Annotated in this window: 41 protein-coding genes (1 of these 41 cut by a window edge); 23 read left to right on the top strand and 18 right to left on the bottom strand. The window is 40.7% G+C overall.

Annotated features, from left to right (window positions below; all coding sequences use genetic code 11):
* Positions 1-305: 305 nt before the first annotated feature.
* Positions 306-920 carry a trimeric intracellular cation channel family protein gene (locus I6F41_RS13040; RefSeq protein WP_011326851.1) on the top strand — a complete coding sequence of 205 codons (615 nt, stop codon included), beginning with the start codon at positions 306-308 and terminating at the stop codon, positions 918-920.
* Between the two features lie 33 nt (positions 921-953).
* The gene (locus tag I6F41_RS13035; RefSeq protein ID WP_182684127.1) at positions 954-2,465 is read left to right on the top strand and encodes a YifB family Mg chelatase-like AAA ATPase; all 1,512 of its coding nucleotides are present in this window, start codon (positions 954-956) and stop codon (positions 2,463-2,465) included.
* Here the strand turns inward: I6F41_RS13035 and I6F41_RS13030 are convergent.
* Both I6F41_RS13030 and I6F41_RS13025 read right to left on the bottom strand, forming a co-directional pair.
* On the bottom strand, positions 2,462-3,181 hold the full coding sequence (locus tag I6F41_RS13030; RefSeq protein ID WP_011326853.1) for a response regulator transcription factor: 720 nt from the start codon (positions 3,179-3,181) through the stop codon (positions 2,462-2,464). The genes I6F41_RS13035 and I6F41_RS13030 overlap by 4 nt on opposite strands.
* A 229-nt stretch (positions 3,182-3,410) precedes the next feature.
* Positions 3,411-5,912, bottom strand: a complete 2,502-nt coding sequence (locus I6F41_RS13025) for an alpha/beta hydrolase family protein (RefSeq protein ID WP_197108633.1) — start codon at positions 5,910-5,912, stop codon at positions 3,411-3,413.
* 84 nt (positions 5,913-5,996) lie between these two features.
* On the opposite strand from I6F41_RS13025, the gene I6F41_RS13020 reads away from it, so the two are divergent.
* Positions 5,997-7,073, top strand: a complete 1,077-nt coding sequence (locus tag I6F41_RS13020) for a hemolysin family protein (RefSeq protein ID WP_197108632.1) — start codon at positions 5,997-5,999, stop codon at positions 7,071-7,073.
* Positions 7,074-7,086: 13 nt separating this feature from the next.
* On the opposite strand, the gene I6F41_RS13015 is transcribed toward I6F41_RS13020, so the two are convergent.
* Positions 7,087-8,316 carry an EAL domain-containing response regulator gene (locus I6F41_RS13015; protein ID WP_197108631.1) on the bottom strand — a complete coding sequence of 410 codons (1,230 nt, stop codon included), beginning with the start codon at positions 8,314-8,316 and terminating at the stop codon, positions 7,087-7,089.
* A gap of 176 nt (positions 8,317-8,492) precedes the next feature.
* Here I6F41_RS13015 and I6F41_RS13010 point away from each other — a divergent pair, with 176 nt between their 5' ends.
* Positions 8,493-9,509, top strand: coding sequence for a metalloprotease (locus I6F41_RS13010; RefSeq protein ID WP_011326857.1), 1,017 nt, complete (start codon positions 8,493-8,495; stop codon positions 9,507-9,509).
* Between the two features lie 58 nt (positions 9,510-9,567).
* On the opposite strand, the gene I6F41_RS13005 is transcribed toward I6F41_RS13010, so the two are convergent.
* Positions 9,568-10,878, bottom strand: coding sequence for a short-chain fatty acid transporter (locus I6F41_RS13005; RefSeq protein ID WP_011326858.1), 1,311 nt, complete (start codon positions 10,876-10,878; stop codon positions 9,568-9,570).
* A 179-nt stretch (positions 10,879-11,057) separates the two neighbouring features.
* Between I6F41_RS13005 and I6F41_RS13000 the strand changes: the two genes are divergently transcribed.
* Both I6F41_RS13000 and I6F41_RS12995 read left to right on the top strand, forming a co-directional pair.
* Complete coding sequence (locus tag I6F41_RS13000) at positions 11,058-12,128, top strand: potassium channel family protein (protein ID WP_179807379.1); 1,071 nt, start codon at positions 11,058-11,060, stop codon at positions 12,126-12,128.
* A complete protein-coding gene (locus I6F41_RS12995) occupies positions 12,125-12,328 on the top strand; it encodes a PLDc N-terminal domain-containing protein (RefSeq protein ID WP_011326860.1) in 204 nt (67 codons plus the stop codon). The genes I6F41_RS13000 and I6F41_RS12995 overlap by 4 nt, the downstream gene beginning before the upstream one ends.
* 62 nt (positions 12,329-12,390) lie before the next feature.
* Here I6F41_RS12995 and I6F41_RS12990 read toward each other — a convergent pair whose 3' ends face one another.
* Positions 12,391-13,422: a hypothetical protein gene (locus tag I6F41_RS12990; protein WP_011326861.1), complete on the bottom strand. Its 1,032-nt coding sequence runs from the start codon at positions 13,420-13,422 to the stop codon at positions 12,391-12,393.
* A 186-nt stretch (positions 13,423-13,608) separates the two neighbouring features.
* On the bottom strand, positions 13,609-14,070 hold the full coding sequence (locus I6F41_RS12985) for an EVE domain-containing protein (RefSeq protein WP_182684122.1): 462 nt from the start codon (positions 14,068-14,070) through the stop codon (positions 13,609-13,611).
* Positions 14,071-14,146: 76 nt separating this feature from the next.
* Here I6F41_RS12985 and tesB point away from each other — a divergent pair, with 76 nt between their 5' ends.
* Positions 14,147-15,004 carry an acyl-CoA thioesterase II gene (gene tesB / locus I6F41_RS12980; protein ID WP_011326863.1) on the top strand — a complete coding sequence of 286 codons (858 nt, stop codon included), beginning with the start codon at positions 14,147-14,149 and terminating at the stop codon, positions 15,002-15,004.
* Between the two features lie 103 nt (positions 15,005-15,107).
* Here tesB and plsB read toward each other — a convergent pair whose 3' ends face one another.
* The gene (plsB, locus tag I6F41_RS12975; protein WP_011326864.1) at positions 15,108-17,546 is read right to left on the bottom strand and encodes a glycerol-3-phosphate 1-O-acyltransferase PlsB; all 2,439 of its coding nucleotides are present in this window, start codon (positions 17,544-17,546) and stop codon (positions 15,108-15,110) included.
* 438 nt (positions 17,547-17,984) lie between these two features.
* Between plsB and rpsJ the strand changes: the two genes are divergently transcribed.
* The 15 genes from rpsJ to I6F41_RS12900 all read left to right on the top strand — a co-directional run bounded on the left by rpsJ (position 17,985) and on the right by I6F41_RS12900 (position 28,356).
* Entirely contained in the window at positions 17,985-18,296 is a 312-nt protein-coding gene (gene rpsJ, locus I6F41_RS12970; protein ID WP_002957900.1) for a 30S ribosomal protein S10, read from the top strand.
* A gap of 27 nt (positions 18,297-18,323) precedes the next feature.
* Positions 18,324-18,959: a 50S ribosomal protein L3 gene (gene rplC / locus I6F41_RS12965; RefSeq protein ID WP_011326865.1), complete on the top strand. Its 636-nt coding sequence runs from the start codon at positions 18,324-18,326 to the stop codon at positions 18,957-18,959.
* Between the two features lie 17 nt (positions 18,960-18,976).
* A complete protein-coding gene (gene rplD / locus I6F41_RS12960) occupies positions 18,977-19,582 on the top strand; it encodes a 50S ribosomal protein L4 (protein ID WP_002957897.1) in 606 nt (201 codons plus the stop codon).
* Positions 19,579-19,881 (top strand): 50S ribosomal protein L23, encoded by a 303-nt coding sequence (gene rplW / locus I6F41_RS12955; protein ID WP_011326866.1) that lies wholly within the window; start codon positions 19,579-19,581, stop codon positions 19,879-19,881. Before rplD ends, rplW begins: the two co-directional genes overlap by 4 nt.
* A gap of 15 nt (positions 19,882-19,896) precedes the next feature.
* Complete coding sequence (gene rplB / locus I6F41_RS12950; RefSeq protein WP_011326867.1) at positions 19,897-20,721, top strand: 50S ribosomal protein L2; 825 nt, start codon at positions 19,897-19,899, stop codon at positions 20,719-20,721.
* A gap of 16 nt (positions 20,722-20,737) precedes the next feature.
* Positions 20,738-21,016 (top strand): 30S ribosomal protein S19, encoded by a 279-nt coding sequence (rpsS, locus tag I6F41_RS12945; RefSeq protein WP_010376377.1) that lies wholly within the window; start codon positions 20,738-20,740, stop codon positions 21,014-21,016.
* A gap of 13 nt (positions 21,017-21,029) precedes the next feature.
* Positions 21,030-21,362, top strand: coding sequence for a 50S ribosomal protein L22 (gene rplV / locus I6F41_RS12940; protein WP_002957892.1), 333 nt, complete (start codon positions 21,030-21,032; stop codon positions 21,360-21,362).
* Between the two features lie 12 nt (positions 21,363-21,374).
* Complete coding sequence (gene rpsC, locus I6F41_RS12935; protein WP_011326869.1) at positions 21,375-22,076, top strand: 30S ribosomal protein S3; 702 nt, start codon at positions 21,375-21,377, stop codon at positions 22,074-22,076.
* A 12-nt stretch (positions 22,077-22,088) separates the two neighbouring features.
* Entirely contained in the window at positions 22,089-22,502 is a 414-nt protein-coding gene (gene rplP, locus I6F41_RS12930; RefSeq protein ID WP_011326870.1) for a 50S ribosomal protein L16, read from the top strand.
* A complete protein-coding gene (gene rpmC, locus I6F41_RS12925; RefSeq protein ID WP_011326871.1) occupies positions 22,502-22,693 on the top strand; it encodes a 50S ribosomal protein L29 in 192 nt (63 codons plus the stop codon). Before rplP ends, rpmC begins: the two co-directional genes overlap by 1 nt.
* Entirely contained in the window at positions 22,693-22,950 is a 258-nt protein-coding gene (gene rpsQ, locus I6F41_RS12920) for a 30S ribosomal protein S17 (protein ID WP_011326872.1), read from the top strand. The genes rpmC and rpsQ overlap by 1 nt, the downstream gene beginning before the upstream one ends.
* Positions 22,951-23,371: 421 nt before the next feature.
* On the top strand, positions 23,372-25,186 hold the full coding sequence (locus I6F41_RS12915; protein WP_182684121.1) for an assimilatory sulfite reductase (NADPH) flavoprotein subunit: 1,815 nt from the start codon (positions 23,372-23,374) through the stop codon (positions 25,184-25,186).
* Positions 25,187-25,234: 48 nt separating this feature from the next.
* Positions 25,235-26,932 (top strand): assimilatory sulfite reductase (NADPH) hemoprotein subunit, encoded by a 1,698-nt coding sequence (cysI, locus tag I6F41_RS12910; RefSeq protein ID WP_011326874.1) that lies wholly within the window; start codon positions 25,235-25,237, stop codon positions 26,930-26,932.
* A 43-nt stretch (positions 26,933-26,975) separates the two neighbouring features.
* Entirely contained in the window at positions 26,976-27,716 is a 741-nt protein-coding gene (locus I6F41_RS12905; RefSeq protein ID WP_011326875.1) for a phosphoadenylyl-sulfate reductase, read from the top strand.
* Between the two features lie 136 nt (positions 27,717-27,852).
* On the top strand, positions 27,853-28,356 hold the full coding sequence (locus tag I6F41_RS12900) for a DUF4124 domain-containing protein (protein ID WP_089367569.1): 504 nt from the start codon (positions 27,853-27,855) through the stop codon (positions 28,354-28,356).
* Positions 28,357-28,363: 7 nt separating this feature from the next.
* Here I6F41_RS12900 and I6F41_RS12895 read toward each other — a convergent pair whose 3' ends face one another.
* The 9 genes from I6F41_RS12895 to glnA form a co-directional block, all read right to left on the bottom strand.
* Positions 28,364-28,615: a hypothetical protein gene (locus tag I6F41_RS12895; RefSeq protein WP_182684120.1), complete on the bottom strand. Its 252-nt coding sequence runs from the start codon at positions 28,613-28,615 to the stop codon at positions 28,364-28,366.
* A gap of 141 nt (positions 28,616-28,756) precedes the next feature.
* Positions 28,757-31,501: an aconitate hydratase AcnA gene (gene acnA, locus I6F41_RS12890; protein ID WP_011326878.1), complete on the bottom strand. Its 2,745-nt coding sequence runs from the start codon at positions 31,499-31,501 to the stop codon at positions 28,757-28,759.
* Between the two features lie 186 nt (positions 31,502-31,687).
* Positions 31,688-32,122, bottom strand: coding sequence for a hypothetical protein (locus I6F41_RS12885; RefSeq protein ID WP_011326879.1), 435 nt, complete (start codon positions 32,120-32,122; stop codon positions 31,688-31,690).
* Positions 32,123-32,228: 106 nt separating this feature from the next.
* The gene (locus I6F41_RS12880; protein ID WP_011326880.1) at positions 32,229-32,612 is read right to left on the bottom strand and encodes an RNA-binding S4 domain-containing protein; all 384 of its coding nucleotides are present in this window, start codon (positions 32,610-32,612) and stop codon (positions 32,229-32,231) included.
* A gap of 79 nt (positions 32,613-32,691) precedes the next feature.
* Positions 32,692-33,150 carry a Crp/Fnr family transcriptional regulator gene (locus I6F41_RS12875; RefSeq protein ID WP_011326881.1) on the bottom strand — a complete coding sequence of 153 codons (459 nt, stop codon included), beginning with the start codon at positions 33,148-33,150 and terminating at the stop codon, positions 32,692-32,694.
* A gap of 30 nt (positions 33,151-33,180) precedes the next feature.
* Positions 33,181-34,566 carry a nitrogen regulation protein NR(I) gene (gene ntrC / locus I6F41_RS12870; RefSeq protein ID WP_011326882.1) on the bottom strand — a complete coding sequence of 462 codons (1,386 nt, stop codon included), beginning with the start codon at positions 34,564-34,566 and terminating at the stop codon, positions 33,181-33,183.
* 15 nt (positions 34,567-34,581) lie between these two features.
* Complete coding sequence (gene glnL / locus I6F41_RS12865; protein ID WP_011326883.1) at positions 34,582-35,652, bottom strand: nitrogen regulation protein NR(II); 1,071 nt, start codon at positions 35,650-35,652, stop codon at positions 34,582-34,584.
* 92 nt (positions 35,653-35,744) lie between these two features.
* Positions 35,745-36,266, bottom strand: coding sequence for a DUF4124 domain-containing protein (locus I6F41_RS12860; RefSeq protein ID WP_089368922.1), 522 nt, complete (start codon positions 36,264-36,266; stop codon positions 35,745-35,747).
* A gap of 115 nt (positions 36,267-36,381) precedes the next feature.
* Complete coding sequence (glnA, locus tag I6F41_RS12855) at positions 36,382-37,788, bottom strand: glutamate--ammonia ligase (RefSeq protein WP_086993786.1); 1,407 nt, start codon at positions 37,786-37,788, stop codon at positions 36,382-36,384.
* A gap of 509 nt (positions 37,789-38,297) precedes the next feature.
* Between glnA and typA the strand changes: the two genes are divergently transcribed.
* The gene (gene typA / locus I6F41_RS12850; protein ID WP_179807385.1) at positions 38,298-40,121 is read left to right on the top strand and encodes a translational GTPase TypA; all 1,824 of its coding nucleotides are present in this window, start codon (positions 38,298-38,300) and stop codon (positions 40,119-40,121) included.
* 332 nt (positions 40,122-40,453) lie between these two features.
* Here typA and I6F41_RS12845 read toward each other — a convergent pair whose 3' ends face one another.
* Positions 40,454-41,533 carry an MBL fold metallo-hydrolase gene (locus I6F41_RS12845; protein ID WP_011326887.1) on the bottom strand — a complete coding sequence of 360 codons (1,080 nt, stop codon included), beginning with the start codon at positions 41,531-41,533 and terminating at the stop codon, positions 40,454-40,456.
* Positions 41,534-41,625: 92 nt separating this feature from the next.
* On the bottom strand, positions 41,626-42,159 hold the 3' portion of the coding sequence (locus I6F41_RS12840; protein ID WP_011326888.1) for a DUF2959 domain-containing protein. It continues 123 nt past the right edge of the window; 534 of the gene's 657 nt are visible here — the last part of the coding sequence; its start codon lies beyond the right edge, outside the window — the gene reads right to left on this strand; it ends in the stop codon at positions 41,626-41,628.

The following is a 42,159-nucleotide window of genomic DNA, read 5'->3' as shown; positions in this document are numbered from 1 at the left end:
CTGGCTCCCGCAACCACTGAAATAAATAAGAATAAACAGACACTCTTAAAGAGTGTTTTTTTATGTCTAAAGTTTGGCGAATGACTTACAACCCAAAAGCCGTCGCTTTACTGTTTACCACGTTCAATTGGCTAATCAGGAAGGAGTAATAAACGGCTATAAAGGTTAATTTAACTCATAGGGTTTATAGACTAGTTTTGAATATAAAAGGAACTTAGTAGCTTAATTAGTGCTAAAAGTAGTTATTTTTTTAAACTTAGCGTAGCTTATGTAGCAATAACGTAAATATCTTAGCAAGAGTAGGCATGACAGAACTTTACCACTGGTTTGATTTAATAGGTGTTGCAGTATTTGCCATATCGGGCACCTTGGTAGCGTATGAAAAGAAGATGGATGGCTTTGGTGTTGTTGTACTTGCTACCGTAACTGCTATCGGCGGAGGAACTGTTCGCGATGTGATATTAAATGTTCCGGTATTTTGGCTGCACGACCAAAGTTATTTTGCTGCAATTTTAGCTGCAATACTACTAACAACGCGACTAATAAATAAGCAAAGAACCATACCCCACTATAACTTACAAATTGCCGATGCGTTTGGTTTAGCTTTTTTTGCCGTGATGGGCACACAAAAAGCATTGCTTGCCGGTATGCCAGATATGACAGCAGTGATTATGGGGGTTATTACTGGATGTTTTGGTGGCCTAATTCGTGATGTACTTGCCCGAGAGATCCCCATGCTGTTAAAGGGCGAGCTTTATGCAACCACCTGTATAGCAGGGGGAATAGTGTACACCTTGTGTATTAACTTTTCGCTTATCGTTGAAGTTGCGATGATTTTGAGTATGTTGATGACTCTATTACTGCGTTTTGCAGCCATAAAATGGGGTATTGTATTACACGTTTTTAAATATCCCGACTAAACTAAAGCTAAAGGGTATTTATTAGGATAGGGAATGTCGTTAGCTCGCATATATTCTCGTGCTCAGGTGGGCATAAATGCCCCCGAAGTGATTGTTGAGGTGCATTTAGGTAATGGTTTGCCTGCTTTTCATATTGTCGGTTTGCCCGAGGCTTCGGTTAAAGAATCTAAAGACAGAGTGCGTAGCGCACTTGAAAATTCTAAGTTTGGTTTTCCCGATCAACGTATTACTGTTAATTTAGCCCCTGCCGATTTACCAAAAGACGGTGGCCGATTCGATCTTGCTATTGCCGTAGGTATTTTAGTCGCCTCAGGGCAAATAGTGTGCTCTGACATTCATAAATATGAGTTTTATGGGGAGCTGGCACTTAACGGTGAGATACGTGGCGTAAATGCTATTTTGCCCTCGGTGCTTGCTGCTAAAGAGCAGGACCGTTGCTGTTTTTTACCACTGGCAAATGATAGCTTAGCCAGTTTAGTTAACGGGGTTAAACGCAAAGCCGTAAGCTCTATTGCAGAAGTGTGGGGCGATTTACTTAATCAGCAACCACTGCCGTTAAATATACAATACCCAGATTGCACGCAAGCTCCTGATTTTTTGCTTGATTTAAGTGATGTGAAAGGCCAGCCTGGGGCAAAGCGAGTACTCGAAATTGCCGCTGCAGGAGGCCATAACTTACTATTTTTAGGACCCCCTGGTACGGGTAAGTCAATGCTGGCTCAACGTATGGCAACCATTATGCCAACCATGTCAGATGATGAAGCAATTGCTACTGCGGCGCTTTATTCTATTATTGGCCAGTCGATTGATTTAACTAATTGGCGACAACGGCCATTTCGCAATCCTCACCATACCTGCTCTGCCGTTGCATTAGTCGGTGGCTCGTCAAACCCTAAACCGGGTGAAATTTCATTGGCGCATAATGGCGTGCTTTTTTTAGATGAGTTGCCAGAGTTCGAACGTAAAGTGCTCGATTCGCTGCGTGAACCTATGGAAACTGGTACTGTCACTATTTCGCGTGCGGCAAGGCAAATGGAGTTTCCGGCGCAGTTTCAGCTTATTACGGCGCTAAACCCCAGCCCTACAGGTTGCCATAATGATAAGCGGGCAACGCCTGATCAAGTAATGCGTTATTTGTCGCGTGTTTCGGGGCCGTTTATTGACCGTATTGACTTACAAATTGAATTACCAAGGCTAACGAGTGTTGAGTTACAAAGTAGCAAACCCGAAGAAACCAGTGCAGTAGTAAGAGCGCGAGTAGAGGCTGCTTATTATTTGCAGCTAAAACGCCAAGGTAAAGTGAATGCGCGGTTAAACAATAAAGAAATGAGTATACATTGTGATCTCGCTTCCACTGAGTTGCAGTTTTTAGCCAGAGCGAGTGAAAAACTGGCATTATCGCCACGCTCATACCATAGAATAATTAAAGTAGCGCGTACTATTAGTGATTTAAAAGGGGCGGAGCGTATTAGCTTAGATGAGCTAAAAGAAGCACTTAACTACCGCGCCTTTGAGCGCTTACTAGCGCAATTAACTAAGTACTAAATAGAGAGCATATAACCTTTACCGCGTACAGTAACAATGCGCTTTTGATCTTTTTCATCATTTAATTTTTTACGCAAACGGCCAATTAACACATCCACAGTACGATCGTTTGGGCTCCAATCAGGCTGGCCTATTTCTTCAGATATTTTTTCGCGAGAAGTTGCTTTACCTGCGTTACCAATTAAACAAATAAGTACTTTATGTTCCGCTTCGGTTAAGCGCGATTCAGCACCTGTAGCTGTAATTAGTGTGCGGTTGTCGGGGTGTAATTTAAAGTCGGCATATTCTATAAACTCTTCGCCGTTATCATCGTTTTTATCATTGTCTGAATTTAAGTGTGCAATGCGTTTATATAAAGCACGCATGCGCAGCTCTAGTTCAAGTAAGTCTACGGGTTTGCATATGTAGTCGTCTGCGCCTTGGGCAAGGCCAGCAATACGATCGGCCTGTGAATCACGGCTCGATAATAAAATTACGCCAATATCGGTAAGAGTATTTAGCTCTTTTGCAAGTTGTAAGCCGTCGCGCTTTGGTAAAACAATATCAATAATGGCTAATGAAAAAGCACCGCGCAAATTAACTCGCGACCTTATAGTGCTCAGTGCATCGGCGCCAGTAGGGTCAACTTCTATTGTAAACTCGGTATTTGTAAAATGATTTTGGATGCGTTTAACGAGTAATTCGTCGTCCTCAACCAATAAAACATGAATAGTCATAATACTTTATTGTTAATGCTTATAGTTTTCTATGGTAGCACCATTAAGTAAAGGCTGAGAAGGGCGTTTATTGTTTTTAAGTAAGCTAATGTTTCAAAAGTAGTTAATAAGTTTACAGTTTAGAAAATTTAGCACCTTTAGGGTTTTATTAAAGGTGCTATTTAGCCTGCTGTACTCAGAATAAATATCTTAATCTAAGTTCACTTAATTATTAAAAACAATTTAGCGACTAGTCGTTAGGGTAAAGATAATCCCACCATTGTGGCTCATTTTTAAGTTTTTTATCAAAATAAGCTAACATGGTATTCCACCAATCAAAACGTTTGTCGCGGGCAATAATTTGATGGTTCGCACCTTTGTATTCTATTAACTCTACATCTTTATTAAGTAATTTAAGTGCGGTGTACATAGTTAAGCTTTCGCCAACGGGTACGTTAGTATCACTGTCACCATGAATGAGTAGCATAGGCGTGGTTACTTTATCGGCATTAAATACCGGGCTATGTTTACTATAAAGCTCGGGGTTATTCCACGGAAAGCTGTTTTTAGACGCTTCGCCAGAATATAAGTAGCCCCACCATCCTTCACCCCAGTAAGATGTGAGGTTAGAAATACCAGCATGAGAAATCGATGCGCTAAATAAGTCGGTTTTAGTTGCTAAATGCATAGTCATAAAACCACCGTAAGAGGCACCTAGGTTGCCTACCTTTTCGCTATCTACATAGTTGTATTTATTTAAAAGTGCCTGCGTGCCTGCAATTATATCGTCGCTGGTGTAGTTGCCCCACGCATTAACGTGCTGCGCCGAAAACTTTTGCCCAAAGCCGGTAGCGCCTGTTGGCTGTATTACATAAACCACATACCCGTTTGCCGCCCATAAATTAAACGGATAACGTCCAGTAAAGCCTCGTGTCACTGGCGATGTGCCGCCATAGTAATAAACCAGCGCTGGGTGTTTTTTAGTTTTATCAAGGTTATTTGGGATATAAACACGCCCTGAAATTTCAACGCCATTTTTATTAGTGAAATTAAATTCTTCGAGAGTTGGAATTTGTGTATTTGCATAGCTAAGTGGCTTTGAATCCCAGACTATTTTAGCGGTGTTTTTACTTATATTAAATCGCTTTAATTGTTGTGGACTAGAAGCAGTGGTGCCACTGAGTAATATTTCAATGTTGCGCTCGTTTGAGTAGCTAAACTGCTCAACAATATCTAAACCGGTATTTAATTTTTTAAAGCGCTGCTTACTTAAATCAAATAGGTAGAGCGGTTGGGTGTCGTGCTCAGTAACCTTTAGCAATGCGTCGCCATTGTTTAAAACACTCAGTCTTCCAATTGCTGGATCAAACTGTTTACTGAGTGCTTTAACGTTTTTTCCGCCGTCTGTAAGCAGGTAAAGTTGACCGTCGTAGTTATTCGCTAGCATTTCTTTTGGCAATGCTCTACCTGCCCCATTTTTAAAGTCGGGACCTGCAACAACATACACGTCCTTATTGGCGTACTTGGCCTGATTAAAAGTTTTAAATTTACCCAAAGAAGTAAGCTTATTTGATTTTAAATCAAGCTCTACTAGTTCTGTTTCTGGGTGAGTTGACGCTTGCATAGCGACTACAGGGCGGCTCATTAATAGTTTACCGCGCTTATTGTTAAAGTCTTCAAAGCTATGCGAAAGTGGCCCTTGGCTAAGTGTTTTTATTAAACCACTTTGCGTATCAAGCATATAAACTTGGCTTACTGAACGTGCGTATGACCAGCGATCTTGTAACCCTTTATAATGCTTCGTGAGTTTGTCATTACCCTTGTCAGATGCAGGGTTAGACCAACTAAATATTACACTGTGCTCGTTATAAAAGGTAAAACCGCTAGCGCCTTCTAAGCGAGTAGAGAGGGTTTTTATTGATAAATTTTTACGGTTAAGTTGTTTTAATTCACCATTTAGTAAATACACTAAAAAGCGGTTGTCTGGGCTCCAAATAAGGTTGCTTGGTTGTTCTGCCTCAAAGCGATACAGTGTTTGATTGTCGGTGTTTTTAAGTTCAGTTACATTGTTTGCTTGATTTAGTGTTTTATCATTAAAGCGGCGCGTTGTCGTAATATAGTGCTCTGAGTTTGGCGCTAATGATAAGCCGCTAATAGTGGGAGCATCAAATAATTGTTTTGCCGATAAACGCTTAGTTTGTGAAGTACTAAGGGTAATATTATCGCTCGGTGTTTTTGGTGCAAAGTCGAGTATTACATCGTGCCAATTTGCAACTTGTTGCGCAACAATAATAGCAGTATGACTACCATTATTTAAGGCGAGTTTGTAGCTGCTGTTGTCTGCCTTTTGCAATTCGCCATTTATAAACAATTGCCCTTGTTCAATGCCTTTTAAGGTTAACGTACCTTGGCTAAAACGCGTGGTTTCTATATTAAACTTAAGTGCCTGTAAGCCGCCTAAAGTGAGTGCATTTATTTTATTAAATGGCTGCCAGCTGTGTTTTTTGTCAAACACCGAAAAGTTAGCTACGGGGAGTTGTAGCTGGGGTAATAAGTTACTAATTATGGTATCGCTTTGGGCCGTTTGAAAAGGCTTTAATTGCATGTTTTCAGCCAGTGGACCAATAAATTGAATTTTAGATTTATCAAGCGGTGCTGCAAACGCGGCAAAACTTAAGCTGCTAAGAGTAAAAAGGGCAAAGGAGTGTTTAAATAGTTTATTGCTATGACGCCAAAGTGCGTTAAGTTTCATTATTATACCTATTATTATTGAGTCTTTGGCCAAATATAGCATGTATTGTTATCATGCCCATATATTCAACTAAGCGGAGAGCAAATGACATTACTGATAGTTTATATGGTCGTTGCCATTGTTATTTCATTTTTATGCTCAGTAATGGAAGCCGTGCTGTTAAGCATTTCACCTAGTTATGTTGCATTACTGCGTAAAAAGCAGCCTGTATTAGCTAAGCAGCTCGAAAAACTAAAAAATAATATTGATCAGCCATTAGCGGCTATTTTAACGCTTAATACGGTGGCGCATACCGCCGGAGCCGCTGGAGTTGGCGCGCAAGCAGCTATTGTATTTTCGGATGCAGCAGTAGGGGTTGCCTCTGCAGTGATGACTTTATTTGTGCTGGTGTTTTCTGAAATCATACCTAAAACGTTAGGAGCAAACTATTGGCGAGTACTTACCCCAAGTGTGACTTACGGTTTACGTTTTTTAGTTATATTGCTTAAACCTTTTGTTTGGCTTGCACAAAAGCTGACAAATTTAATGGGACCAAAGCATGACCAAGCCTATTATATTCGCCAAGAAATAGAAGCCATGGCCGATATAGGCACTGAGTCGGGGGCGCTGCACCAAGATGAGTCTGAAATAATTCGTAACTTATTACATTTTAGACATGCCAAATTATGCGATTTGATGACCCCACGTACAGTTATTTTTAAAGTTCATAAAGACTTAACCGTAAACGAATACTTGAACCTGCATGGTTCGTCGTCGTTTTCTCGAATATTAGTGTTTGATAAAGACACTGACGATATTATCGGCTTTGTGCATAAAAACGATATTATGTTGGCATGTCATCGCTTAGGTAGCGATTACAAAATTAGTAAACTAGTAAAGCCAATCTATACGGTTCCTAGTTCGCAAAATGCGTCGTCGTTGTTACAAACTCTATTAACAGACCGCACGCATATTTGTTTAGTGGTTGATGAGTATGGCGACGTACAGGGTATTGTTACGCTTGAGGACATGATTGAAGCACTAATGGGTTTAGAAATTGTAGATGAGCGTGATCAGTCCACTAATATGCGTGCGGTTGCGAAGCAGCGTTGGCATAAACGTTTGGCAAATAGTAACAACTTAGTCACTGAAGAGGATAAACACCCTAGAGGAGACAACTAAAGAGGTCTCCTTATTAGCTTGGGGGTTTATAGTTAATGGTATTTCCTGTCACTTTAATCCAATATTGTGCCCAGTCTATAAATTCACTCTTAGATTTAGGACGACTAAATAAAAATCCCTGTATTGCTAAGCGAGTTTTGTAATGCCTTAAATAGGCAAGCTCTTCGGGGCGCTCAACCCCTTCTGCTACTAGTTCTAAATGCTCTTGATTGGTAATGTCGATGAGGGAGCTTACAACAACTTGAGAAAACTGATCTGTTTCTATATTACTAATAAGTGTGCGGTCTATTTTTATTTCGGTAAAGGGCAAGTTTTTAAGCTGGCTCATGTTAGTAAAGCCAACGCCAAAATCGTCAAGCGATAAACCAAAACCATGCATTCTTAGGCGGTTTAGTGTTTCTAATTGGCTTAGGCTTGAAAGTGCATGTTGTTCGGTTATCTCAATAATAATATCACTAGGTTTAAGCTGGTTAAGTTTTAATATAAGCAATAGCTTATTTGGGCAGCTAAGATCGTTTAACTGCATGGGGGATAAGTTAAATGCCAGTTTTAAATTTTGTCCTAGCTGTTCTTTTATATTTTCGAAATCACCGGTGGCTTTTTCAAAGAGCGCAAATGTAATTTCATTAATTAGATCATGTTGCTCAGCAAGGCTAATAAAACGAGCTGGTAAAATTATACTGCCGTCGGTATTTGACACAATACGCGCTAATACTTCAGCACTTTTTATTTTACTGGTATTAATACATATTTTAGGTTGATAAAACGGCGTTATTTCGTCATTTTTTAATGCGTTAATAAGCTCTGTTTTTGAAATAGCAGGTTCTTTTATTAAAGTGTGGCTATTTAAATAGGCAACTTTATTTAACAAGGAGCCTACTTGAGTTAATTGTACGGGCTTAGAAATATTACCGATAAGGTGAGCATTATGCTGCTTGGCTAAGTTGGCAGCTAAACTAATTACCTTCTGCTCCATTTCAGAAATAATAATAATGGCGCCTTGGTAATTTAGCTCTCCTAAATGGCGTATTAGCTCCATGCCATCCATTTCAGGCATGTTTAAATCGGTAAAAATGGCATCAAAATAGTTTATGTCACGTTTAACTTTTTCTAGCGCTTTTGTAGCACTTAGGCAAGTGGTTATGGTATCCGACATATCTAACTCAGCGAGGATTGCTTCCATTACAATTAAAATAGCTTTTGAGTCATCAACGACCAGAATATTAGGCACTACTTTTTTCACTGTTATCCCTTTCAATGCATAGTGTGTATTACTATAAAAGTAGTAGATTCTCATGTGTTTGTCATTCTTTTAATGTGTATATTATCCGGCTAATAAAAAGTTGTTATTAATCATGCTCGCTCGTGTTTTTTAGCTGAGTCGGTATACTAGCGCTATTGTTTTAAACGGTTTTAATTATGATAAGAATAGAACTTAAGTTAGCCGATCAGCCTTTTACACTAATGGTTTCTGGGCAAAAAGTTGTGCAGATATTTCATAGTCAACAAGCGATTACTTTTGATAATCCCCGCGACAACTATTATCAATTTACTTTTGATAACAAACTAATAGGTATTGATAGCTCATTGGTAAATGAGCAGAGTATTTCGTTGTTTGTAAACGATGAGTTTGCTACGCAACTTGCTTTACCTGCAGCTACTGGCGGTGAAACTAAAAAAGGCTGGCTAGGATTGGCCGCACTTGGTTTTAAGCTATTTAAAAGTGCCAAAGTAATTAAGGTGGTGTTAGCGGGAGCGTCAGTTGCCGGCTATGCCTGGTTATTCAGTATTGAGTTTGCACTTATGCTTATTGCTTGCTTAGTGGTGCATGAATACGGCCATGTGCGTGCCATGCAATATTTTGGCATTAAAACCAAAGGCATTTATTTAATTCCGTTTGTAGGCGGGCTTGCAGTAAGTGATGATAAAATTACCACGCGTTGGCAAGATGTAGTGATTTCTTTAATGGGCCCCGCGTTTGGGCTTATAACGTCAGTATTAAGTTTAGTGTTGTACTACGCTACCGAAATGGAAATATTTGCTGGTGTTGCTGTGCTTAGCGCTTTACTTAACTTATTTAATTTACTGCCTATTTTACCGCTTGATGGTGGCCATGTATTAAAAAGTATTAGCTTTTCTATGCGCTCATGGGTCGGTTTAAGTGTGTGTTTATTGGGAGTACTGTTTGGTTTATGGCTAAGTTACACCTTTGGTTTAATGTTGTTGGTGTTCTTTTTGTTTATTGGTGCGCTGGAAATTGTATTTGAATGGCGCGGCAGACACACTTCACATTTAATGCCACTTGATAAGTATGGCCAAGGTTTTTCAGCGGTGATGTATGCGCTGGTGGTTGCCGGGCATATAGCCGTAATGATGCATTTTGCAGACTCAGAAAACCCCATTTTAAGCTTGCCAATGAAAATATTATCGAGCTAATCGTATTTAAAAGCAGGGCTGTAATTGCAGTCCTGCTTAATACATTATTTTTATACAGTTAATAAAAGCTCAACATTAAGGATATAAATACCCCAGTTACAAATAGCTGCACTACACAAAATCCCATAATGTCTTTGGCTTTTAGGCCTGCTATAGCAAGTACAGGTAATGCCCAAAAAGGTTGAATTAAGTTAGTCCACGCATCGCCCCAAGCTACTGCCATTGCAACCCTTGATATGTCGGCGCCAAGCGCTTGCGCTGCGGGTATTACAATTGGCGCTTGTACCGCCCATTGTCCGCCGCCCGAGGGCACAAACATATTAACTAACCCGGCACTTATAAAACTAAAAAATGGCAAACTGTCTGCATCTGCTATGGCAATAAAACCGCTTGATATTTGCTGTGCTAGGCCACTATCAACCATTACCGCCATAATGCCGGCATAAAACGGAAATTGAATAACAATACCTGCGCCACTAGGAATTGCCTGCTGTAAGCTATTGAGTAAGTTATGCGGTGTTTGATGTAAGGTTATAGCTAAAAACAAAAACAACGCAATTACGCTATTTAAGTTTAAGCCGCCACCGGCAACTAAAAAGTAATAACCTAAATAAATTAACCCCAGTAATCCAATTGTAATACCAAGCAATTTACTTTGCTCTAAGTGTTGGGCTGGCCTGGTAATATTAATTATTGCAGGGGAGGTACTTTTTAATAGTGCGGGGTCTATGTAAACACTTTCCTCGGCGCTTGGTAGCATGTAACGGTTAACTAGCGGCATAATAATAAATAACCCTACTAGTATGGCAATATTAAAGCCCGCAAATAGCGTTTGCTCAGTGCTAATAATCCCCATGCTTGATTGCAAAAAGTGCCCTTCGGTGGCTATCGTCAGTGGAATTGAGCCTGCTAACCCGCCATGCCACACTACAAAACCTGAGTAGGCGCTGGCAACTAATAAGCGGTAATCAACTCGGGTGTGTTTAGCAATGGCTTTGGCAAATAACGCGCCAATAACTAAGCCAAACCCCCAGTTAAGCCAACTAGCGAGTAGTGAAATAAGCGTTACTAATATAATTGCTTTTGGTGCAGTGTTAGCAAAGGTGGCGAGCTTTTCTAGTAACTTACTAATAGGTGGAGTGCTTGCCAACATATAGCCGGTAATTAACACCAGCAGCATTTGCATTGCAAAGCTAAGTAAGTTCCAAAAACCATCGCCCCACGCTTGCAGTACCTCAATACCGGTTGTTGGAGTAAACACGCTAGCGATAACTAAGGTAATAACACTTAGCAGTATTACAAATATAAAGGGATCAGGCAGGTAGCGCTCAACGAGCTTGGTAAAGGGAGTGGCTATTTTATTAAGCATAACTAGGACTGTTGTTAGTATTATTTGCAGGGTAATTAATCACGAAAAACATTAATTGGCAAACTGCATTTAGTCTTATGGGCGTTATGTTTAAATGAGAATAGTGAAAATATTGCTTAAACCAATAGCATAAAGTAACGTGTTGTTTATAGATAATTTACTAACTAAGATTTTGTATTATGCCGGTGATATTTAAAAGGCTAGTGTTACTTGTACGGGCTCATATAGATCAGTTGAGTTGGCAAGCAGTGGCACTGGCTATTTTGACTCATATGCTTTTAACATGGGGATTGTTATATATAGCAAATGAGCAAGCACTCACCTCCCTAACAACCTTTTTTTATTATTACACGGTAACCACTTCAACCGTAGGGTATGGCGATTTTAGCCCAACCACAGATTTAGGGCGTTGGGTGGTGGCTTTAATACAAATACCTTTTGGTTTAGCTTTATTTGGCGTTCTGTTAGGCAAAACAGGGCAAACAATAACTTACTTAATTAGGCGCGCTATGACTGGTGATAAAAACTTTGCTCACAGTAGCAACCATATTATTATTTTTGGTTGGCACGATACCCGTACTAAAAAAATGATTGATTACATTCTGGCCGACACTAAACGTACCGAACGGCGTATTTTACTTGCAGTAACTGAGCAAATGGAGCACCCATTTTTAAGTAACGAAAGTGTCGACTTTGTGCGGTTAAGTAGCTTTACCGATTTAGAGGAGCTAAAACGTGTCGCTATAAGCTACGCCGATAAAGTGATTATTGACGGCCAAGACGACGATCAAACCTTTACTACCGCATTGCGTATTAGCCGTTTAGTTAAAGATGATTGCCATATAAGCGCGCATTTTTTAGATGAAACAAAAGTAGATATGCTATTAGAGCATTGCCAAAATGTAGAATGCAGCAGTGTTAAATCGGCAGAAATACTCGTACGTTCAATGCAAGATCCAGGTTCGAGCCGAGTGCACGAAGAGCTCCTATCAATTTTACATGGCGATACGCAGTTTAGCTTAGCCATTCCAGAGCAAAGCAAAGAGATGGAGTTTGGTACGTTGTTTCATCATTTTAAACATCAGCATGATGCTATTTTACTTGGTGTGGCACACAATTTAAGTGCACAAAATATGGATTTAAATCCGCCACTTGATTATAAAATTAGCGCCGGCGACATTTTGCACTACATAGCAGTAGAGCGAGTATTAAGTCGTGAGGTTGACTGGCCGGCTTTGGCAAAAGCATGAACGAAGTTATATTTTTAATCATTCTTTTAATTGCCTATATTTTACCTGTGGTTATTGTACTCAATAGTAAGCGTACTCAAGGCCACGAAAAAAATGCTTGGTTAATTGGCATTGTATTTTTTTCGTGGTTAGGGCTTATTATGTATTTAGCCATAGTGCCTAAACATGGGCGTAAAAAAAGGCAAAATAAAAAGCCTTAAATATAAGGCTTTTGGGCAATAGGAAGTAGTGGTATTGCAGGCCGCTAGTTTAAATTTTAGTACTATTCAAGCTCTTTCAGTTTGTGCTTCACAAGAGGGTCGTTTGGCGCTAATTGCTTGGCGACTTCGAGTAATTGGATGGCATCATCGGGGTGCTGCTCTTGATGTTTAAGCGCTACATCAATAAGTGGCTGAATATCAATGCTAGCTTGATGCTCCTGTACGTGAGCTGTTTTTTCGTCTATCAAAATATTATGTGCAGTACTTAGTAATTCTAGGCGATGCGCCGATTTTTTATTCGCTTTATTGAGCCTTTTGTAATAGTCCTCTTTAAAGCGTAAGGTTTTAGTTTGCAGGCGAAACTGCGCAATATCAATTTGTTGATGGCGCATAAAGTCCACAGCTACTTGCTTATAAAAACCAAACTTGTTTAAGTAAGTGGCGTGAGTGCCGTGACCCATACCAAATACCCGTAAATGGTTAAGTTGCTTATAGCGCTTGGCATGTAGTCGATCAATACGATTAGTGGGGTCGTAAATAATATAGCCTTGGGCGTTGCCTAAATCTAAATCGGCATAACTGCCTTCCCAATCATATTGCTGAGCTATATCTGTGCTAGAGCGGTCGTCCCATGGCACTAAGCTTTTATTTTTAGTGCTAACAGGGTGAAAAAGCAATACCTGATCTAGCTTTAATAATTTTGCAAAAGCACCAACCGCAAAGCCGCCACGGCTTAAGCCATAACCTAATCGAGTCTTAAAAGATGTAAGCAGTGGGGATAATTGTTCCAGAAAAAAAATTAAATTGCGGTTACGAAACCAGTTGCTCTTACCCAAATGCTGAAAGGCAATCACATTTACGTTTTGTTTTTGTGCCAGGTGATAACCCCAGGGCGCGAAGTCTGCGTGAAGGTCTTGCTCCTGCACATCAGTACCAGCAGGCGAAAAGGTAAATAGTAGAGGCTTATTAATATCAATAAAGTCGTACTTAACATATACATCGCCAAGTAAATCTCCCCCAGACATTGGCAGTTTGGCTTGCTGCTCATCACACGAAAGGGTTAACCACTCATCTAACCAATACAGTAACTTCATTTTTCCTCCACAAAAACAAGCGGCGAATTATAGCAAATTACCATAGATAAGAAAAACAAACGTACTTTTGTATTAGTGTCAGAGAGTTATACCTGTTGCATAGAGGATTGCTTTACTTATAAATTAGCCGGTAACTAAATTTACCGCTTTTTAAATAACTAGGCTCAGGTTAAATAGTAAAATATTTTACTCCTCAGCCATGTGGGTGATTATTTGCCAATCACTTTTGGTTACGGGCATTATTGACAATCGCCCGCCTTTTTTAAGCGCTATGTCGGTGATGCGAGGGTTAGCTTTTATTTCTTTTAAGCTAACCAGAGAGTCTAAATGAGATTGATAAGTTACTTCTACTACTACCCAGCGAGGATTGTCGCTGGTGGCTTTAGCATCATAATAATCACTACTTAAATCAAACTGAGTTGGATCTGGGTAAGCTGCTTTTGTTACTACAGCAATACCTACTACGCCTACGAGCTTGCAGCTAGAATGGTAAATCATTACGAGGTCACCTACTTTTACCTCGTCGCGCATAAAGTTACGTGCTTGGTAATTACGTACCCCTTCCCAAAGTGTGGTTTGATTTTGTGCATTTTTAAGATCGTCAATCGAAAATGCATCGGGTTCAGTTTTAAATAGCCAATACGCCATATCAGGACTCGTAGAATGATTTACATCCCTCTATTGTATAGTATCATTTGGGTATTAGAGAATTGAGGAAGTAATAATGAGCCAAGTATTAGATGATTTATTGTCGTTGTTAACACTTGAAGAAATTGAGCAAGGTTTGTATCGAGGGCAAAGCCAAGATTTAGGTTTTGGTGCTGTATTTGGCGGCCAAGTTATGGGCCAAGCGCTATCTGCTGCAAAAGAAACGCTACCAGAGGGGCGTATTGTACATTCACTCCACTCTTACTTTTTACGCCCAGGCGATGCCACGAAGCCTATTGTGTATGATGTAGAAGCTATTCGCGATGGTAAAAGCTTTAGCACTCGTCGGGTTAGTGCTATTCAGTACGGTAAGCCTATTTTTTACATGACAGCGTCTTTTCAAGGAGCTGAAGAAGGATTATCGCATCAGGCGACTATGCCTGACGTACCTTTACCCGAAGAGCTGCGTTCATCGTTAGAGTTTTATAAAGAAAACGCCGAGCAAATACCCGCAGCTATACGCAATCAATTTATTAGTGAAATGCCAATAGAAATACGTCCGGTGACCTTTCATAACCCATTTAAACCTGAAGCAATGGAGCCAGTTAAGCACATTTGGTTTAAAGCTAACGGTGAAATGCCAGACGATCAACGTATTCATAATTACTTATTAGCGTACGCGTCTGATTTTGAATTTTTACCAACTGCTTTGCAGCCGCATGGTGTGTCTTTTATGCAACCTAATATGCAAGTTGCCACGATTGACCATGCAATGTGGTTTCATCGACCATTTAGAATGGATGATTGGATTTTATACTCAGTTGACAGCCCAAGTGCAAGTTCTGGTCGAGGGTTAGTAAGAGGGCAATTTTTTGACCGCCAAGGCAACTTAATTGCCTCAACAATGCAAGAAGGGGTTATGCGTCAGCGCTAACTTACGCACTAGTAACAAAGGGTAGTAGGTGCCATATAAATTGTACGGCACCTACATTTAAACAAGTAAGTAAGCGGCGTTGCACTCACTCAAAACTAAGGCTTTATTTACACTGACCTTGTACTATATCGCTAATTGACTGCCAAACACGTGCTGGCAATAATGCTTTAAGATGCATATAAGTTTCACATAATTGCACGCTGCCTATTAAGCCCGCATCACCATCGGTAATTAAAGACTGTGCGCGTAAATTATCAATAAAGCTGACCAGCACCTTTTTATCAAAAAACTCTGGGGTTTTAATCCCATGCAAAGTACCTAAGCGTTGTGCTAGCACTTGGCTTTCTCGCTCTAACTCTGCTTTTTCAATGCCGTTGCTAGTTTGTATAAAGCCAATCACAATGGCATAACGCTGCAACGTAAAGTTTAGTGCTTTACCTAACATATCCAATTTAGCCAAACAGTCGTTGGTATTGGTTATATGAATGTTATCGCCATCAAGTTCTATTAAGTTTTGATCTACAAAATTAGCTAAAATACGCGTAATGTAGTCCTCATCTAGCTCTCGTAAATACCATTCTTTAGCAAATAGCGGATAAAACGCAGCAACTAGCTGCTGACACTTTGAAACTGTTGTGGTTTTTTCTCTAAACAAATGCAGTGCAATTAAACTTGGTACGGCAAAAAGATGTAAAATATTATTACGATAATAATTAAAGAGTGTTTTTTCTTTATCGTTAATCGCGATAATTTCGCCAAATTCATCACTTATCACATCAAACTTATTAAGCTTTAATGCATGCGTTAACAGTTGCTCTGGCGTTTCCTCTGGAGCTGTTACTTTATTACTGTAGCTGGCGTCGCGTTGTAAGCGTAAGTAAAAATCAAGTTGCGCTAAAAGTTTTGGCTTACTCAGTGCATGCTTGTCGTTTACCAGTAAAATCATCGCTAATAAATTAACTGCATTAAGTGCCGCTGCATTGTTAATTTTAACCATAACTTGGTCGGCTAGGTTTGCTACTTGTGGGCCTAACCATTGTGGTTTTTGTACATCGGTAGGGTGTATGTCGTCACGCCAATTGGGTTGGTTGTCGTTTAAGTATTGGTTTATAGAAATAGGGTCACCAAAGTTTAAATAACCTCGACCATAGTTTTTAAGATTTTTAATCGCTTTAAAAATTCCAAAGATAGACTCACCTTTTTTATCATTTCCAGCGAGTTCTTTAAGGTACGTGTTAATTTCCATAACGTGCTCGTAACCAATATATACCGGCACAATAGAAATAGGGCGGTCAATACCACGCAGCATAGCTTGCATGGTCATTGCTAACATACCCGTTTTAGGTGGTAACAAACGCCCGGTGCGGCTACGCCCGCCCTCGGTATAAAATTTAACAGAGTAACCTTTAATAAATAACTGGCTTAAATATTCTTTAAATACTGCAGAGTAGAGCTTATTACCGGCAAATGAACGGCGAATAAAAAACGCACCCGAGCGGCGAAAGATCCCGCCTGCCGGAAAAAAGTTAAGGTTAATACCCGCGGCTATATGTGGTGGTACTAAACCTTGATGATAAATAGCATAAGTAAGTAGTAAGTAATCCATATGGCTGCGATGGCACGGCATATAAATAATTTCGTGGCCTTTATTAGTCAGCTCATGAATTTGCTCTGTGTATTTTATATCTATACCGTTATATAGCTTATTCCACAGCCAAGTTAAAAAGCGCTCAGCTACGCGTATCATTGCCTCTGAATAGTTAGCCGCTATTTCATTAAGTAACTTAACCGCATTTTGACGTGCTTGCGCTTGGCTAATATTTTTAGCTTTTGCTTCGTCTTGTATGGCTTTTTTTATTGTTGGAGAGGCTAATAATGAGTTAAATAGCTGCTCGCGCGATGGCATTTTAGGGCCTGTTGCGGCAAGTTTTTGGCGGCGAAAGTGCACGCGGGCTACTCTTAATAGTTTTTGTGGAAGCTCGTTAACGTCCGCTTTTTCGTCTACTAAAAGTGATAAGTCGAGTGGTTGGCTAAAGCGGATAAAGTTATCTCGGCCAGAAAACAACACCACAAATAACTTTCTAAACCAACTTGGTGTTAATGAGTGTGTTATGAGCGTGCTAAGTCCGGGCTTTTCTTTGCCGGGCGCTCGGCCCCATAAAATAGTAACAGGAATAACCTGTACATCTTTTTGACCACTACTTAATAAGTGATCAATAATTTGTTTGCCTTGCGCTAGTGCATTAGTTGGCTTTGCTATGTCACCAATTAATGGAGGTGGGTTTTCAATCCCTATAAAGCGGTCTAAGCGTTGTGTGCCTAATACTTGTTGTTCTCTAGGATCGGGTAATCCATGGCGTTTACATACCCGAGCAAGCGCCGCTAAGTCAAAGCGAGAGTTTAGGCGCACAATATAAAAGGTAGGGTTTTTAGAGTTTAATTCATATTGTTCAGTCGGCTTTTCTGGCAGTACCTTACTTCTTACAAGTAAGCGGCTTACTCCAGCTGATAAAACATTTAAGCAATAATTTACAATACGCATCGACTCACCATATAGAGAGTAATTACCCATATAATTTGGGTATATAAAAGCAAAATTGGCGCATATGATAACATAAGATCTAAAAAAGCCTTTAATTTGCGTTGCCGATTAGTCAGTACGTTATGGCTTAATATATATGCATTACACTTGATTGTAGCTGCTCTATAATAGGTTGCAGTATATTTGAGCAACCAGCAGGCTGTAATTATTTACTAATTAGCTGTTGCATTTATCACCAATGTAATTATAATACGCAGGCTTTCAAAATTCCCAAGGGAACTTGGAAGGATAAATTAAGCTAGGATTTCTAGCTAATAAACAGGAGTTCCGATTTGGAACTCAACGTAGATATAATCTAACAACCGACATCTTAATATTTAAGATTGTTTCGGTCGTTTTTTTATGCTCTTTTAAATGCTCTTTATATTGAGGTTAAGAATGTCAAATCAACGCATTCGTATTCGCCTAAAAGCTTTTGACCACCGTTTGATTGACCAATCAACGGCGGAAATCGTGGAAACTGCGAAACGCACTGGCGCACAAGTACGTGGACCAATTCCACTACCTACACGCTTTGAACGTTTTACTGTACTAACATCACCGCACGTTAATAAAGACGCGCGTGATCAGTACGAGATCCGCACCCATAAACGTCTGATCGACATCGTTGAACCAACTGACAAGACTGTTGACGCTCTTATGCGTTTAGATCTTGCTGCTGGTGTAGATGTTCAAATCAGCCTGGGTTAATCGGAAGATTAGAGAGGTTTTAGGAAAATGGCATTAGGTCTAGTCGGTCGTAAAGTGGGTATGACACGAATCTTCACTGAAGATGGTGTATCTATCCCTGTGACAGTTATTGAAGCGACACCTAACCGCATTGCTCAGATTAAATCTGAAGCAACAGACGGTTATAACGCGCTTCAAGTAACCGCAGGCACTAAAAAAGCAAGTCGTGTAAACAAAGCTTCAGCGGGTCATTTCGCTAAAGCTGGTGTTGAAGCGGGTCGCGGTCTGTGGGAATTCCGCCTAAATGGTGGTGAAGGCGATTTTGAAGTAGGCGCTGAGCTTACTGTTGAATTATTCAACGAAATCAACAAGGTTGACGTAACCGGTACTTCTAAAGGTAAAGGTTTCCAAGGTGGTGTTAAGCGCTGGAATTTCAGCATGCAAGACGCTACACATGGTAACTCTCTATCTCACCGTGCTCCTGGTTCAATCGGTCAAAACCAATCACCTGGTAAGGTGTTTAAAGGTAAGAAAATGGCCGGTCATATGGGTGCTGAGCGTGTAACGACTCAAAACTTAGAACTAGTTCGCGTTGACGCTGAGCGTAATTTGCTTTTAGTTAAAGGTGCAGTACCTGGCGCTATCGGCGGTGACGTTATCGTTAAACCAGCTGTTAAAGCATAAGTCCTGGAGATTTAGTGATGGAATTAGCAATTAAAGACGCTTCTGGCGGTCTTGAAGTTTCTGAAGCTACTTTTGGACGTGAGTTTAACGAAGCATTAGTACATCAAGTAGTTGTTGCATACGCAGCAGGTGCTCGTCAAGGTACTCGTGCTCAGAAGACACGTTCTGAAGTAAGCGGTGGTGGTAAAAAGCCATGGGCTCAAAAAGGTACTGGCCGAGCACGTGCTGGTACGATTCGTAGCCCAATTTGGCGTTCAGGTGGCGTTAGCTTTGCAGCTAAACCACAGGATCATAGCCAAAAAGTAAACCGTAAAATGTACCGCGGTGCGATTAAAAGCATCTTATCTGAATTAGTTCGTCAAGAGCGTTTAATCGTTGTTGAAAGTTTTGCTCTAGCAGCACCAAAAACTAAAGAACTAGTTGCTAAGCTTAAAGAACTTGAGCTTAAAGATGTTCTTATCGTGACTGAAGAAGTAGATGAAAATCTTTTCTTATCGGCACGTAACCTTTATAAGGTTGACACGCGTGATGTAGCTGGTATCGATCCTGTAAGCTTAATTGCTTTCGACAAGGTACTTATTACAGCCGCTGCTGTTAAGCAACTTGAGGAGGCGCTAGCATGATTCGCGAAGAACGTCTTTTAAAAGTGATCGTTGCTCCACATATCTCTGAAAAAAGCACTATTGCTGCTGAAGAAAACAATACTATTGTTTTTAAAGTAGCAAAAGATTCAACTAAAGCTGAAGTTAAAGCAGCAGTTGAGAAGCTTTTTGAAGTAGAAGTAACGGGTGTTCGCACACTTAACGTTAAGGGTAAAACAAAACGTACTGGCGCACGTTTCGGTCGTCGTAACGACTGGAAAAAAGCTTACGTTACTCTTAAAGAAGGTAGCGAGCTAGACTTTGTCGGCGGCGCCGAGTAATAAGGGGATAGAATTATGGCACTTCAAAAGTGTAAGCCTACTTCTGCGGGCCGTCGTCACTTAGTTAAAGTGGTTAACTCTGATTTACATAAGGGTAAGCCGTACGCACCACTATTAGAGAAAAACTCTAAATCAGGTGGTCGTAATAACAATGGTCGTATTACGGTTCGTCATATCGGTGGTGGTCATAAGCAACATTACCGTTTAATCGATTTTAAACGTACTAAAGATGGCATTCCAGCCACTGTTGAACGTTTAGAATACGATCCAAATCGTAGCGCAAACATCGCTCTTGTATTATATGCAGACGGTGAGCGTCGTTACATTATCGCACCAAAAGGCTTAAAAGCTGGCGATGCAATCCAGTCTGGTGTTGATGCACCAATCAAACCTGGTAATGCATTACCAATGCGTAATATGCCTGTAGGTTCGACTGTTCACAACGTAGAATTAAAACCAGGTAAAGGTGCTCAAATCGCACGTTCTGCTGGTGCATACGTTCAAATCCTTGCTCGTGATGGTCAGTATGTAACATTACGTCTTCGTTCAGGCGAAGTACGTAAAGTTGAAGCTGATTGTCGTGCGACTCTAGGTGAAGTAGGCAATGCTGAGCATATGCTTCGTTCACTTGGTAAAGCAGGTGCAAATCGCTGGCGTGGTATCCGTCCGACAGTTCGTGGTGTTGCCATGAACCCGGTAGATCACCCACACGGTGGTGGTGAAGGTCGTACATCTGGTGGTCGTCATCCTGTGTCTCCATGGGGTAAGCCGACTAAAGGTGCTAAGACACGTAAGAACAAGCGTACTGATAAGTTTATCGTACGTCGTCGTACTAAATAATAGTTGAGGAATAGCCATGCCACGTTCTCTCAAGAAGGGTCCTTTTATAGACCTACACTTGCTGAAGAAGGTAGAGAAAGCGTTGGAAAGCGGAGACAAGAAGCCAATTAAAACTTGGAGCCGTCGTTCAATGATCATACCTAACATGATCGGATTGACCATCGCTGTCCATAATGGTCGTCAGCACGTTCCTGTGTTTATCACAGACGAAATGATCGGTCACAAACTAGGTGAATTTGCACCAACTCGCACTTACCGTGGCCATGCTGCGGATAAGAAAGCGAAGAAACGATAAGAGGGGAAGATAAATGCAAGCATTAGCTAAACATAAATTCGCCTCTGGTTCGGCGCAAAAAGCACGTCTAGTTGCAGATCAGATCCGCGGACTACCGGTTGATCGCGCACTAGAAATCCTGGCGTACAGCCCGAAAAAAGCGGCTGTATTAGTAAAGAAAGTACTTGAGTCTGCTATTGCTAACGCAGAGCATAACGAAGGTGCTGACATTGATGAGCTTCGTATAACAACGATCTTTGTGGACGATGGTCCTACAATGAAACGTATTATGCCACGTGCTAAAGGACGCGCAGACCGCATCCTTAAGCGTACAAGCCATATCACTGTTATGGTTTCAGATAGCTAGGAGATATAAGTAATGGGACAAAAAGTTCATCCTACTGGTATTCGCCTAGGTATATCTAAACCTTGGGTTTCTACCTGGTACGCGAGTTCAAAAGATTTCTCTGCACAGCTTTTTGGCGATCACAAAGTACGTACATTCCTTACAAAGGAATTGAAAACGGCTTCTGTGTCTAAAATCGTTATTGAGCGTCCAGCAAAATCAATCCGCGTAACAATCCACACGGCTCGTCCGGGTGTTGTTATCGGTAAAAAAGGCGAAGACGTAGAAAAATTACGTCAAGCGGTAACTAAAATCGCTGGTGTACCTGCTCAGATTAATATTTCTGAAGTACGTAAACCAGAACTAGATGCACAACTAGTAGCAGACGGCATTGCCTCTCAACTAGAGCGTCGTGTTATGTTCCGTCGCGCTATGAAGCGTTCGGTACAAAATGCAATGCGCATCGGTTCTAAAGGGATTAAAGTTGAAGTTAGCGGTCGTCTTGGCGGCGCAGAAATCGCACGTACAGAGTGGTATCGTGAAGGTCGTGTACCTCTACATACTCTTCGTGCTGATATCGACTACGCAACTTCTGAGGCCTTAACCACTTATGGTATCATTGGTGTTAAAGTTTGGATCTTCAAAGGCGAAGTTATTGGTGGTTTACCACTAGTACAAGAGCAAGAGAAGCCAGCTAAACGCGCACCAAAGAAAGCCAAAAAAAGTGCTAAGTAGAGGTAGCGAGTAATGTTACAGCCAAAACGTACAAAATTCCGTAAAACGCACAAAGGTCGCAACCGTGGTCTAGCGCAAAACGGTAACAAAGTAAGCTTCGGTACTTTCGGTTTGAAAGCTACTGGCCGTGGCCGCATGACTGCTCGTCAAATCGAAGCAGCTCGTCGTGCCATGACGCGTCACGTGAAACGTCAAGGTAAAATCTGGATCCGTGTTTTCCCAGACAAGCCAATCACGAACAAACCGCTTGAAGTTCGTATGGGTAAAGGTAAAGGTTCTGTTGAGTATTGGGTTGCTGAAATTCAGCCTGGTAAAGTACTTTACGAAATGGAAGGTGTTTCAGAAGAGCTTGCTCGTGAAGCGTTTGACCTTGCTGCTCGTAAATTGCCATTCAAAACAACTTTCGTAACTCGGACGGTAATGTGATGAAAGCTAGCGAACTAAAAGATAAAAGCGTAGAAGAGCTTAATACTGAACTTCTAGGACTTCTTCGTGAGCAATTTAATATGCGCATGCAAGCAAGCACTGGTCAGTTAGCTCAGACACACACGCTAAGAACAGTACGCCGCGATATCGCGCGTGTAAAAACAGTTATTAACCAGAAGGCAGGTCAATAATGAGCGATAAAATTCGTACTCTTCAAGGCCGTGTAATTAGCGACAAGATGGAAAAATCTTTCACTATTGCTATCGCACGTTATGTGAAGCACCCAATTTATGGGAAATTCATTCGACGCACGACTAAGCTACACGTACATGACGAAAATAATGAAGTTCAGGCTGGTGACGTAGTTACTATCCGTGAATGTGCTCCAATTTCTAAGAGTAAATCTTGGACATTCGTAGCAGTTATTGAACGTCCAAAACAAGCTTAATTTTTAATTAAGTCTGTTTTATAAAAAGCCCCGGCATTTATTTGCTGGGGCTTTTTGTTTTTACGAAGCTGCGAGTTTGAGCTGCAAGCAATCAGCAACTCAGAGTTAATTTAGCGCTCTTTTATGGTTGTGGTATTTATACATAACAACAATATTTATCTACTCAATAAAGCTCAGGCACAAATAGCCCCTTTTATCCTTCGAAAACCCATTTCTTAATCTGTTTTTAACTATATTTACTAAAGTTAATAACTAAATAGAATATCAAAGTTGATTCTGTTCTTTTTTTAACTCTGCATTGCCCGCTATCCTACAAGCTCAGTAAACCTCAACAGATAGTCTCTGGGTGAGGTAAAACTCATTTTGAACGACGTATAACAGTACGTTGTGTTTAACTTTTAGGGTTACGGGGAATTGATTCATGTTGCTAGGTCAACTAAACGCTGCGGCAAGTCCGCTATCGCAAGAGCAAGTACAAAAGCTGCAAGGTTTAGTGGCTGAGCTTAATCCAATTCAACAAGCATGGGTTAGCGGCTATCTTGCTGCAAATGCTAATACGGCGGCCTTAGGCGGTGCTATGGGCGCAGCTCCAAGTGCTGGTGAGGCAGTTGCATTAACTATTTTATATGGCTCGCAAACAGGTAATGCAAAGGGTGTAGCTGCTAAGTTAAAAGCACAAGCAGAGTCACGCGGTTTAGCCGTAAAGCTAGTGAGCATGGCCGATTACAAACCAACTGCACTAAAAAAAGAAAAGTTTATAACTGTGGTTGTTGCAACTTACGGCGAAGGTGAACCACCAGAAGATGCAGAGGCTTTACACGAATTTTTAACCACTAAAAAAGCGCCTAAGTTAGATGGGGTGAAGGTAGCCGTGATTGGCTTAGGGGATTCGAGCTATGAATTTTTTTGCCAAACAGCAAAAGACTTTGAGCAGCGGTTAAATACACTCGGCGCAGAAACAATTTATCAACGCGCCGATTTAGATGTAGATTACGAAGACGAAGCGACAACTTGGATCACTGGCGCACTGGATGCCTTTGAACCGGATTTAAAAGCACAGCAAGGTAGCTCAGGTGGTCAAGTTATCGCAATGCCGTTTGCTGGGTCAACTACCGTGGCAAGCCAATATACTAAGCAAAACCCGTTTGCCGCAGAACTAGGTTTAGTGCAAAAAATTACAGGTCGCGATTCAACTAAAGATGTCCGCCACGTAGAAATTTCGCTTGAAGGCTCAGACATTAGTTATATACCAGGTGATTCATTAGGTGTGTATTTTTTAAATGACGAAGCCCGTGTTGATGAGTTGCTTACACACACGCAAATTGATGCAGCTAGTTTAGTAAAAGTTGCAGATGAACAGCTAAGTATTCGCGATGCACTGATTGAAAAACTTGAATTAACGCAGTCGTACCCTGGCTTTGTGGAAAAATATGCAATAGCGACAGGCACACCACAACTATTAAAATTGGTTGAAGATAAAGCGGCAATGCATCAATACATTGAGCCGCGCCAAATATTTGATGTAGTTGCACAAAACCCCGCTAAGCTTGACGCGCAAACACTCGTCGATTGCCTGCGTAAATTACAAGCACGTTTATATTCAATTGCCTCTAGCCAAAGCGAGGTTGAAGACGAGGTACATTTAACCGTAGCATTAGTTGAGTTTGATGCCTTTGGTCGTGAGCATTTAGGCGGTTGTTCGGGCTATTTAGCGCGCCGTGCTGAGGAAGGCTGTAAAGTTAAGATATTTAGTGAGCATAACGATAATTTTCGTTTACCAACGAATGATGAAACACCAATCATTATGGTTGGCCCTGGTACGGGAATAGCACCGTTTCGAGCCTTTTTACAAGAGCGTGATGCGCGTGGCGCATCAGGTAAAAACTGGCTGTTTTTTGGCAATCCACATTTTACTCAAGACTTTTTATACCAAGTTGAAATTCAAGGTTACTTAAAGTCGGGTTTACTAAGCAAAGTAGATGTTGCATTTAGCCGCGATCAAGCCGAAAAAGTGTATGTGCAAGACAAGTTGCGTAGTAACAGCAAAGCTATTTTTGAGTGGCTTGAAGCTGGCGCACATTTTTATGTGTGTGGCGACGCTAACAATATGGCAAAAGATGTGCACCAAACATTACTCGAAATTATTAAAGAAAATACCGGCAAGAGCGATGAAGATGCTCAGCAGTATTTAAAAGATTTACGCAGCGCAAACCGCTATCAGAAAGACGTTTACTAAAATTAAATATTTAAAGCAGCCGTCACTGTCACTAATTTAGGATTAAACATGAGCGAACAAGATAAAAACGTAAAGCTTTCTGATAACGAGCGCATGAAACGAGAAAGTAATTTTTTACGTGGCACTATAGCAACAGATTTAAAAGATGAGATCACCGGTGGTTTTACCGCTGATAACTTCCAGTTAATTCGGTTTCACGGTATGTACCAGCAAGATGACCGAGATATTCGTGGTGAGCGCGCTAAGCAAAAGCTTGAACCATTACACAACGTAATGTTACGTGCGCGTATGCCTGGCGGTATTATTAAGCCTGAGCAATGGTTAGCCATAGATAAATTTGCAGAAGAAAAAACCAGCTATGGCAGTATCCGTTTAACTACGCGTCAAACGTTTCAGTTTCATGGTGTATTAAAGCCTAATATTAAAGGCATGCATCAATTACTGGATAGCGTTGGAATTGACTCTATTGCTACCGCAGGCGATGTTAATCGAAATGTGTTGTGTACTACTAATCCGGTTGAGTCAGAGCTGCATCAAGAAGCGTATGAGTGGGCTGCAAAAATTTCAGAGCACCTATTACCAAAAACCAAGGCTTACGCCGAAATTTGGCTTAATGGTGAAAAAGCAGAAACCACAGAAGAGCCAATTTTAGGTTCTAATTACTTACCGCGTAAGTTTAAAACAACGGTAACAATTCCGCCGAATAATGAAGTGGATGTGCACGCCAATGATTTAAACTTTGTAGCTATTGCCGAAAATGGTAAATTAATTGGCTTTAACGTACTTGTCGGTGGTGGCCTTGCCATGACACATGGCGATACAGCAACCTACCCACGTAAAGCAGACGACTTTGGTTTTATTCCACTAGAACATACGTTAAAAATTGCCGAGCATGTGGTGTCGGTACAGCGCGATTGGGGTAATCGTTCAAATCGCAAAAATGCTAAAACAAAATACACATTAGATCGAGTAGGCGTTGATGTATTTAAAGCGGAAGTAGAGAAACGTGCGGGTGTTGAGTTTGCTTCAAGTCGTCCTTATAAATTTACTCACCGAGGCGATCGTATAGGTTGGGTTGAAGGTATAGATGGCAAACATCACTTAACATTATTTATTCAAAGTGGGCGTATTTTAGATTATCCAGACAAACCACTAAAAACAGGCTGTCGTAAAATAGCAGAAGTTCACCAAGGTGACATGCGCATGACGGCAAACCAAAACTTAATTATTGCTGGTGTAGCTGCAAATCAAAAAGCCGTGATTGAAGAAATTGCCCGTAACCATGGTTTAATTGACGATAAAGACACCGAACAACGTAAAAATTCTATGGCGTGTGTGGCACTGCCAACATGCCCATTAGCTATGGCTGAAGCTGAGCGTTATTTACCTAGTTTGGTTGAAAAAATAGAAGCACTGTTAGCCAAGCATGGTGTGCCGAATGACAGTATTATTATGCGCGTTGTGGGTTGCCCCAATGGCTGTGGCCGTGCCATGTTAGCCGAAGCGGGATTGGTTGGGAAAGGTCCGGGTAAATATAATGTGTATCTAGGCGGTAACCTTGAAGGCACACGTATTCCTAAATTATATTTAGAAAATGTGGGTGAAGACGTGTATTTAGCTGCTTTTGATGAATTAATTGGTCAATGGGTTAATGAGCGTAATGACGGTGAATGCTTTGGTGATTTTGTGATCCGCAAAGGCATTGTTGCTGAAGTTAAAGTATCAGTTACCGATTTTCACGCATAATAATAAGCCAGTGCAACACACTGGCTAAGGTTTGGAATTTACCATGAGTGAATTTAAAAACATTTTACAGTTAGATAAACAAAGCCAAACTAGCATGCTAGCAGACGCCAATGGCATACTGAAAAACATGAGCGCCGAGCAGCGCGTGCAATGGGCACTTGAAAACTTACCTGAGACACATTTTTTATCATCGAGTTTTGGTATTCAAGCGGCTGTAATGTTGCACTTAATAACATTACAACAGCCAGATATTCCGGTGGTATTAACAGATACAGGTTATTTGTTTCCACAAACGTATCAATTTATTGAGCAAATGACGGCACGTTTATCACTCAATTTAAAAGTGTACAAATCAGAGCTTAGCCCTGCTTGGCAAGAAGCTAAATTTGGCAAGTTATGGGAGCAAGGAGAGGCCGGAATTAAGCAGTACAATCAGCTTAATAAAGTTGAGCCGATGACTCGCGCCTTAAAAGAAATTAATGCTGGTACGTGGTTTAGTGGCCTGCGTCGCGACCAAGCATCAAGCCGTGCTGATAAGCAAGTAATTGAAATTAGCCGTGGTACAGTAAAAGTTTACCCAATTATTGAGTGGACAAACCGCGATGTATATCAGTATTTAACTAAGCATAACTTGCCGTACCATCCCCTTTGGGAGGAAGGCTATGTCTCTATGGGAGACATACATACTACACGTAAGCTAGAGCCCGGTATGACCGAAGAGGAAACTCGCTTTTTTGGTTTAAACCGAGAGTGTGGTTTGCACATTGATGGTGATGGTATTTAATATTATTGATTATCTCGCTCAATATTTAATAAAACGCAGCCTTGGCTGCGTTTTTTACTTACACAAAAGGATTGCCTGATTGATTGCTTTTTATTAAACTTGGCCGAATAAAGGATTAATTTTAAGCAGGAAGGCTATGAAATACTTTACCTATTTAGCAGTGTCAGTAATGATTATTGCTGTTATTTCTCTATTTTATTTAAAAAAGCCAAACGGAGAAACATGGCTTAGTACATCTGTTGTGATCAACGAATCTCAGCAAATTAAAGATAAAATAATTTCGTTTACCAGCAATACGTTTGAGCAAGCCGTTAGTAGCGTGTCGAACACACCCTCAACAACCCGCAGTAAAATATTTAAGTGGCAAGATCGGCAAGGCCAATGGCATTTTTCAGATACGCCTCACCCTAATGGTAAAAGTGTTGAAGTAAAACTAGACCCTAAAGATATTAACGTGGTGGTTGCCCAAGATACGGCTATTTTATCGGGCAGTTCCAAATCCTCAGCAGTAAATAACACTTCAGCTACACCTACAGTTTATGATCCAGTATCAATTAAAAAGGTGTTTGATGACGCTGAAAAAGCAAAACAAAAATTAGAGCAACGTACTAAACAATTAAATGATTTAAACGGTTTTTAATTATTCATTATTTGTGTTTATGGCTATGCGCTTTTAAATAACGCTTTTCTGCTTCCATAAGTAAAATAGTTAAATAAATTTTAGTGGGTAACGATAATAATACGCCAATAGCAATGCAGGCTGCCGCTATAATTATGCCGTTAATACCATGCTGGCTAGTAAAGTAGCTTGATACAATTAACGCATGACCAGTCACAATTAGGCATAACCCAAGTACAATTGATATTTTAAGTAGCCTAATAATTATGATTTGTGACATAGCGCCCTCACTAATAGTCTTACTAGTGTAGGGTGTTTTTAAAGCATTACCTTGATTTATCGCAACTGACGCGCATAAAAAAGCCTAACAAAATTGTTAGGCTATGATTAAATTTTAGGCGTAAGTTTAAGTTGCTATTAGTTAATCGAGCATATTACGAAGTACATACTGTAAAATGCCACCGTGTTTGTAGTAATCCCACTCTTTTGGCGTATCAATACGTACATCGGCACTAAAGCTTACTTTTTTACCTTCACTATTAGTTGCAATAACGCTAACTTCCTTGGTTTTATCAAACAAGCCTTCAATATCAAACTGCTCTTGGCCGGTTAAACCTAGCGACTCATGACTTTCGCCATCTTTAAACTGTAGCGGTAAAACTCCCATACCAATAAGGTTAGAGCGATGAATACGCTCATAGCTTTGTGCTATTACAGCTTTAACACCTAACAGTAGCGAGCCTTTCGCTGCCCAGTCACGAGATGAGCCGGTACCATATTCTTTACCAGCTAAAATAACCAATGGCGTATCGTTCTTTTGATATTCCATGGCGGCATCATAAATACTGGCAAGCTCATCATCAGGTTGCGTGCGGGTAACACCGCCCTCAGTACCAGGTGCAAGGAGGTTTTTAAGCCTAATATTAGCAAAGGTACCGCGCATCATTACTTCGTGGTTACCACGACGCGAACCATAAGAGTTAAACTGCGCTTGCCCTACTTTGTTATCTTGTAAATATAACCCTGCTGGTGAGTCTGCTTTAATCGCACCGGCTGGCGAAATATGATCCGTAGTAACCGAGTCACCTAGTTTTGCTAAACAACGTGCGCCGGTAATGGTTGGAATACCCGGAGGCTCAATACTCATACCATCAAAAAAGGGTGCTTTTTTAATATAGGTTGATGCATCATCCCAATCGTAAAGTTTACCATCAGGTATTTGAATTTTTTGCCAACGACTATCGCCTTCGTATACGTTAGCATAACTTTTTTCGAACATTTCTCTGGTTACCGTTTCCTTAACTAAATCGCTTACTTCTTTAACACTTGGCCAAATGTTTTTAAGGTAAATATCGTTACCGTTAGCATCTTGTGCCAGTGGTTCGTTATATACGTCAATATCGGTTCTGCCTGCAATGGCGTAAGCTACAACAAGCGGAGGAGATGCTAAAAAGTTCATTTTAACATCTTGGTGAATACGCCCTTCAAAGTTACGGTTACCCGATAAAATTGAGCTCACAACCAGTTTGTGCTTTTGAATAGCATCTGAAATTTCAGGAGCCAGCGGGCCTGAGTTACCAATACACGTGGTACAACCATAGCCAACTAAGTTAAAGCCTAGGCTTTCTAAATCGTCCATTAGCCCTGCTTTTTCTAAGTAGTCAGTAACGACCTTAGAGCCAGGAGCAAGTGATGTTTTAACCCAAGGTTTTACATTAATCCCTAATTGCTTGGCTTTTTTAGCAACTAAGCCAGCCGCTAAAATAACACTGGGGTTAGAGGTGTTTGTACAACTAGTGATTGCGGCAATAACACAGGCACCATCTTTTAGTTCGAACTCTTGGCCCTTAAAGTTTACTTTTGCTGCGCCTATAAACGGCGCTTCATTGCTTGATTCGTCAGGATTAGTTACAGGGCCTTCGCTTTCGATACGTGCTTGCTCTGTATCACTGCTGCTAATTTTTGCTAAACGCTCGTCTTGAAACTCTTTTAAATGCTGACTAATTGCTTCGCCAGCTTTATCAAGTGATATTCTATCCTGTGGGCGTTTAGGGCCAGCAAGGCTTGGTACTACGTCATCTAATATCAGTTCAAGTTTATCGGTGTAATTAGCTTCATCGCCATCGTTACGCCATAAGCCTTGATGCTTAGCATAATCTTCAATAAGTTTAAGCTGTTTCTCATCGCGGTTGGTTAAACGCAGATAGTTAATGGTTTCGTCATCAATCGGGAAAATACCACATGTAGCACCATATTCTGGCGCCATGTTGGCAATTGTTGCTCTATCGGCAAGTGGTAAGTCGGCAAGGCCATCACCATAAAACTCTACAAATTTACCTACGACACCATGGTTACGTAGCATTTCGGTAACGGTAAGTACTAAGTCGGTAGCTGTGGTGCCCTCTGGTAAACGGCCGTTTAATTTAACCCCTACAACCTGAGGTATTAATAAGCTAATAGGTTGGCCAAGCATAGCGGCTTCGGCTTCAATGCCGCCTACGCCCCAGCCAAGTACGCCTAAGCCGTTAATCATAGTGGTGTGCGAATCGGTACCCACTAAGGTGTCTGGGTACGCGTACTTTTGGCCATTACGTTCATCATTAAAAACAACGCGCGCTAAATACTCTAAATTTACTTGGTGCACAATACCGGTTGCTGGAGGGACAACTTTTAAGTTATCGAAGGCAGTTTGGCCCCAACGTAAAAATTCATAACGCTCTTTATTACGGTCATATTCAAGCTTGGCGTTTAAGTCAAACGCACCCTCGTTACCATAGCCATCTACTTGCACAGAGTGGTCAATAACAAGTTCAGCAGGAGAAAGCGGGTTAATTTTTGCAGGATCGCCGCCTAGTTTTTCCATTGCATCGCGCATTGCCGCTAAATCGACAATGGCAGGTACACCGGTAAAGTCTTGCATCACAACACGGGCAGGCGTAAACGCTACTTCAGCAGAGGGTTTAGCTTGAGGGTCCCAATCTAATAGGGCTTGAATGTCTTGTTCTTTAATGTTTTCGCCGTCTTCGTTACGAAGTAGGTTTTCGAGTAGTATTTTTAAAGAAAAAGGTAAGCGTTTGGCTTTGTCGCCAAGGCCTTTAAGAGAGTGAATATGAAACTGCTCACCATTAACGGTAAGTTGCTGCTGGGTTTTGAAACTATTATTCATTATTTGCCCCTTTTGTTATTAGATAAGTGTTGTGTAGAGTGACCTTTTATAGTTTGTGAATTGCAAAGTGTATACCAAGATAAAAAACAGTGTTTAAAGCGTGATTTTTAAACAGCCATTACAATAGAGATGATGCTGAAAGTTTTTAATTCAAGGGAGCCAGCTAGACTTACCCAAAAGATATTTTTAATTTGCATACAACCAGCCTTGCTGTTTGCCTTTAAAGCTAACGCAAAGTAGCAATATGGCAATTACTACCACAAACAGTGGCATAAATACCGCACTAGATCCCATTATTTCAACGCTGTTAATAACAATAAAATTGTAATACTGTTGGATTAAAATAGCCATTAACGACACGGTAAATACGGGCAGTGCAAATGACTTTTTAGCGAGCAATAAAGCACTGCCAAGCGTGCCGCCAAAGACTGCAATAGCAAATGCAATGGTTGACCAAACGGGAATGTTAGAATATGCAGCTTGCTGATCTATAGGCATTTTGCTAATTACTTCAGGTGTCATCAGCATTTGTAGTGCAAAGGCAATAACGCCGCATAAGTTCCATATAAGCGCTACCCATGCGAGTGGTTTTAACCACTTAGGAGGGGGGTGTGCAAGCATTTAATTACCTTACTTTTTTTATAGTTAGTGAGGTAATTAAAGATCAAAAAAGCCAACTATACAAGCTGGCTGGTTTTATAAATAAAAAATCAAAAAAGACTATAATTTAACCGAATGAAATAGGGCGACGACCGGTTTTTTCATCTACTTTAGGTTTTTTAGTACGCTTACGTTTATTTTTTGCAGGCTGACTCGCTGGCTGCGGTGCTGCTTGGCTTGGCTCAGATTGCGGCTGCTCGGCAGGTCGCTCTACCGGTGTTGCATCTTCGGTTAATGCAAGTTGGAAAAGCTCACCATCAAATTCTAGTATGTCGCCACTGTATAGTTTTTTCCGTTTAATTGTACAAATTTCATGGTTAACACCCACATAACCTTCAGCAATTAAGTTTTTTGCTTGGCCGCCGCCTTCTACTAAATTTAGTACTTTTAATAATTTACACAGCTCAATCGGCTCTTCTTCTAATTCAATTTCTATATATTCTTCGTTCATGTTTGCTCTCGGTGGGGTAACGCATTAACGCTAGTATAAAGTGAAGTCACTATTTTTGCATCAAAGTGCGTATACAAATCTAACCATGGTTTTCTATGTGTTCGCTCAACTTGGCAATACGTAAGCTCATACCTTCAATTATTCTATCTTTAATTTTTTCGCGTATTACATTGGGTAAGCGAGTAAGGGCATCAGAGGTAATAGCAAGCACAATTGCATCCGTTTTAGCACGTGCGCTAATGCTGCGTGCGCGGTTATTAATAAAAGCGCCTTCACCAATAAACTCCCCAGGACGTATAGTACCGAGCTCTAATAAATGGTTGTGCTTAAACACTATTAATGCACCGCTAAGTACTATAAATAAGCGCTTATCGTTGTCGTGCTGTTTAAATAAAAATGAATTCTCGCGCACTAAATATAATAAACCAAACGACTCTAAAAGTATTTGGCGCTCGTTAAGGCTAAATTCTTTAAAAAATCCTAAACGATTGATAATTTCCATCTGTTTAAATAGCGGAATGTTCTCTATTAACTTCATTAATTACCTAAGAGTTTATTACGCGCAAAACTAATTAATGTTGCGCTCTTTTAATTTACGGGTCAATGTATTGCGTCCCCAGCCTATTTTTATAGCGGCTTCTTGTTTGTGGCCTGCGCAATTGGCGAGTGCTGTTTTTATTAAGCGGGTTTCTAGTTGCGCTTGAATATTAGGCCAAATATTTTCCTTACCTTGTTTAAGTTCCTGATTAAGCCATAACTGGAAGGCATCTAACCAATCGCCTTCTTCTTGAGTTAGTGAGGCATTAATAATTTCAGGTGGCAAGTCTTGCTCGCTAACAAGCTCGCCAGGAGCCATAACCGTAAGCCAACGGCAGGTGTTTTCTAATTGACGTACGTTACCGGGCCAACTGAACAAGCGTAGCTGCTCAATTGCTTTAAGGCTAAGAATTTTGCTTTCTACTTGTAGATCTTTAGCGCTTTTATGTAAAAAGTGCAGTGCTAGACGCTCAATGTCTTCGGTACGTTCTCGAAGGGCTGGTAAGCGCAGGCGCACTACATTTAAGCGATGAAATAAGTCATCCCTAAACTTGCCTTGTTTTACGAGCTCTTCAAGGTTTTGATGGGTTGCAGCAATAATACGCACATCTACTTTTATGCTTTTATGCCCGCCAACACGGTAAAACTCTCCATCAGATAATACTCGCAGTAGTCGAGTTTGTACGTCGAGAGGCATATCGCCAATTTCATCTAAAAATAGAGTGCCGCCATTGGCTTGTTCAAAACGGCCTTTTCGCACGCTATCTGCACCAGTAAAAGCCCCTTTTTCATGGCCGAATAATTCTGACTCAACCAGCTCTTTAGGGATTGCGGCCATATTTAGCGCAATAAATTGGTTTTCTTTACGTGGACTATGGTTGTGCAGGGCGCTGGCAACAAGCTCTTTACCCGTTCCTGACTCACCATTAATAAGTACACTCATGCTTGAGGCTGCAAGCTTACCTATGGCCCTAAACACTTCTTGCATGGCAGGTGCTTCGCCAATTATATGTGCGCTTTTAGGGGGCGTGAGTTTACGTTTAACTTTTTTTGTAGAATTAGCTCTATAGGCGCTTTCAACTAGGGCAATCGCCTCGTTTAAATCAAAAGGTTTGGCTAAATATTCAAAAGCCCCTTTTTGAAAGGCATTTACGGCGGAATCGAGATCTGAATGCGCGGTAATAATAATAACCGGTAAGCCGGGCACTTGCTCTGCTATTAGCTCTAGCAGTGCCATGCCGTCCATACCGGGCATTCTTACATCGGAGATCAGCACACTAGGTTGGCTAAATTTTAATGCATTAAGCACACTTTGTGCTTCAGCAAAGCTTTGTACTGTAAAACCTGCGCGAGTAAGCGCTTTTTCTAATACAAAACGAATTGAGGCATCGTCATCTACAAGCCAAACTGTTTTCATGCATACTCCAAGGCGTTAATCTGCAAAAGGCAGATAAATATTAAATTCGGTGTGACCAGGCCAGCTATCGCACTCAATATAACCATTGTGTTGATCAATTAATGTTTGCGCTATAGAAAGCCCCAATCCAGAGCCGCCATCTTTATTAGTGATCATAGGATAAAACAAAGTATCGCGTACACTAATATCAATCCCTGGGCCATTATCGAGCACTTGAATTAACAAGGCTTTTTTGGGTGCCTTACCGGGCCGGCGGTGCTGATAGTTAATTCGGGTTTTAATTTTTATTTCCCCACCATTAACTAATGCCTGCTGGGCATTACGCACAATATTAAGCACCACTTGCTGCACTTTACTTTGGTCAATATAAACATCGGGAATACTCGGATCGTAATCTTTTACCAAGCGAATATTGTCACTATTATCTAGGGTACTTAATTTGATCACCGACTCTAAGGTTTGATGTATATTGCCATAAGACTTTTGCGGTAATTGGTTAGGCCCAAGCAGTCTATCTACTAATTCACGCAATCGGTCGGCTTGCTCAATAATAAGCTCGGCACATTCATTTCTTTCTTGCTGGTCTACCTCGTATTGCAATAACTGCGCCGCTCCGCGAATTCCCCCTAAAGGGTTTTTAATTTCGTGCGCTAAACCTCGAATTAAATTACGTGCGGCTTGGTATTGATGCATTTGATTTGATGCTTGATCGAATTTAATTTCATCATCGGTTTGCCGACATTCTAATAAAATATAAAGTGCACCTTGGTATTTTATCTGTTTTGAACTGACTGCTAATTTAGCATGGCGAGAATCAACAAATACCACGTCAGCCCTATGCTGGTGGCAATCTACGCCATCAATTAAAGAGTATTGCGCTATGCGTTTTAAATCGATTGAATGGTAGTTAAATAAATCATCAAAAGACTGCCCTAATAAACGCTTAGTGCCTAAACCAAGTAGTTCACTGGTACTGGTATTGGCATAAATAAGCGTAAAGCTTTCGTTTAAAAGCATCACGGCGGTGGTTTGATTTTGCCATATGGCATTGAGTAGCTCAGGGCTAAAGTGTGTGTTATTAAGCATTGTTGCACCATTTTAGTGCGCCTGTGTTTTCAGGCAAGTAATTTAATGAAATTGCACTGCAATTGCTATTTTTAATGTGAATTAGGTGGGAGTTAATTACCTAAGCTTAAGCCTTTTCTATGCATAAAAAATACACTCAATGGGCTTGTCGCAATGACTTGGTTTTGTTTGTTGTACAGCTTAACTTGCAGAGTGTGCTCACCACGCTCTACATCTCTTAAAGCAAAGGTTGAGGTATCACTTGCTGCGCCATAGGCTTTACCATCAAGAAATAGCTGTATTGTAAAGTCGTTTTCAAAGCGGGGGGTAATGCGAGTAGATACATACACAGAGCCGGTGTTTTCACGAATAGTTTGCTGATGCTCAGGCGATGCAATACCAATACTAAATGCAACCGGCTGCGCTTTAGTTTGATTATTTAATATATCTGTATTTGTTGCAGGCATGGTTAAATCTTGGCTGGTGAGTTTTATCTCTTTGGCGCCAATATGGGGGGTATCTGAAAACACCAGTACGCCATTTTTATCTTTCCATGCGTAAATTTTTTTTTCACCAGCGTAACTACAAACACTTAATAATGAAGTAATTAGTAGTAATAAAATCTTGCTACTCACTCTGCAACCCTGCATTTTTAACATTAACTTTACTTTAGTGGAGAAAGTACTAATTTACCATTAAAAAAGCCCGCAAAGCGGGCTTAAAGGTATATTTTATAACTGTTAATTAAAATTAACAGCTGTAATACATTTCAAACTCAATTGGGTGCGTTGTCATGTTAAGTCTTTCAACTTCTTGACTCTTAAGTTTAATGTAAGCATCAATTAAATCATTAGAGAACACGTCACCTTGATTTAAAAACTCACGGTCAGCATCAAGAGATGCCAGTGCTTCTTCTAATGAAGAGGCAACGGTTGGAATTTCTGCTGCTTCTTCTGCAGGTAGGTCGTATAAATCTTTATCCATTGCATCACCAGGATGGATTTTATTTTTAATTCCATCAAGGCCAGCCATAAGCATGGCAGCAAAAGCAAGATACGGGTTAGCCGTTGCATCAGGGAAGCGTACTTCAATACGACGACCTTTAGCTGATGGTACTACCGGAATACGAATCGATGCAGAACGGTTACGTGCAGAGTATGCAAGCATTACTGGTGCTTCGTAACCTGGTACTAAACGTTTGTACGAGTTAGTAGAGGCATTAGCAAACGCATTAATTGCTTTAGCATGTTTAATAATACCGCCAATGTAATAAAGCGCATCTTCAGAAAGACCGCCGTACTTATCACCTGCAAATAAGTTAACACCGTCTTTAGCTAACGACTGATGACAATGCATACCAGAGCCGTTATCGCCAACAATAGGTTTAGGCATAAAAGTGGCTGTTTTGCCGTATAAATGAGCCATGTTATGAATAACATATTTCATTTCTTGAATTTCATCGGCTTTAATCACCATAGTATTAAAGCGCGTAGCAATTTCGTTTTGTCCAGCAGTTGCTACTTCGTGATGATGTGCTTCAACAACTTGTCCCATTTCTTCTAATACTAGACAAGTAGCAGAGCGCCAATCTTGAAAGTCATCAACAGGAGCAACTGGGAAGTAACCGCCTTTAACGCCAGGGCGATGACCTGTATTGCCGTCTGCGTATTCTTTATCTGAGTTCCAAGCAGCTTGCTTAGAATCGATTTTGTACATAGAGCCAGACATGTCTGTTTTATATTTTACGTCATCAAATACGAAGAACTCTGGCTCTGGGCCAAATAAAACCGTATCAGCAATACCCGTAGAGCGCATATATTCTTCAGCACGCTTTGCTACAGAGCGTGGATCGCGCTCGTAACCTTGTAATGTAGAAGGCTCTACTACGTCACAACGTATAATTAATGTGGCTTCTTCAGTGAATGGGTCAAGCTTAGCTGATTCAGCAACAGGCATTAGCACCATGTCTGATTCGTTTATGCCTTTCCAGCCAGCAATTGAAGAACCATCGAACATTTTACCATCTTCAAAAAAGTCTTCATCAATTTGGTGATGAGGAATTGAAATATGCTGCTCTTTACCTTTGGTATCAGTAAAGCGTAAATCAATGAACTTAACGTCATTTTCTTTAATAAAATCTAAAACCGATTGCGACATGTGTCCTCCAACTATAAGGTTTTGTTATTGCTGCTTAAATGCTTTGTGTTTTATAAGCTGATTTTGTGCCACTATTGTAACTTAATGTTTATAAACATAAAAAATACAAAAGTAATAACGGCTGTTTCTAATGCGCACCATTGTGGTGCGTAAATGCTTCAATATAGTGCAACAGTTACAGAGTAAAAAGTTGCTCGCTATTTAATCGTGATAGACTAACATAAAGTAAATACAAAAGACTGACCAAAATAGCAATAAAGTCATTAAAGTGGAGGTTTTTATAAAAATATTAAAAATTTTATTTTTATAATTAGTTAATTTAAAACAGTAGGTTAAATAAAAAAACCAGAAAGTTTGCAAATTTATTTTGGATAAACTTTCATCCATTCCATTTATAAGGGATAATATGCGCCCTTTTAAATCCTATGCTGGGACATCTCGTGAAAACGCAGGTGAGTGCGTAAGCCCCTGCAGGATCAATGAGATTCAATTTCTCTGAGTGAATATTAATGAGTATCGAAAAGATAAGAAATATAGCAATTATCGCCCACGTTGACCACGGTAAAACTACACTGGTTGACAAACTGCTTGAGTTTTCAGGCACATTAGAAACACGCGGCGGTAATGAAGAGCGCGTGATGGATTCAAACGATATAGAAAGAGAACGTGGTATTACCATTTTAGCGAAAAACACCGCTATTTCATGGAACGGCTACCACATTAATATCGTAGATACTCCAGGACACGCCGATTTCGGTGGTGAAGTGGAACGCGTACTTTCAATGGCTGACTCAGTATTACTAATTGTTGACGCTCAAGAAGGCCCAATGCCACAAACGCGTTTTGTTACGCAAAAGGCATTTGCGCAAGGTTTAAAGCCAATCGTAGTAATTAACAAAATCGACAAGCCAAGTGCACGTCCTGATTGGGTTATGGATCAAATCTTTGATTTATTCGATAACTTAGGCGCCACTGACGAGCAGTTAGATTTTAAAGTAATCTATGCATCAGCAATCAACGGCTGGGCAACATTAGATTTAGACGAGCCATCTGATAACATGGATGCCATGTTCCAAATGATCGTTGACGAAGTATCACCACCAGATGCAGATCCTGAAGGTGACTTCCAAATGCAGATTTCTCAACTTGATTACAACTCATACGTGGGTGTAATTGGTGTTGGTCGTATCAAGCGTGGTTCTGTTGCTCCAAACCAACAAGTAACTATTATTAGTGCTGATGGTACTAAACGTAACGGTAAAATTGGTACAGTACAAAGCTACTTAGGCCTTGAGCGTATTGAAACAGACCGTGGTTATGCAGGTAACATTGTTACTGTAACCGGTATTGGCGAGCTTAAGATTTCAGATACTGTTTGTTGTCCTACTAACGTTGAAGCATTACCACCACTAAGTGTTGATGAGCCAACAGTAACAATGACATTCTCTGTAAATAACTCACCGTTTTGTGGTAAAGAAGGTAAGTTTGTAACGTCACGTAATATTCGTGAGCGTTTAGACAAAGAGCTAGTACACAACGTAGCACTTCGCGTTGAAGATACTGCTAGCCCAGATAGCTTCCGTGTTTCTGGCCGTGGTGAATTACACCTAGGTATCTTAATCGAAAATATGCGTCGTGAAGGTTACGAGCTTGCTGTATCTCGTCCAGAGGTAATTTTGCGTACTGTTGACGGTGTATTAGAAGAACCGTTTGAAACAGTAACAATTGACTGTCAAGAAGAGCATCAGGGTTCTGTAATGGAGCAAGTTGGCCTACGTAAAGGTGAGCTTACTAACATGTCTCCAGATGGCAAAGGCCGTATGCGTTTAGACTTTATTATCCCAAGCCGTGGCTTAATTGGTTTCCAAACTGATTTCATGACAATTACTTCGGGTTCTGGTCTTATGTACCATACGTTCGATCATTACGGTCCTCATAAAGGCGGTTCAATCGGTGTTCGTAAAAACGGCGTAATCATTGCAAATGCTACAGGTAAAGCACTGACTAACGCATTGTTTAACTTACAAGAGCGCGGCCGTTTATTCATCGGCCACGGTGTTGAAGTTTACGAAGGTATGGTTATCGGTATTCATAACCGTGATAACGACCTTACAGTTAACGCCCTTAAAGGTAAGCAGTTAACTAACGTACGTGCATCTGGTACAGATGAAGCACAAACGCTTTCTCCACCTTTAAACTATTCACTTGAGCAAGCGCTTGAGTTTATTGATGAAGATGAGTTAGTTGAAGTAACGCCACTAAACATTCGTATTCGTAAGCGTCATCTTACAGAAAACGAACGTAAACGTGCGGGTCGTGCGCCTAAGTCATAATCTATTAATTTAGAATAATGATTTTAAAAGCCGCTGTATTGCAAAATACAGCGGCTTTTTTGTGTTTGTGGGTTAGCTAAATAAAAGGTTAAAGAGGGTAGATTAAAGAAATTACCACCACCGCGATAATTGGTGTGCTGTGCACTTGTGCACTACATTGAGTTTTTCCTCTAAAAGCGCAGCGCCTCTTAACCTCTTTGTGAATAATTCACTTAAAGATCTTTTGTACGCAGAGTGAGCTTAAAACAGCCGATAAGGCTAAGTACTAGTGTTTGTTGGTAGGGTATTTTTCGTTGGGTTTCGCTGCGCTCAACCCAACCTACGTGCATTAGTTAAAGTTTAATTGTTTCGCCTTCATTTAAAATATACAGCGGTACTGGTGCATTCATTTGTTTATACATATGCAGTAAGCGCGATAGCGCTGAGTGGCTGCTGTGATCGCCCATTTGCCAACTTGAGTTGCCATACCCCCATGGTATCATTACTTTGCAATTAAGCTCTGTGGCCGCATTAAGGGCATCCTCTGGCGTAGTATGAACGTATCGATACCCTTTAGCGTTGGTTTTATGGTAATAAGAGGCAATTGGCATTAGGCATAGGTCTATATCACCGTATTTTTGTTGTATGTCTTTAAAGTGTTTTGAATAGCCAGTATCGCCGGCAAAAAATAAGGTGCTGCCATTTTGTTCAAGCAGCCAGCCATTCCAAGAATCTTTATTATCATCTTCGTAAATATAGGGAATAAGCACCCGATTACTAAAGTGATGTGCAGGCACTGCGTGTATGGTTAAGTCCTCAATGCTGGTTTTTGCATACCACGCCATTTCAGTAATATTAAAGCCACCCGTTGGGAAGTTATCTGCCATGCCTAGCGGGGCTAAATAACGTGGTTGATTACCCAGTTTTTTAATATCTGCTTTATTAAAGTGATCATAATGAATATGCGAATACATAACGGCGTTAATGTTTTCAAGTGTTTGCTTATTTGGCCATGCTCCGGGTTTGCGATAAAACCCACCTGCAAGCTTAAAGCCTAAATCAACCGGTGAATCAAACTGCTCACTAACCGGATCAAATAATACATTTTGCCCATTACGTGTGCTGACCACAAAGCTGGCATGCCCTAACCAACGAACCGTATAACCGGTATTGAGCGGCGGCTTAATTTGCTTACCTTGATACTGGCAGTTGCTGCTGGGTGTTTCGCAAATCAAGTTCGGATGTGGCGGGTAGCAGTTTTGCTCGCAGGTGGTTGGGTAAACCTTTTTGCCTTGATATAAATTATGGTAACGACCTGTTTGGTTGTTAACAGCAATAACTGAGTTTTTATCAGCTATTTTTTGCACCTGATTAGGTGTACTACACGCGGATAAAAAACAGCTTATAAAGATTATAAGGGTAATGTGTTTCATAATTAAATCCGTTTTAAATAGTGCTAAAGCAGCCATGCAGCCATAAAAAAGCCTGCAATAATGCAGGCAAATTTAAATATAATATCAGCTAATTAACCGGCACTATTCATTTGTTCAATAAATTTATTTGAGTCGGCAATCGATTTGTTCATGTCGTTCATAAGCAATTGTATATCGCGTTTAAGGTTAGTGAACTCGCCTTTAATAGCCGATACCGCTTGTGCGTTTAAGTTATGCTTTAAGTATAAAACGTTATCATGAAGCGATGTTAATACAGGCTCCATTTTGCTCTCTGCGCTGCGCATTGAGCGTAATAGCTGATCAAATTGACGCTTAGTCGCGGCTAGCTTTTTACTGCTTTCACGTTTAAGTGATGCGCTTTTATATTGCTCAAGCTCATCGCTCCACTCATCAAATAAGGCTTCTGCTACGTCTTCTACTTTATTGATGTTAGTTGACACTTCGTTAGCGGCATTTAAGCTCGACTCATAGTCATCGTTTAACTGATTGTAAGTGTCTTGCAGTTCGCCACCATTAAAATCAATAAGTGTAGTTAAGCGCTCAAGCGCTGATTTAAACTCTTCTTGAGACTCTTGTTGCGAGTCTTTGGTTTCTTCTACGCGGTC

Source organism: Pseudoalteromonas sp. SCQQ13, from assembly GCF_015864415.1.
Lineage (GTDB): Bacteria > Pseudomonadota > Gammaproteobacteria > Enterobacterales > Alteromonadaceae > Pseudoalteromonas > Pseudoalteromonas nigrifaciens.
This window is presented reverse-complemented; position numbering and strand designations above follow the sequence as displayed.

Excerpts from the sequence above, each read along its gene's own strand:
- I6F41_RS12895 (WP_182684120.1), bottom strand. The coding sequence starts at position 28,615 with ATGTCACAAATCATAATTATTAGGCTACTTAAAATATCAATTGTACTT.
- glnA (WP_086993786.1), bottom strand. The coding sequence starts at position 37,788 with ATGTCGCAATCGGTTTTAGATTTTATTAAAGAAAATGACGTTAAGTTC.
- I6F41_RS13000 (WP_179807379.1), top strand. The coding sequence starts at position 11,058 with ATGCCGGTGATATTTAAAAGGCTAGTGTTACTTGTACGGGCTCATATA.
- cysI (WP_011326874.1), top strand. The coding sequence starts at position 25,235 with ATGAGCGAACAAGATAAAAACGTAAAGCTTTCTGATAACGAGCGCATG.
- I6F41_RS13025 (WP_197108633.1), bottom strand. The coding sequence starts at position 5,912 with ATGAAACTTAACGCACTTTGGCGTCATAGCAATAAACTATTTAAACAC.
- rplP (WP_011326870.1), top strand. The coding sequence starts at position 22,089 with ATGTTACAGCCAAAACGTACAAAATTCCGTAAAACGCACAAAGGTCGC.
- glnL (WP_011326883.1), bottom strand. The coding sequence starts at position 35,652 with ATGCTTAATAACACACACTTTAGCCCTGAGCTACTCAATGCCATATGG.
- I6F41_RS12905 (WP_011326875.1), top strand. The coding sequence starts at position 26,976 with ATGAGTGAATTTAAAAACATTTTACAGTTAGATAAACAAAGCCAAACT.
- I6F41_RS12875 (WP_011326881.1), bottom strand. The coding sequence starts at position 33,150 with ATGAAGTTAATAGAGAACATTCCGCTATTTAAACAGATGGAAATTATC.
- rplW (WP_011326866.1), top strand. The coding sequence starts at position 19,579 with ATGATTCGCGAAGAACGTCTTTTAAAAGTGATCGTTGCTCCACATATC.
- I6F41_RS13020 (WP_197108632.1), top strand. The coding sequence starts at position 5,997 with ATGACATTACTGATAGTTTATATGGTCGTTGCCATTGTTATTTCATTT.
- rpmC (WP_011326871.1), top strand. The coding sequence starts at position 22,502 with ATGAAAGCTAGCGAACTAAAAGATAAAAGCGTAGAAGAGCTTAATACT.
- rpsQ (WP_011326872.1), top strand. The coding sequence starts at position 22,693 with ATGAGCGATAAAATTCGTACTCTTCAAGGCCGTGTAATTAGCGACAAG.
- I6F41_RS12880 (WP_011326880.1), bottom strand. The coding sequence starts at position 32,612 with ATGAACGAAGAATATATAGAAATTGAATTAGAAGAAGAGCCGATTGAG.
- rplD (WP_002957897.1), top strand. The coding sequence starts at position 18,977 with ATGGAATTAGCAATTAAAGACGCTTCTGGCGGTCTTGAAGTTTCTGAA.
- I6F41_RS13005 (WP_011326858.1), bottom strand. The coding sequence starts at position 10,878 with ATGCTTAATAAAATAGCCACTCCCTTTACCAAGCTCGTTGAGCGCTAC.
- plsB (WP_011326864.1), bottom strand. The coding sequence starts at position 17,546 with ATGCGTATTGTAAATTATTGCTTAAATGTTTTATCAGCTGGAGTAAGC.
- I6F41_RS12985 (WP_182684122.1), bottom strand. The coding sequence starts at position 14,070 with ATGGCGTATTGGCTATTTAAAACTGAACCCGATGCATTTTCGATTGAC.
- I6F41_RS12900 (WP_089367569.1), top strand. The coding sequence starts at position 27,853 with ATGAAATACTTTACCTATTTAGCAGTGTCAGTAATGATTATTGCTGTT.
- I6F41_RS12885 (WP_011326879.1), bottom strand. The coding sequence starts at position 32,122 with ATGCTTGCACACCCCCCTCCTAAGTGGTTAAAACCACTCGCATGGGTA.
- tesB (WP_011326863.1), top strand. The coding sequence starts at position 14,147 with ATGAGCCAAGTATTAGATGATTTATTGTCGTTGTTAACACTTGAAGAA.
- rpsJ (WP_002957900.1), top strand. The coding sequence starts at position 17,985 with ATGTCAAATCAACGCATTCGTATTCGCCTAAAAGCTTTTGACCACCGT.
- I6F41_RS12915 (WP_182684121.1), top strand. The coding sequence starts at position 23,372 with ATGTTGCTAGGTCAACTAAACGCTGCGGCAAGTCCGCTATCGCAAGAG.
- I6F41_RS13030 (WP_011326853.1), bottom strand. The coding sequence starts at position 3,181 with ATGACTATTCATGTTTTATTGGTTGAGGACGACGAATTACTCGTTAAA.
- I6F41_RS12995 (WP_011326860.1), top strand. The coding sequence starts at position 12,125 with ATGAACGAAGTTATATTTTTAATCATTCTTTTAATTGCCTATATTTTA.
- I6F41_RS13010 (WP_011326857.1), top strand. The coding sequence starts at position 8,493 with ATGATAAGAATAGAACTTAAGTTAGCCGATCAGCCTTTTACACTAATG.
- acnA (WP_011326878.1), bottom strand. The coding sequence starts at position 31,501 with ATGAATAATAGTTTCAAAACCCAGCAGCAACTTACCGTTAATGGTGAG.
- rplV (WP_002957892.1), top strand. The coding sequence starts at position 21,030 with ATGCAAGCATTAGCTAAACATAAATTCGCCTCTGGTTCGGCGCAAAAA.
- rpsS (WP_010376377.1), top strand. The coding sequence starts at position 20,738 with ATGCCACGTTCTCTCAAGAAGGGTCCTTTTATAGACCTACACTTGCTG.
- rplB (WP_011326867.1), top strand. The coding sequence starts at position 19,897 with ATGGCACTTCAAAAGTGTAAGCCTACTTCTGCGGGCCGTCGTCACTTA.
- I6F41_RS12845 (WP_011326887.1), bottom strand. The coding sequence starts at position 41,533 with ATGAAACACATTACCCTTATAATCTTTATAAGCTGTTTTTTATCCGCG.
- I6F41_RS13035 (WP_182684127.1), top strand. The coding sequence starts at position 954 with ATGTCGTTAGCTCGCATATATTCTCGTGCTCAGGTGGGCATAAATGCC.
- I6F41_RS13040 (WP_011326851.1), top strand. The coding sequence starts at position 306 with ATGACAGAACTTTACCACTGGTTTGATTTAATAGGTGTTGCAGTATTT.
- typA (WP_179807385.1), top strand. The coding sequence starts at position 38,298 with ATGAGTATCGAAAAGATAAGAAATATAGCAATTATCGCCCACGTTGAC.
- rplC (WP_011326865.1), top strand. The coding sequence starts at position 18,324 with ATGGCATTAGGTCTAGTCGGTCGTAAAGTGGGTATGACACGAATCTTC.
- ntrC (WP_011326882.1), bottom strand. The coding sequence starts at position 34,566 with ATGAAAACAGTTTGGCTTGTAGATGACGATGCCTCAATTCGTTTTGTA.
- rpsC (WP_011326869.1), top strand. The coding sequence starts at position 21,375 with ATGGGACAAAAAGTTCATCCTACTGGTATTCGCCTAGGTATATCTAAA.
- I6F41_RS12990 (WP_011326861.1), bottom strand. The coding sequence starts at position 13,422 with ATGAAGTTACTGTATTGGTTAGATGAGTGGTTAACCCTTTCGTGTGAT.